Origin of the sequence: Sphingorhabdus sp. (assembly GCF_023910635.1) — a bacterium.
In the GTDB taxonomy this organism is placed as follows: Bacteria; Pseudomonadota; Alphaproteobacteria; order Sphingomonadales; family Sphingomonadaceae; genus Sphingorhabdus_B.
In genome coordinates this window covers 1-56,819 of the sequence record NZ_JAAVVZ010000012.1, presented here as the reverse complement: position 1 = coordinate 56,819, position 56,819 = coordinate 1, and the positions used below count along the sequence as shown (strand labels likewise).

The 56,819-nt window shown below is 55.7% G+C and carries 56 protein-coding genes, 1 tRNA gene and 1 pseudogene; 36 read left to right on the top strand and 22 right to left on the bottom strand.

Going from position 1 to position 56,819, the window contains the following annotated elements; all coding sequences use genetic code 11:
- Positions 1-22 precede the first annotated feature (22 nt).
- The 5 genes from HEQ34_RS08795 to HEQ34_RS08775 all read left to right on the top strand — a co-directional run bounded on the left by HEQ34_RS08795 (position 23) and on the right by HEQ34_RS08775 (position 5,983).
- A complete protein-coding gene (locus tag HEQ34_RS08795; RefSeq protein ID WP_296199758.1) occupies positions 23-1,291 on the top strand; it encodes an amidohydrolase family protein in 1,269 nt (422 codons plus the stop codon).
- 12 nt (positions 1,292-1,303) lie between these two features.
- Positions 1,304-2,014, top strand: a complete 711-nt coding sequence (locus tag HEQ34_RS08790; protein ID WP_296199756.1) for a 2OG-Fe(II) oxygenase — start codon at positions 1,304-1,306, stop codon at positions 2,012-2,014.
- Positions 2,015-2,155: 141 nt separating this feature from the next.
- A complete protein-coding gene (locus HEQ34_RS08785) occupies positions 2,156-3,961 on the top strand; it encodes a DUF885 family protein (protein ID WP_296199754.1) in 1,806 nt (601 codons plus the stop codon).
- Between the two features lie 153 nt (positions 3,962-4,114).
- Positions 4,115-5,002 (top strand): alpha/beta hydrolase fold domain-containing protein, encoded by an 888-nt coding sequence (locus HEQ34_RS08780; protein WP_296199751.1) that lies wholly within the window; start codon positions 4,115-4,117, stop codon positions 5,000-5,002.
- 57 nt (positions 5,003-5,059) lie between these two features.
- A complete protein-coding gene (locus HEQ34_RS08775; RefSeq protein ID WP_296199750.1) occupies positions 5,060-5,983 on the top strand; it encodes a fatty acid desaturase family protein in 924 nt (307 codons plus the stop codon).
- Here the strand turns inward: HEQ34_RS08775 and HEQ34_RS08770 are convergent.
- Together HEQ34_RS08770 and HEQ34_RS08765 are read right to left on the bottom strand one after the other, a co-directional pair.
- A complete protein-coding gene (locus HEQ34_RS08770; RefSeq protein WP_296199748.1) occupies positions 5,976-6,497 on the bottom strand; it encodes a DUF1003 domain-containing protein in 522 nt (173 codons plus the stop codon). The genes HEQ34_RS08775 and HEQ34_RS08770 overlap by 8 nt on opposite strands.
- Before the next feature lie 44 nt (positions 6,498-6,541).
- Positions 6,542-8,107 carry a lysine--tRNA ligase gene (locus HEQ34_RS08765; RefSeq protein WP_296199746.1) on the bottom strand — a complete coding sequence of 522 codons (1,566 nt, stop codon included), beginning with the start codon at positions 8,105-8,107 and terminating at the stop codon, positions 6,542-6,544.
- A gap of 38 nt (positions 8,108-8,145) precedes the next feature.
- On the opposite strand from HEQ34_RS08765, the gene HEQ34_RS08760 reads away from it, so the two are divergent.
- From HEQ34_RS08760 to HEQ34_RS08750, 3 genes are read left to right on the top strand one after another with little or no spacing between them, the layout of a single operon-like run.
- A complete protein-coding gene (locus HEQ34_RS08760; RefSeq protein ID WP_296199743.1) occupies positions 8,146-10,881 on the top strand; it encodes an ATP-dependent DNA helicase in 2,736 nt (911 codons plus the stop codon).
- Complete coding sequence (locus HEQ34_RS08755; RefSeq protein ID WP_296199740.1) at positions 10,878-11,423, top strand: histidine phosphatase family protein; 546 nt, start codon at positions 10,878-10,880, stop codon at positions 11,421-11,423. Before HEQ34_RS08760 ends, HEQ34_RS08755 begins: the two co-directional genes overlap by 4 nt.
- On the top strand, positions 11,420-11,941 hold the full coding sequence (locus tag HEQ34_RS08750) for a GNAT family N-acetyltransferase (RefSeq protein ID WP_296199737.1): 522 nt from the start codon (positions 11,420-11,422) through the stop codon (positions 11,939-11,941). Before HEQ34_RS08755 ends, HEQ34_RS08750 begins: the two co-directional genes overlap by 4 nt.
- Here the strand turns inward: HEQ34_RS08750 and HEQ34_RS08745 are convergent.
- The 5 genes from HEQ34_RS08745 to rpmF form a co-directional block, all read right to left on the bottom strand.
- A complete protein-coding gene (locus tag HEQ34_RS08745) occupies positions 11,938-12,297 on the bottom strand; it encodes a MerR family transcriptional regulator (RefSeq protein ID WP_296199736.1) in 360 nt (119 codons plus the stop codon). The two genes, HEQ34_RS08750 and HEQ34_RS08745, sit on opposite strands and share 4 nt — an antisense overlap.
- Positions 12,298-12,302: 5 nt before the next feature.
- Entirely contained in the window at positions 12,303-12,593 is a 291-nt protein-coding gene (locus tag HEQ34_RS08740; RefSeq protein ID WP_296199734.1) for an integration host factor subunit alpha, read from the bottom strand.
- A gap of 106 nt (positions 12,594-12,699) precedes the next feature.
- Complete coding sequence (locus HEQ34_RS08735; RefSeq protein ID WP_296199731.1) at positions 12,700-13,668, bottom strand: beta-ketoacyl-ACP synthase III; 969 nt, start codon at positions 13,666-13,668, stop codon at positions 12,700-12,702.
- A complete protein-coding gene (plsX, locus tag HEQ34_RS08730) occupies positions 13,665-14,684 on the bottom strand; it encodes a phosphate acyltransferase PlsX (RefSeq protein ID WP_296199840.1) in 1,020 nt (339 codons plus the stop codon). The genes HEQ34_RS08735 and plsX overlap by 4 nt, the downstream gene beginning before the upstream one ends.
- Positions 14,685-14,712: 28 nt before the next feature.
- A complete protein-coding gene (gene rpmF, locus HEQ34_RS08725) occupies positions 14,713-14,889 on the bottom strand; it encodes a 50S ribosomal protein L32 (protein ID WP_125229645.1) in 177 nt (58 codons plus the stop codon).
- A 453-nt stretch (positions 14,890-15,342) separates the two neighbouring features.
- Here rpmF and HEQ34_RS08720 point away from each other — a divergent pair, with 453 nt between their 5' ends.
- The gene (locus tag HEQ34_RS08720) at positions 15,343-15,750 is read left to right on the top strand and encodes an MAPEG family protein (RefSeq protein WP_366934856.1); all 408 of its coding nucleotides are present in this window, start codon (positions 15,343-15,345) and stop codon (positions 15,748-15,750) included.
- 54 nt (positions 15,751-15,804) lie between these two features.
- Here HEQ34_RS08720 and HEQ34_RS08715 read toward each other — a convergent pair whose 3' ends face one another.
- Complete coding sequence (locus tag HEQ34_RS08715; protein ID WP_296199730.1) at positions 15,805-16,497, bottom strand: MBL fold metallo-hydrolase; 693 nt, start codon at positions 16,495-16,497, stop codon at positions 15,805-15,807.
- A 40-nt stretch (positions 16,498-16,537) separates the two neighbouring features.
- Entirely contained in the window at positions 16,538-17,173 is a 636-nt protein-coding gene (locus HEQ34_RS08710; RefSeq protein WP_296199729.1) for a S24 family peptidase, read from the bottom strand.
- A gap of 326 nt (positions 17,174-17,499) precedes the next feature.
- On the opposite strand from HEQ34_RS08710, the gene HEQ34_RS08700 reads away from it, so the two are divergent.
- From HEQ34_RS08700 to HEQ34_RS08680, 6 genes are all read left to right on the top strand, one after another.
- On the top strand, positions 17,500-17,805 hold the full coding sequence (locus HEQ34_RS08700) for a hypothetical protein (RefSeq protein WP_296199725.1): 306 nt from the start codon (positions 17,500-17,502) through the stop codon (positions 17,803-17,805).
- 83 nt (positions 17,806-17,888) lie between these two features.
- Entirely contained in the window at positions 17,889-19,058 is a 1,170-nt protein-coding gene (locus HEQ34_RS08695; RefSeq protein WP_296199723.1) for a mechanosensitive ion channel family protein, read from the top strand.
- A 116-nt stretch (positions 19,059-19,174) separates the two neighbouring features.
- Positions 19,175-19,633, top strand: a complete 459-nt coding sequence (locus HEQ34_RS08690) for a MaoC family dehydratase (protein ID WP_296199721.1) — start codon at positions 19,175-19,177, stop codon at positions 19,631-19,633.
- A 24-nt stretch (positions 19,634-19,657) separates the two neighbouring features.
- The gene (locus tag HEQ34_RS08685; protein WP_296199719.1) at positions 19,658-20,836 is read left to right on the top strand and encodes an acetyl-CoA C-acyltransferase; all 1,179 of its coding nucleotides are present in this window, start codon (positions 19,658-19,660) and stop codon (positions 20,834-20,836) included.
- A gap of 30 nt (positions 20,837-20,866) precedes the next feature.
- A complete protein-coding gene (locus HEQ34_RS14460; RefSeq protein WP_366934855.1) occupies positions 20,867-20,968 on the top strand; it encodes an antibiotic biosynthesis monooxygenase in 102 nt (33 codons plus the stop codon).
- Between the two features lie 240 nt (positions 20,969-21,208).
- Positions 21,209-21,427 (top strand): putative quinol monooxygenase, encoded by a 219-nt coding sequence (locus HEQ34_RS08680; RefSeq protein WP_296199717.1) that lies wholly within the window; start codon positions 21,209-21,211, stop codon positions 21,425-21,427.
- Positions 21,428-21,528: 101 nt separating this feature from the next.
- Here the strand turns inward: HEQ34_RS08680 and HEQ34_RS08675 are convergent, their stop codons facing one another.
- Both HEQ34_RS08675 and HEQ34_RS08670 read right to left on the bottom strand, forming a co-directional pair.
- Positions 21,529-22,005, bottom strand: coding sequence for a type ISP restriction/modification enzyme (locus HEQ34_RS08675; protein WP_296199715.1), 477 nt, complete (start codon positions 22,003-22,005; stop codon positions 21,529-21,531).
- Positions 22,006-22,348: 343 nt separating this feature from the next.
- Positions 22,349-23,332, bottom strand: coding sequence for a hypothetical protein (locus HEQ34_RS08670; protein ID WP_296199713.1), 984 nt, complete (start codon positions 23,330-23,332; stop codon positions 22,349-22,351).
- A 350-nt stretch (positions 23,333-23,682) separates the two neighbouring features.
- Here HEQ34_RS08670 and HEQ34_RS08665 point away from each other — a divergent pair, with 350 nt between their 5' ends.
- Together HEQ34_RS08665 and HEQ34_RS08660 are read left to right on the top strand one after the other, a co-directional pair.
- Positions 23,683-24,276 (top strand): hypothetical protein, encoded by a 594-nt coding sequence (locus HEQ34_RS08665; protein WP_296199711.1) that lies wholly within the window; start codon positions 23,683-23,685, stop codon positions 24,274-24,276.
- A gap of 61 nt (positions 24,277-24,337) precedes the next feature.
- Positions 24,338-25,246 (top strand): nucleotidyl transferase AbiEii/AbiGii toxin family protein, encoded by a 909-nt coding sequence (locus HEQ34_RS08660; RefSeq protein ID WP_296199709.1) that lies wholly within the window; start codon positions 24,338-24,340, stop codon positions 25,244-25,246.
- Here HEQ34_RS08660 and dgcA read toward each other — a convergent pair.
- Both dgcA and phaZ read right to left on the bottom strand, forming a co-directional pair.
- Positions 25,206-26,201: an N-acetyl-D-Glu racemase DgcA gene (dgcA, locus tag HEQ34_RS08655; RefSeq protein ID WP_296199707.1), complete on the bottom strand. Its 996-nt coding sequence runs from the start codon at positions 26,199-26,201 to the stop codon at positions 25,206-25,208. The two genes, HEQ34_RS08660 and dgcA, sit on opposite strands and share 41 nt — an antisense overlap.
- Before the next feature lie 76 nt (positions 26,202-26,277).
- A complete protein-coding gene (gene phaZ / locus HEQ34_RS08650; RefSeq protein ID WP_296199705.1) occupies positions 26,278-27,510 on the bottom strand; it encodes a polyhydroxyalkanoate depolymerase in 1,233 nt (410 codons plus the stop codon).
- A 242-nt stretch (positions 27,511-27,752) separates the two neighbouring features.
- Between phaZ and HEQ34_RS08645 the strand changes: the two genes are divergently transcribed.
- Positions 27,753-29,462 carry an ABC transporter transmembrane domain-containing protein gene (locus HEQ34_RS08645; protein ID WP_296199836.1) on the top strand — a complete coding sequence of 570 codons (1,710 nt, stop codon included), beginning with the start codon at positions 27,753-27,755 and terminating at the stop codon, positions 29,460-29,462.
- Between the two features lie 27 nt (positions 29,463-29,489).
- Here HEQ34_RS08645 and HEQ34_RS08640 read toward each other — a convergent pair whose 3' ends face one another.
- Positions 29,490-29,687 carry a DUF465 domain-containing protein gene (locus HEQ34_RS08640; RefSeq protein ID WP_296199703.1) on the bottom strand — a complete coding sequence of 66 codons (198 nt, stop codon included), beginning with the start codon at positions 29,685-29,687 and terminating at the stop codon, positions 29,490-29,492.
- A 348-nt stretch (positions 29,688-30,035) separates the two neighbouring features.
- Between HEQ34_RS08640 and HEQ34_RS08635 the strand changes: the two genes are divergently transcribed.
- The 8 genes from HEQ34_RS08635 to HEQ34_RS08600 all read left to right on the top strand — a co-directional run bounded on the left by HEQ34_RS08635 (position 30,036) and on the right by HEQ34_RS08600 (position 38,493).
- Positions 30,036-30,206 (top strand): YdcH family protein, encoded by a 171-nt coding sequence (locus HEQ34_RS08635; protein WP_295489894.1) that lies wholly within the window; start codon positions 30,036-30,038, stop codon positions 30,204-30,206.
- 238 nt (positions 30,207-30,444) lie between these two features.
- Complete coding sequence (gene ptsP / locus HEQ34_RS08630; RefSeq protein WP_296199700.1) at positions 30,445-32,709, top strand: phosphoenolpyruvate--protein phosphotransferase; 2,265 nt, start codon at positions 30,445-30,447, stop codon at positions 32,707-32,709.
- 113 nt (positions 32,710-32,822) lie between these two features.
- Positions 32,823-33,404, top strand: a complete 582-nt coding sequence (locus HEQ34_RS08625; RefSeq protein WP_296199698.1) for a helix-turn-helix transcriptional regulator — start codon at positions 32,823-32,825, stop codon at positions 33,402-33,404.
- A gap of 129 nt (positions 33,405-33,533) precedes the next feature.
- A complete protein-coding gene (locus HEQ34_RS08620) occupies positions 33,534-34,436 on the top strand; it encodes a tetratricopeptide repeat protein (RefSeq protein ID WP_296199696.1) in 903 nt (300 codons plus the stop codon).
- Entirely contained in the window at positions 34,427-35,371 is a 945-nt protein-coding gene (gene tilS / locus HEQ34_RS08615) for a tRNA lysidine(34) synthetase TilS (protein WP_296199694.1), read from the top strand. Before HEQ34_RS08620 ends, tilS begins: the two co-directional genes overlap by 10 nt.
- A 112-nt stretch (positions 35,372-35,483) precedes the next feature.
- Entirely contained in the window at positions 35,484-37,430 is a 1,947-nt protein-coding gene (ftsH, locus tag HEQ34_RS08610; RefSeq protein ID WP_296199834.1) for an ATP-dependent zinc metalloprotease FtsH, read from the top strand.
- A 64-nt stretch (positions 37,431-37,494) separates the two neighbouring features.
- Complete coding sequence (locus tag HEQ34_RS08605; protein WP_296199692.1) at positions 37,495-37,854, top strand: hypothetical protein; 360 nt, start codon at positions 37,495-37,497, stop codon at positions 37,852-37,854.
- Positions 37,855-37,881: 27 nt separating this feature from the next.
- Positions 37,882-38,493: a DUF3800 domain-containing protein gene (locus tag HEQ34_RS08600; protein ID WP_296199690.1), complete on the top strand. Its 612-nt coding sequence runs from the start codon at positions 37,882-37,884 to the stop codon at positions 38,491-38,493.
- A gap of 61 nt (positions 38,494-38,554) precedes the next feature.
- Here HEQ34_RS08600 and rpoZ read toward each other — a convergent pair whose 3' ends face one another.
- Entirely contained in the window at positions 38,555-38,899 is a 345-nt protein-coding gene (gene rpoZ, locus HEQ34_RS08595) for a DNA-directed RNA polymerase subunit omega (protein WP_295442566.1), read from the bottom strand.
- A 121-nt stretch (positions 38,900-39,020) separates the two neighbouring features.
- Between rpoZ and HEQ34_RS08590 the strand changes: the two genes are divergently transcribed.
- Positions 39,021-40,202, top strand: a complete 1,182-nt coding sequence (locus HEQ34_RS08590) for a phosphatidylserine/phosphatidylglycerophosphate/cardiolipin synthase family protein (RefSeq protein WP_296199688.1) — start codon at positions 39,021-39,023, stop codon at positions 40,200-40,202.
- Here HEQ34_RS08590 and HEQ34_RS08585 read toward each other — a convergent pair whose 3' ends face one another.
- Entirely contained in the window at positions 40,203-40,829 is a 627-nt protein-coding gene (locus HEQ34_RS08585) for a methyltransferase (RefSeq protein ID WP_296199686.1), read from the bottom strand.
- A gap of 143 nt (positions 40,830-40,972) precedes the next feature.
- Here HEQ34_RS08585 and HEQ34_RS08580 point away from each other — a divergent pair, with 143 nt between their 5' ends.
- From HEQ34_RS08580 to coaD, 6 genes are all read left to right on the top strand, one after another.
- On the top strand, positions 40,973-41,296 hold the full coding sequence (locus HEQ34_RS08580; protein ID WP_296199684.1) for an antibiotic biosynthesis monooxygenase: 324 nt from the start codon (positions 40,973-40,975) through the stop codon (positions 41,294-41,296).
- The gene (locus HEQ34_RS08575; RefSeq protein WP_296199682.1) at positions 41,293-42,603 is read left to right on the top strand and encodes an MFS transporter; all 1,311 of its coding nucleotides are present in this window, start codon (positions 41,293-41,295) and stop codon (positions 42,601-42,603) included. The genes HEQ34_RS08580 and HEQ34_RS08575 overlap by 4 nt, the downstream gene beginning before the upstream one ends.
- A 267-nt stretch (positions 42,604-42,870) precedes the next feature.
- Positions 42,871-43,746, top strand: coding sequence for a LysR substrate-binding domain-containing protein (locus HEQ34_RS08570; protein ID WP_296199680.1), 876 nt, complete (start codon positions 42,871-42,873; stop codon positions 43,744-43,746).
- A 169-nt stretch (positions 43,747-43,915) separates the two neighbouring features.
- On the top strand, positions 43,916-44,155 hold the full coding sequence (locus tag HEQ34_RS08565; RefSeq protein ID WP_295442584.1) for an exodeoxyribonuclease VII small subunit: 240 nt from the start codon (positions 43,916-43,918) through the stop codon (positions 44,153-44,155).
- 5 nt (positions 44,156-44,160) lie between these two features.
- Positions 44,161-45,060, top strand: a complete 900-nt coding sequence (locus HEQ34_RS08560) for a polyprenyl synthetase family protein (protein WP_296199678.1) — start codon at positions 44,161-44,163, stop codon at positions 45,058-45,060.
- Positions 45,061-45,570 (top strand): pantetheine-phosphate adenylyltransferase, encoded by a 510-nt coding sequence (coaD, locus tag HEQ34_RS08555; protein ID WP_296199676.1) that lies wholly within the window; start codon positions 45,061-45,063, stop codon positions 45,568-45,570.
- A gap of 892 nt (positions 45,571-46,462) precedes the next feature.
- On the opposite strand, the gene HEQ34_RS08550 is transcribed toward coaD, so the two are convergent.
- The 4 genes from HEQ34_RS08550 to HEQ34_RS08535 form a co-directional block, all read right to left on the bottom strand.
- Positions 46,463-46,539 (bottom strand) — tRNA-Arg (locus HEQ34_RS08550).
- Between the two features lie 142 nt (positions 46,540-46,681).
- Positions 46,682-49,342: a pyruvate, phosphate dikinase gene (gene ppdK, locus HEQ34_RS08545; protein WP_296199674.1), complete on the bottom strand. Its 2,661-nt coding sequence runs from the start codon at positions 49,340-49,342 to the stop codon at positions 46,682-46,684.
- A gap of 164 nt (positions 49,343-49,506) precedes the next feature.
- A complete protein-coding gene (gene glyS / locus HEQ34_RS08540; protein ID WP_296199672.1) occupies positions 49,507-52,050 on the bottom strand; it encodes a glycine--tRNA ligase subunit beta in 2,544 nt (847 codons plus the stop codon).
- Positions 52,051-52,180: 130 nt separating this feature from the next.
- Positions 52,181-53,068, bottom strand: a complete 888-nt coding sequence (locus HEQ34_RS08535) for a glycine--tRNA ligase subunit alpha (protein WP_296199671.1) — start codon at positions 53,066-53,068, stop codon at positions 52,181-52,183.
- A gap of 155 nt (positions 53,069-53,223) precedes the next feature.
- On the opposite strand from HEQ34_RS08535, the gene HEQ34_RS08530 reads away from it, so the two are divergent.
- From HEQ34_RS08530 to HEQ34_RS08520, 3 genes are all read left to right on the top strand, one after another.
- The gene (locus HEQ34_RS08530; protein ID WP_296199669.1) at positions 53,224-53,436 is read left to right on the top strand and encodes a helix-turn-helix transcriptional regulator; all 213 of its coding nucleotides are present in this window, start codon (positions 53,224-53,226) and stop codon (positions 53,434-53,436) included.
- Between the two features lie 150 nt (positions 53,437-53,586).
- Positions 53,587-54,537, top strand: coding sequence for a TraB/GumN family protein (locus tag HEQ34_RS08525; protein ID WP_296199667.1), 951 nt, complete (start codon positions 53,587-53,589; stop codon positions 54,535-54,537).
- A gap of 90 nt (positions 54,538-54,627) precedes the next feature.
- Positions 54,628-55,350 carry a CPBP family intramembrane glutamic endopeptidase gene (locus HEQ34_RS08520; RefSeq protein WP_296199665.1) on the top strand — a complete coding sequence of 241 codons (723 nt, stop codon included), beginning with the start codon at positions 54,628-54,630 and terminating at the stop codon, positions 55,348-55,350.
- Positions 55,351-55,361: 11 nt separating this feature from the next.
- Here HEQ34_RS08520 and HEQ34_RS08515 read toward each other — a convergent pair whose 3' ends face one another.
- Both HEQ34_RS08515 and HEQ34_RS08510 read right to left on the bottom strand, forming a co-directional pair.
- Complete coding sequence (locus tag HEQ34_RS08515) at positions 55,362-56,408, bottom strand: LD-carboxypeptidase (RefSeq protein WP_296199832.1); 1,047 nt, start codon at positions 56,406-56,408, stop codon at positions 55,362-55,364.
- Between the two features lie 24 nt (positions 56,409-56,432).
- Positions 56,433-56,819: pseudogene (locus HEQ34_RS08510) on the bottom strand (TonB-dependent receptor); the annotation flags it as partial.

Below are 56,819 nucleotides of genomic sequence, written 5' to 3'. Positions count from 1 at the left end.
ACGTAAAATGGGAGAGGGTTTGATGTTAAATTATCTATTACTTGCAAGCGCGGCTTTGTCGTTCGCAGCGCCAGCGTCCGCTGCGACCCAAGCCATCATCGTTGGCAACCTCATCCCCGATGCTGCGACCGGCCCCACCGGGCCAGCCGTTATCTTAGTCGAAGACGGGCGGATTAAAGACATTGCCAAGGGCATAAACAATCCGTTTCAGGCGGACAGCGTCGTTGACCTGTCAACCATGACTTTGGTCCCCGGCCTCATTGACCTCCATGTCCATTTAACCGGCGACCCCGGCGATGATTATCGCGACGAGGCGGTGAACCCCGATGAATGGGGCGTTGTCATGGGTGTCAAAAACGCAGGCTTGACGGTCAAGGCTGGCTTTACCACCGTGCGTGAGGCTGGCTCTGCGCAAAATACCGCTTTTGTCCTGCGGCGCGGCACCGCGGAAGGCCGCATCATTGGCCCGCGCATTATCGCGGCGGGACCCGCTTTGTCGATTGTCGGCGGGCATGGCGATGTGTCCGGGTTCCGCAACGACGTCATTGCGACATTGGAAACGGGCTACACCTGCACAGGGCCAATCGAATGCGCCGAAAAAGTGCGTAAATCGTCGCGCGCTGGCGCGGACGTTATCAAGATAACTGCGACGGGCGGCGTCTTGTCGCAACAGGGCCGCGGACTGGAGGCGCATTTCACCAGCGACGAAATGCTTGCCATCACCAACACCGCCCATTCGCTTGGGCTAAAAGTCATGGCGCACGCCCATGGTGCGCGCGGTATTGAAGCTGCATCAGCGGCAGGCATTGATTCCATCGAACATGGCACATTTGCCGATGAGGCGGCGTTGAAGGTCATGAAGGCCAAGGGCACAGCTTTGGTTCCGACGTTGATGGCGCTGGAGGGTGTGCGCGCCCGTCTGGGCAAGGGCATTTACACCCCAACGGTTGAGGTAAAGGCAAAACAAGCCGTTGAGGCCGCTGGCCGTCAGGTCCGACGCGCAAAGGCCATGGGCGTCACTATTGCCTTTGGCACCGACGCGGGCGTATTTGAACATGGCAGCAATGGCGGCGAATTTGCCTTATTGGTGAATGCAGGGATGACCCCGACCGAAGCCCTTGCCAGCGCCACCACGATAGCTGCCAAAACGCTTGGGCTTGAAAATGAAATCGGCCGCATCGCGGTTGGCTATTCCGCCGATCTGGTTGCGGTGAATGAAAATCCGCTCAATAACATTCGCACTCTCGAAAAGGCCGAATGGGTCATGGTAAGAGGACGTATCGTTCCGTGATTCGGTGAACTTATGCAAACAGATACGCAAGCCAAAGAGTTTGACCCCAATAATGATCCCGCCAAGCTGGCGCGGATCGGCGCGCATGTCACCAAAAGGTTGAACGCCAATCCGCTTGTCCAAAAGGTCGAACATGAAGACGCGCAATTATATGTCTATCAAGGGTTTTTGAGCGCCAAAGACTGCAAGACATTGATTGCAAAAATTGATGCCGATGCCGTGCCCTCCACCCTGTACAAAGGCACCGATCAACAGGGCTTCCGCACCAGTTACAGTTGCCATCTGAACCGGTGGGACGCATTCATCGCCAAAGTCGAAGCACGCATGAGCGACGTTCTAGGCATCGACAATAATTATGCCGAAACCATGCAGGGGCAGCGGTATCAGATTGGCCAAGAATTCAAAGCGCATCACGATTTTTTCCACCCAAGCCAAAGCTATTGGGAGCAGGAAGGCCCGGGAGGCGGGCAACGCAGTTGGACCGCCATGATCTTCTTGAACGAACCCAAAGAGGGCGGCGCGACCGAATTCCCGCATCTTGGCCTTGGCGTGCGTCCGCAGGCCGGAATGATGCTGATGTGGAACAATGCGAAGCCGGACGGGACACTCAACTATAAAACATTGCATACCGGCACGCCGGTCATTCGCGGGGTGAAGCATATCATCACCAAATGGTACCGGCAAAATGACTGGCTGGAGATTACGACTTCAAAGATGTCGTAAAAGGCGTCGCAGTTCGCTGACAATGCGCTTATTGTCGTTTGTCGAAATCATATTGCGCTTGGCCGACATGACGCCGACAGCAAGCGCCGAATCCATATCATAACTTTTAGAAACCTTTGAAATACCATCGGAGAATATCGCATGAAAATGAAGCACCATATCCTTCTGCTGGGCTGCGCTGCTTTGCTGTCGCCTGTCGCCGCGCAGGCGCAGACCGCCGCGACCGAAACTGCCGCGACCGAAAGCCAGAAGCTGTCGGCATTATTTGCCGCCGATGATGAGGCAAGCCTGCAACGTAACCCGTTGAACGCCATGTTCCGGGGCGACATGCGCTATGCCGACCGTTTTGGCGATTTCATCTCCGATGCCTATTTCGCCAATGAACGCAAAGCCGCCGAAGCCAATTTGGAGGCCCTGAAAAGCATCGAGCGCGACCGGCTAAACGCCACCGACAAAATCGCCTATGACGTGTTCAAACAAAACCAGACCGATGCGCTCAAGGGCTTGTCTAAAGAGATGATGGACCTGACCGTCGTCCGTCCGCTCAATCACTTTTCTGGCTTTCACACTTTCTATCCGACCTTTGCCAGCGGACAGGGCGCAGCGCCGTTCAAGACCGTGCAGGATTATGACAACAACCTGAAACGACATAAAGAATTTATCATACTCATGGATCGGTCGATTGACCGTTTCCGTCAGGGCATGGCGACGGGCGTGTTTGAAACGAAGATGACGATCACGAACGTCGTCGATCAATTGAATACGCAGCTTGCGCAAAAGACCGAAGAATCGCCTTATTATGGTCCAGTCCTGAAATTCCCCGAAGGTTTCAGCGATGCCGACAAGGCGCGGCTGACGTCCGAATATCGCGACATCATCGAAAACGGCCTCTACCCCGCCAATGCCCGCCTGCGCGACTTTCTGCGCGACAGCTATTTGCCCTTGGCGCGCGAACAGGTCGGCCTTTCGGCGATGAAGGGCGGCGAAGGCCTGTATCAATATATGATCGAGCAGACGACGACCTTGCCGTTGAAGGCCGACGACATCCACAATCTCGGCCTGTCCGAAGTTGCGCGAATCACATCGGGGATGGAGGCGATCCGCAAGGAAGTCGGGTTCAAAGGCACTTTGCCCGAATTTTTTGACCATTTGCGTTCGGATCCCAAGTTCAAACTCGCCAGCCGTGATGCCTTGACGCAAGGCTATTACGACATTGGCAAGATTGTCGATGCGAAGATTTCGACGCAGTTCAAATATCTTCCCAAGGCACCGCTTGAAATCAAACCTTATGAAGAATTCCGCGAAAAATACGAAGCTGGCGGCAGTTATCAGCCCGGCACGCCCGACGGTTCGCGCGCCGGCACATTTTATTTCAACGCCTATGACCTGCCAAGCCGCACGACCCCGGGTATGACCACGCTCTATCTGCACGAAGGTGCGCCGGGGCATCATTTCCAGATCAGCATCGCGCAGGAAAATGAAAAATTGCCTGCCTTCATGCGCTTTGGCGGTAACACCGCTTATGTGGAGGGCTGGGCGCTATATTCGGAAACCTTGGGCTATGACATGGGCCTGTTCAAAGACCCATATCAACGCTTCGGCACATTGTCGGACGAAATGCTCCGCGCCATGCGTCTTGTGGTCGACACTGGCCTGCACAGCAAGGGTTGGACGCGCCAACAAGCCATCGATTATATGCTCGCCAACAGCGACATGGGCAAAACCGATGCAACCGCAGAGGTGGAACGCTATATCGCCATTCCAACACAAGCCTTGGCGTATAAAATCGGGTCGCTCACGATAATGCGCCTAAAGGACAAGGCCAAGGCGCAATTGGGCAAAAAATTCGACGTGCGCGAATTCCATAATCAGGTTTTGAACACCGGCGCGTTGCCGCTGACTGTTCTGGAAAAGAAAATCGACGATTGGATTGCTGCGTCGAAGTAAAATTGCGCGCTTCCCAGTGAGAATGCTTGCCGGGAAGTTAGGGCTAGGACTTGTTAAATCCACCTTCAATGGCGGATTTAACTGGTCCTGACCCTAGCCGCTTGATTGGTGTGGCATGTTGATATAGCTCGCCTGTCAGGGGGAGAGTTATTTATGCCAAGTTTTGCCGCCAGCTTTGCTGGTTTTGCGCTGCGCACCACGGGCTATTATCGCCGGATGTTCACGGGCGGGCCGCAATTTGAAAAGAATATTGCAAAGGTCCGTTCCGGGCCCTTGCCATCGCCCAAAGCGCATGCCGAGGTCGATATTCGGCAAAGCGAGTTTCAGGGCCGTCCTGTTTGGCACCTTGCGCCCAAGGGTCGTGCGCCGTCGGCGCATATCCTGTTCTGGCATGGTGGCGGCTATGTCTATCCGGCAACCGACATCCATTGGAAATTTCTGTCGCGCATGGCGGCGCAACATGGCTGGTCCATCACCGCGCCGCTCTATCCGCTCGCGCCGGAAAATACGGCTGCCCATATCACCAATTGGGCGATGGACTATTATACAGGCTATCTGGCGGAGATGGGCGAAAAAGCGTTTGTCATGGGCGGCGACTCTGCAGGGGGCGGACTGACCGCTGCGTTGGCGCACATGGCGCGCGACACACAGCAAACTTTGCCTGCCAGTCTGCTGCTCATTTGCCCATGGCTCAACCTTGACCCCGCGCATCCCGACCAGTTGAAAACGGAACCACGCGACGGCATCCTGACCATCAGCGGTATTTCCGCAGGCGGCATGCTTTATGCGGGCGATTTACCCCGCGATGACCCAAGATGCAGCCCGATTTTTGGCAATTGGGACGGATTACCGCCGATCCTGGCCTTTGCCGGTGGCGACGACATATTGGTTACTGACTCGCGGGCATTAAAGGCCAAGCTGCCGTCGGTGGAGCTTATCGAGCATGCGGGCATGCTACATGATTGGCCGATTTTCAGTTTCCGTGAGTCGCGCAAGGCGCAGGCAAAAATGGCCAATTTTGTCGCACCGGCGGTGACGTAACGCATTTGCGCTTGGGCCAGCCGAGCGTTATGCTGTCTGTATGAATATGAACGCATCATGCCAGCGGTAAAGGCCGCCAACCCGCGCGCGGTTTTCGCCGCTGACGATTGGCGCGCCATCACCACCTTGTCTCGTTGGCGCGGCATCTGGCTTGTGCTGCATGCTTGGATGGTTGTCGCGCTCGCGGCCTTTGGCGGCGCGGCGGCATGGGACTATCACTGGTTGGCCGGATTATTGGCAACGCCTTTGGCGCTGGCGATATTGGGCGGGCGGCAATTGGGGCTTTCGATCCTGATGCATGATGGCGCGCATGGCCTGCTGCACCCCAACCGCAAGACCAATAACTGGCTTGGCCAATGGCCGACGGGCGCGGCGACGGGCAGCGATTTGTTCGCCTATCGCGCCTATCATTTGACGCATCACAAATTCACGCAGCAGCCCGAAGACCCCGACCTTTCTTTGTCCGCCCCCTTCCCCACCAGCCGCGATAGCCTGCGCCGCAAATTCATCCGCGACCTGACGGGGCAGACATTTTACAAGCAACGCCGCGCGCAATTTGCCCTCGCTTTGCGCGGGGCAAGCAACACCGCACACACCGTAGGCCGGTTCTTGGTCTTGCAAGCCATATTGCTAACGATATCTTTACTCGTCTGGGGCTGGGTGCCGTTTGTGCTCTGGCTGGCGGCGCTGGCCACAAGTTTTCAATTATTCCTGCGCATCCGCAACATCGCCGAACATGCCTGCACCCCGACCGGCAGCGGCGACCCGTTCACGCATGCGCGGACCACTTATGCCGGCCTTATCGCCCGCTTTACGGTCGCGCCTTATTGGGTGAATTATCACAGCGAGCATCATCTGTTCATGGGTGTGCCCTGCTACCATCTGGCGGCGACCCATCGCCTGCTCGGAACGGGCGGCTATCATCCGAAGATGACCCTATCGCCCAATTATCGCGACGTTCTGACGCAGGCCGTCAACTGACCGAGGGCGCACGGGCGCTTTGCCGTTCGATGATTTCCAGAAGCGCGTCGATTTTTGCATGCAAGCGCAGGATTTCTAGCTCGGCGCGCAAATTGACTTCATAATCATGCGCGGCGGCAATGCGGTCTTTGGCCGACTGGCGATTTTGGCTCATCATGATGATGGGCGCTTGAATCGCCGCAACCGTTGACAGCATCAGGTTCAAAAAGATGAACGGATAAGGGTCAAATGGCGTGCCCAATTTGCCCAATATCTGCGAATTCAAAAGCATCCAGCCAAGCAATACAGCGGCAAAGACCATGATGAATTTCCATGATCCGCCAACCGCCGCGACCTTGTCGGATAGGCGTTGGCCAAAAGTCGCCTGTTCGTCGACAATATCGCCAACGTCGCGGCTGGTGTGCTGCACATGGTGAATATGGTGCAGCACCTTGGCCTCTTCGACCTCCAACTGGTCCAGCGATTTTCCAAGCAGGTCAATCGCCAGTTTTTCGACCGAAGGCACCTCTTTCATGTCAATCCTCCTGCAATGTTCCAACCGGACGGCGCTCGCCTTAGCTATGCAAGCGCCTCGGCAATGAGCTGACGGCTGTTGGCCAATCCGTATAAAGCGATGAAGCTGCCCATGCGTGGACCGGCGCTTGAACCCAACAGCGTTTCATACAAGGCCTTGAACCAGTCGCGCAGATTTTCGAATCCACCCTCTTTACCGATGGCATAGACGATGTTCTGAATATCCTCGGCGCTGGCGTCCGCAGGCAATTCCGCCAGTCGCGCATCGAGCATCTGCAAGGCGGCAATCTCAACGCCTTCGGGCTTGCGCTTGTGCAAGGTCGGCGCGACGAAATCGCGGTTATAGGCAAGCGCAATAGGGATCAACTCGGCCAGTTCGGGCGCGTTTTCGGGCGAGACATTATCGGCATAATTGCCAAGATAGGCCCAAACCTGCGCCTCGGTGGCACCTGCACCCATCACGCCGACAAGGTTCAGCAACAGGCCGAACGTCACCGGCGGCTGCCCGCTGGGTACTTGGCCATTGTGGACATGGTGTACAGGGTTGCCCAGCCGCTTTTCAATCGGTTGTTCATGCCATTGCGCGCGGAACTGAAAATATTCGTCCACGGCCTTAGGCACGACGCCCAAATGCAGTTGCTTGGCGCTTTTGGGTTCGCGAAAGGCGTAAAAGGCAACGCTGTTTTCGGTGCCATATTTCAACCAATCCTCAAGCGCGAGGCCATTGCCCTTGGACTTGGAAATCTTCTCGCCTTTTTCGTCGAGGAACATTTCGTAAATCAGGCTTTCGGGCGGCCGCCCGCCAAGCACGCGCGCGATCTTGCCCGATTGCACGCCGCTGTCGATTAGGTCCTTGCCATACATTTCATAATCGACGCCCAACGCGACCCAGCGCATCGCCCAATCGACCTTCCATTGCAGCTTTGCCTTGCCGCCCAAGACCGATTGCGTGACCATGTCGCCATTGTCATCAAAACGAACAAGGCCAGCCTCGGCATCGACAACCTCAACCGGCACCTGAAGCACGACGCCGGTCTTCTCGCTGATCGGCAGTATCGGCGAATAGGTCGCGGCACGTTCCTTGCGCAACGTGGGCAGCATGATGTCCAATATGCCCTGATAATTGCGCAGCACATTTTTCAGGGCATCGTCAAACGCGCCGCTTTCATATTGCGACGATGACGAGATAAATTCATATTCAAAACCGAACTGGTCGAGGAAATCGCGCAGCATCGCATTGTTATGCGCGGCAAAGCTTTCAAACTTTTCAAACGGATCGGGGATGCGCGACAAAGGCTTGCCCAAATGTTCGGTGAGCATCGCCTGGTTCGGCACATTGTCTGGCACCTTGCGCAGGCCATCCATATCGTCCGAAAATTCGATCAGGCGCGTTGGCGCATCGGACAAGGTCCGGAACGCATTGCGCACCATCGTCGTGCGCAGCACTTCGTTAAAGGTGCCGATGTGGGGCAGGCCCGATGGACCATAGCCACATTCGAAAATAATCGCCTGACCATCGGGCTTGCCATGGGGATAGCGTTTCAACAAACGCCGCGCCTCTTCATAAGGCCAGGCTTTTGAGGCCAATGCTATATCGCGAAGCTCAGTCACATGTTGCTCTTTCGTTCCAAATACGCCTATCAGGGCTCATGGAAACTCCACTAGCCTTTCCTGCGCTCCACGCAAGCCATGCCGGTATTTGGATGGGCAGCAATGGCGGAGTTGTGCAAACAATTGGCAAGGGTGAAGCGGCGGGCCGGGCGGCGGAAACGCCGATGGTCATGCTGAATGCGCCTTTGGTCGCGCAAAGGCTTGGCTATCCCGATTTGTCGGGGCTTGACCTTCTGGAGCTATATGCCTTTGTCTACCCCGCGCGCTTTGCCGTTCCAACGCCCAAGGGATTGGCAAAGAACTTGAACTTACCAGCGCCTGCCACGGATCAAGACGTGCCTTTATTCTTGCTGCGCGCCGCGCAAAATTTGCTGTCGGTGCTGGGCGACCCTGCTTGGGCCGAACGCGAAGGGGCTTGGGATTCGGCCCAAGCGTTGATGCGGCTGCGCTGGCCATGGGCAAATCTGGTGTTGGCGCAACTTAAAAAGCCCGAACGCCCCGAACGCTGGCTGTTCAGCCGCCTGCCCGAATGGGAGGAGGCCGCGCCGCGCACCCCGCCGCGCGTGGTGACGTTGCAGGCCGATGCCGTGCAAGAACGCTTGGCATCTTTGGTCGGCGGCTCTGCGGAAACACGGCAAGGGCAGCGCGATTTTGCCCAAGCCGCAGCGGCCATTTTCGCACCGCGCACGCGCAAGGGCGAACCGCATATGGTGCTGGCGGAGGCCGGCACAGGTATTGGCAAGACGCTTGGCTATCTCGCACCTGCCAGCCTGTGGGCGACCGCCGCCGACGGCACGGTGTGGATTTCCACCTTTACCAAGGCGTTGCAACGGCAATTGGTGCGCGAGGCGAAGCGCATATATCCCGACCATGAAACGTTCAAGTCCAAGGTTGTCGTCCGCAAGGGTCGCGAAAATTATCTGTGCCTTTTGAACTTGGAGGATGCCTTGCAAGGCGGCTTTGCCGGACGCGCGGCGACCCTTGCGCATTTGGTGGCGCGCTGGGCGGCCTATTCGCATGATGGCGACATGATTGGGGGCGATTTACCCGGATGGTTGCCGACCTTGTTCCGGCGCAATGGCTCCACCGCGTTGACCGACCGGCGCGGCGAATGCATTTATGCCGGATGCCCACATTATAAAAAATGCTTCATTGAACGCGCCGCACGTTCATCGGTGCAGGCCGAAATTGTCATCGCCAATCATGCTTTGATGATGGTCAACGCCGCGCGCGGGCGGGATGAACAAAACCGACCAAGCCGGATCATTTTTGATGAAGGCCATCATCTGTTTGATGCCGCCGATTCGATGTTTGCCGCCGCGCTGACAGGGCAAGAAACGATTGAGTTGCGCCGCTGGGTCATTGGCCCCGAAGGCAAGGCACGCGGGCGACGGCGCGGGCTTTCGGCGCGGCTTGCCGATGTCGCATCTTATGATGAAGAAGGCGGCCTTGCCATTGAAATGGCGCGCGTCGCGGCTGAGGCTTTGCCCGGCGAGGGATGGTTGGCGCGTTTGGCCGAAGGCACGCCATCGGGACCAATTGAACGATTGCTGTCCGCCGTCCGGACGATGGTGTTCGCCCGCGACGAAACCAATGCAACCGAAAGCGGCTATGGTCTGGAGACCGAGCTTGCCGATCCTGACCCAAAAGTCATAGACGCCGCCGCCGATGCCGCCATCGCGCTGGAGGCGCTGGCAAGACCGCTGACGGTGCTTGGGCAACGTTTGGAAGCAATGATAGCCGACCCGCCCGATTGGCTCGATGGCAGCGCCCGCGCGCGCGTCGAGGGGGCAATGGCAAGCCTAAGCTGGCGCATCGACACATTGCGCGCATGGATATCGATGTTGGCGCGCGCCGTCGGCCCCGTTGACCCCGAATATATCGACTGGCTGGCGATTGACCGGTTCGAAGGCCGCGAAATGGACATTGGTATGCACCGCCGTTGGCTCGACCCGATGAAGCCCGTGGCGGAGGTCTTGCTGAAGCCGAGCCATGGCGTGCTGGCCACATCCGCAACCTTGCGCAGCGGTGGCGACTGGCAAAATGCCGAGGCGCGGACCGGGGCAAGTCATCTGGATAAGCCAGCGACGCATTTTTCGGCGATCAGCCCGTTTGACTATAAAGCGCAAGCCGAAGTGCTGATCGTCACCGATATTAAAAAGGGCGATGCTGCCGCCTTGGCAGGGGCTTATGCCGCGTTGATTACCGCGTCAGGCGGCGGCGTTCTTGGCCTGTTCACCGCGATACGGCGGTTGCGATCCACCTATGCGCGCATCGCCGACCGCTTGGCGCGGGACGGACTGCCGCTGTATGCGCAACATGTGGACCCCATTGATACCGGCACACTTGTCGACATATTCCGCGATGACCCGCATGCAAGCTTGCTTGGCACCGACGCATTGCGCGACGGGGTGGACGTGCCCGGCCATTCGCTGCGGCTGGTCATTATGGAGCAAATCCCTTGGCCCCGCCCCGACATCTTGCACCGCGCGCGGCGTTTGAAACATGGCGGCATGGAATATGACGACCGCATCATCCGCGCAAAAATGGCGCAGGCCTTTGGCCGCCTGATCCGGAGTGCCGGCGACAAAGGCCATTTTGTGTTGCTGTCATCGGCGGTGCCAAGCCGCCTTTTGTCGGCATTTCCACCGGGCACGCCCATCCGCCGGGTAACGCTGGAAGAGGCTGTGAATTCGGTTAAATCAGGTCTTTCGTCTGACACAAATTTGCGGCAGGACGGTGCAAACATGTTGGAAGCGAGCAACCCTATTTGACCTTCACCCTTACCTTGTTCCGCCATGCCAAATCGAGTTGGGATGACGCCGTTCCACGCGATTTTGACCGTCCGCTCAATAAACGCGGGGAAAAAGCGGCGCTTATCATGGGCATCTGGGTAAAACGCAACGGATTTACCTTTGACCATGTCGTCGCAAGCCCCGCGGTGCGCGTGATCGAAACGATTGATCATTTTGTGAAGGGCACTGGTGATCGGATCGAGCCCAATTGGGACCGCCGGATTTATCTGGCGTCCTCTGCGACGTTGATGGACGTGCTGCGCGACCAAGCCGATGCACATAAAAACCTGTTGATGGTCGGGCATAATCCGGGGCTAGAGGATCTTGTGTTCGACATCTGCCCCGACGACGGCACCTCGCCTTTGCGCGATTTGGTTTGGGAGAAATATCCGACCGCCGCGATTGCGCGAATGGAATTGAACGTCGCGCGCTGGGCCGATGTGGATCGCAAATGCGGGAAATTGACGCACTTCATCCGGCCTCGCGATCTTGACCCCGAACTCGGACCCGAAGACGAATGACCCCCATTATTTGGCGCAACGCCGATGTGCGTGATGCCGAAGCGCTGAGCTTTCTTGGCGCGGCAACGTTCATGGCTACCTTCGCTTTTGACCATCCCGGCCAACCAATGATGGAACATCTGCGGCAAGAACATAGCACCGCATATTATGCCGCGGCACTTCGCGATCCGGCAACCGATATCGTGCTTGGCGAAACCCCGCTGGGCGCACCTGTTGGCTATGCCATGGTCACACCTGCGGCCCATCCTGCGGTGCAGCAAGACAGCGATATCGAGTTAAAGCGTATTTATATGCTGGGGCCGTGGCAGGGCGGTGGTAATGGCAAAGACCTGTTAGATCTGGTGTTCGCGGTGGCCGAAAAACGCGGGGCAAAACGCCTGCTGCTGTCCGTCTACGAAAAAAATGTGCGCGCCATCGGCTTTTACGAACGAGCTGGCTTTGTGGCGATTGGCGAAACGGTCTTCATGGTGGGCAAAGTGCCCTTCCGCGACTTGGTCTACGCCCGGAATATGGGTTAAGCTGCGGCCAAAGCGGACGCCAGCCGGTCGCGCACCGCCTGCAAAGCACCAAAGTCGAACGCTGCAACCGACGATTGCTCGGGCGTAGGTGCATGAGGCCGCGCATCCTGTGCCCCGCCTTCCGTCAGAAAACGACGCGCGCCCTTCACGGTATAGCCTTCTGCATACAATAAGCGATGGATAGTATGCAGCAGGACGACATCTTCGGGCCGATACAACCGTCGGCCACCCGCACGCGTCAGAGGCCGCAGCATGGGGAACTGTTCTTCCCAATAGCGCAATATATGCGTGCGAACGCCCAACGCCTCGGCCATTTCACCAATGTTACGGAAGGCGTCAGCCGATTTTTCGCGCATAAAAGTTATTTTACCTTTTGGCGCATGCCTTGGCTTGCACGGAATGTAAGCACCCGGCGCGGCGTAATTGGCACTTCCACGCCTGTTTTTGGGTTGCGCCCGATACGCTCGGCCTTGTCCCGAAGAACAAAGGTGCCAAAACCAGAAATTTTGACATTGTCACCGTCCAGTAACGCATCGGTCATATGATCGAGGATTGATTCGACCATCGCCGCAGCGTCTGCACGCGACAAACCAATTTGACGGTTAAGCATCTCGGCCAAATCAGCGCGAGTTAAAGTTCCTGCATCAGCCATATTCGTCTCCGGACCTTGACATCGAGTGGTAAGATCATAGCATACAACATAAATTTGAATTGTAAAATAGCGATAATGTAGAAAAGTTACATCCGTATAATTAAATTTACATACGTACGATTGATGCGCCCCAAGTGAATCCGCCACCCATCGCTTCCAGAACGACAACGTCCCCTTTTTTGATCCGGCCATCGCGCACGGCGACATCGAGGGCCAACGGAACCGACGCCGCAGATGTATTGGCGTGCTGGTCAACGGTAAGGACGACTTTATTCGGGTCAAGCGCCAGTTTCTTGGCCGTCGCCGCAATAATCCGGGCATTAGCCTGATGCGGAACGACCCAGTCAATGTCGGCTGGCGTCAAGTCTGTCGCGGCAAGCACCTCGTGCAATACATTGGTGAGATTGGTTACGGCATGGCGGAACACCTCCCGACCCTTCATCCGCAATTGGCCGACGGTGCCCGTGGTGGATGGACCGCCGTCGACATATAATAATTCATTATGTTGACCATCGGCATGCAATTTGGTCACCAGCGCGCCGCGAATGCCAACCTCGCCTGACAAGACTACCGCGCCAGCGCCGTCACCAAATAATACGCATGTCGTGCGGTCTTCCCAGTCCAATATGCGGCTAAATGTTTCGGCCCCGATGACTAATGCATTATGGGCTGAACCTGCGCGGATCATGCTTTCCGCGACGGAAAAGGCATAGAGAAAGCCCGAGCAAACCGCGGCCACATCAAAGGCAACGCCGCCATTGCAGCCAAGCGCATGTTGCACGATGGTGGCAGAGGCGGGAAAAGTCTGGTCGGGCGTAGCGGTCGCCAATATGATGAGATCAATGTCGCTGGCCGACATGCCAGCCGCGTCAAGCGCCCGGCGCGATGCTTCGATCGCAAGGCTGGATGTTGTTTCATCGGGCTCGGCGATGTGGCGAAACTTTATACCCGTCCGCTCTGTAATCCATTCATCGGTCGTATCGACTCTGCGGGCCAGTTCAGCGTTCGACACGCGGTTGCGTGGAAGCGCCGACCCAGTGCCTTTGATAACGGCACGAAGAGCGACTTCGGTCACTCGGCCTGTATCCGCGCAAGATCTTGCGTGATGCGCGCGGTAATGTCTTCTTCGACCAATCGCGCCGCCACCTCGACCGCATTGGCCACACCCTTGATATTGGCGCTGCCATGGCTTTTGACGACGACACCGTTCAGTCCCATGAAGACAGCGCCATTATGATTATTGGGATCAAGATGGTGCCGCAGCAATTCGGTGGCCGGACGCGATACCAGAAAACCGAATTTCGAACGGATCGAGCTGGTGAAGGCCCGGCGCAAAAGATCCGTGACGAAACGCGCCGTGCCTTCGATGGACTTCAACGCGATGTTGCCGGTAAAGCCATCGCACACAACGACATCACATTGGCCGAGGTTGATCTTGTCGGCCTCAACAAAGCCCTGAAAATCCATGTGTAGCCCGGTGGCGTCGCGCAAATGCTGCGCCGCGTCACGAAGTTGATCGGTGCCCTTCATTTCCTCGGTACCGATGTTCAGCAAGCGGACACGCGGACGGTCAAAGCCGAAAATGATACGCGAATAGGCCGCGCCCATGACGGCAAACTGGACAAGGTTTTTGGCCTCACACTCGGTGTTTGCCCCCAGATCCAACATCACCACATCGGTATCTTCCAGCGTCGGCAGCAAGGCAGAAAGCGCTGGCCTGTCGATGCCGGGCATCGTGCGCAGGGCAAGTTTGGCGGTAGCCATTAATGCGCCGGTATTGCCAGCGCTGACGGCGGCGCTGGCATTGCCTGACTTTACGGCATTGATCGCCATGCCCATGGAGCTGGTTTTGGCCTTGCGCAGGGCGGCGCTGACCTTGTCATCGGGCGTAACGACGACATCGCTATGAAGGATTTCGGAGGCAGCGCGCAAATTGGGGTGCTTATCGAGCGCAGACTTAATCTGCGTTTCGTCACCCACCAAAAGAAATTTGAAACTGTCGTGCCGGTGACGTGCCAAAGCCGCGCCTGCGATCATCACAGGAACGCCTTCGTCACCGCCCATCGCGTCAATGGCGATACGCGGTTTCATCGACACCAGCTATTCTCCTTGAACAGGATTAGGCGACTGCTACCACTTCGCGGCCATTATAGTGGCCACAGGCATCGCACAGATGATGTGGACGCTTCAATTCACCACAGTTGGCGCATTCTTGGTAAGCAGCAACCTTAAGCGAATCATGGCTACGACGCATGCCGCGCTTCGAAGGGGATGTTTTTCTTTTGGGGACAGCCATTTCGGCACCTGTTCCATTTCAAAATCAATAAGTTCTAGGGCATGATAGGCGAAAGAGATGGTCGTGGCAAGCAATCGCCAGAATCGGCCTCATTCATCCGCACATGTCTGTGTGAGCGGCGCGATATAATTGTTTTTCGGTGCTTTGCAAGCCGAGAGATAGCAGTTAGGGTCACGCACCGAACAGGGAGAGAATATATGTTAGGGTCAGGACCACTTAAATCCACCTTCGCGGCGTCAAAATGGCAAAGATATCGAAGTAAAATGGCCGCCGCAGGCAGTCATTCTGCCTGCAAGGGCATTTTACTTCGAGATCGAAGCCATTTTGGCGTCCTTCGGATTTGACCCATTTTGTCCATTGCCAAGTTGGCAAGCTTGGACTTAGAACCACTAAGCCCTGCGCGTGCCGCCTGGCACTGAACAGTATGGCCTCAAACCGCGAAGGAGGATTTAAGTGGTCCTGACCCTAAGTTTACCCGTTACCCTTACAATAGCCGCAGGTGCGGCATTGGTGAATATCTGGCTCATGATCCGTTGCGGTCAGGCGCGGACAAAAGAAAGCGTGTCGATTGGCGATGGCGGCAATGAATTTGTCATTCGCCGGATGCGCGCGCACGCGAACTTCGTGGAAAGCGCGCCCTTCATTTTGATCCTGATTGCTGCGCTTGAGGCGACAAGCGGAACGAACCAATGGCTTTGGGGCCTGGGCATCGTCTACATTGTCGGGCGGCTTGCGCATGGCCTAGGCATGGATGGCGGTTCATTGGGCAAGGGCCGGATGGTCGGCACGCTGACCACGATGATAACGCTGCTTGGCCTTGCAGGCTGGGCCTTGTGGAACGTGTACGCAGCGATTCTTTAAACTACCGAGCCGTTAGGGCCAGGACCACGTGAATCTGCCACAGCGGTGGTGGATTTAAATGGTCCTGGCCCTCAGCACATCGTCTGCGACAAAGGCGTTGTGCTTGCGCTCATAGCCAAATTGGCTGGTGGGGCCATGGCCGGGGATGAAGGTTACATCATCGCCCAATGGCCATAATTTTGTCGTGATGGCGTTAATCAGGTCGGCATGGTTGCCGCGCGGGAAATCGGTACGGCCGATGGACCCTTGAAACAGCACATCCCCAACAATCGCCAGACGGCTGGGTTGATGATGAAAAATGACATGTCCAGGCGTGTGGCCGGGGCAGTGAAGGACATCGAGCGTGAGATTGCCGACGGTCACGGTATCGCCATCGACCAGCCAGCGGTCGGGTTCAAAACTATGCGCCTCCATGCCATAGCGCGCGCCGTCATCGTCGAGCTTCTCGATCCAGAAACGGTCGTCCTCATGCGGGCCTTCAATTTTTAGCCCAAGCTCTTGCGCCAGCATCCCGGCTTGCCCGCAATGGTCGAGATGGCCATGCGTCACCAATAATTTTTCAAGCTGAACGCCCGTTTGCGCGACAGCGGCTTTCAATTTGTCGAGATCACCGCCGGGGTCAACCAAAGCGCCCTTGTTCGTTTGCGTGCACCAAAACAGCGTGCAATTCTGCTGCAACGGCGTGACGGGAATGATCGCGGCCTTTAGCGGCGGGGTCTTTGTGGGCGTGGATGTGACGTTAGACATAGATATTCATGTGCCGCACTGACGCGGCCGAGGCAAGTCTTCAAAGCCGCCGCCCTGCCCACACCACCCTGCCGATGATAGCGACGGTTGCGCCGTCCACATCTGGCCAACCGGGATAGGCCGGATTGTCCGACAACACCGACAAACGCCCGCTTGGTCCGCTGGCGAGCCGTTTGACCATCAGCGCATCATCCAGCCGAATGACATGAATGCCGTCGCGCAACGGGCCAGCCGCGGCGCGATTGTCGACCATGATGTCATCGCCATGGTTCAGTGTCGGCGACATCGAATCACCGTCCACCTGAATCAACGAGAGCTGCGCCGGATCCAGCCCCTGCTTGCGTAACCATTTTTCGTCAAAACCGATTTTGCCGGCCAGCGTTTCACGACCTGGAATCGCACCGGCACCAGCCGACGCGCCAACCGCCAGCTTTGGAATAAGCCGAATGCCCGTTCTGGTCGCGCCCGCGTTCGGCCCACCCAGCACGCTTTCATCCACACCAAAATATCGTGCCAATATCCCGCGCTCCGTCTCTGGCAGTTTTTTGGGTGACCCGCGTTTGATAAATTGTTGAATATAGGTGGGATTACGACCGATCAATTTCGACAGGCCAGCGAAATCTTCTGCGCTTTTCGCAATCAAGCGCTCCAAAACAGCCCTTGGGTCTTCTCCCATGTTGTTTCCTCCGGTTCGGTTGGAAATTTCCTAGACTTGTAGGATTTATCCTATCACCTTTGTTCTATATTTGTTCTTACTGATTCGGGCAAGTCAATCCGGGTCGATCATGGAGGAGACATCATGCACATCACGCGCCTTATTGAGAGGTTTCTTCGGGAGCAGGACCTGCCACCGACCAAATTCGGGCGCTTGGCTGCGGGTGATCCGCGGCTTGTGCTAGACATGCGCATGGGGCGAGAAATTAGACCCGAAATGGAGTTAAAACTGCGGCATTTCATGTCCAACTATGGCCAGCACGTCCAAATCCATGGCAGGAAAGCGATATGAGCATGCCGACACAGGCGGCCGCCCTGCACAAAGCCTTGCGCGCAATCATCCCTGTTGCCGACATTAGCATATTGCACGAGCGGCCATGGCACAGCCTCACCTTTTGCGGCACGCAGCTGTGCCTGTCGGTGCACATGCAGGATGGAACATGGCATGGCGACGCGGAGGCGCTATCGCAGCTTTTGTCAGAACATGAATTTGATTTGCCCCGCCAGATCGTCGCCGACATTGGGGTAACGCAGGCGGTTATGGCCAAAGGCGCGCAATGTTTGATAATCGATGCCTTGTTGCTCGATAGCTGATGCGCGGCGGCAGACATGCATGACAAGACTGCTGCCGCTCCGCAAAACTTGTGCACCGTCGCCATCGACCGTAAACAAGGGGCATGACCACACAAACCGCACCGACGTTACCGCGCATCGCCCCCGAAGCCATTGGCCCGCATCTGCAAAGCTATTGGGACGCCCTGACCATCTGGGTGCAGAATAATTATATCGAACTTGGCATTGCCGTGGTGGCGGCCATCATCGTGTTCGTTGCGCTGAGCTGGCTGAAAAGAATCGCCGCAAACATCGCCCGCGCCAGCGAGCACCGCGCCCATCTGAAATCCATCGTCGCCCGCACCTTGGCGCGGACGAGCAAATTTTTCCGCGTCATGGTGTCGATTGAACTGGTCAACCAAATTGCCAATGCGCCAGCGGCACTGACCCAGACCGTCGACATATTGTTCACCATCGCGATTGTCATTCAGGTCGCCATTTGGCTGCGCGAAATCATCTTGGGCTTGATTGAACGGCGCGCAGGCGAAGGCATTCATGAACATGACACGTTGCAAAGCGCGATGGTGCTGATCCGGTTGCTCGTCAGCTTTGTCTTGTTTGCCGTCGCTGCCATTGTGGTGCTTGATAATCTGGGTGTTAATGTCACGGGCCTTGTTGCCGGGCTGGGCGTGGGCGGCATTGCGATTGGCCTTGCCGCGCAAGGTATTTTCTCCGACCTGTTTGCCGCAATCTCGATCATTTTTGACAAGCCATTCCGGCGCGGAGACACGGTGTCCTATGACAACACCATTGCGCGGGTTGAAGTCATCGGCATGAAAAGCACGCGACTGCGTGCGCTGACCGGTGAAGAAAAAATTATCTCGAACAGCAAATTGCTCGAAAAAGAAATCACCAACAACACGCTGACCTTGTATCGGCGGGTCACTTTCGTGCTGACCCTTGTGTACCAGACACCCCCTGCCCTTGCCCGGCGCGTGCCGGATATTTTGCGTGCAGCGGTTGAGGCCAATGGCGCGCAATTCATCCGCGCGGGGTTCAACAATTTTGCCGCAAGCTCGCTCGATTTCCATGTGGTGTTCGACATTGAAAGCGATGATGTCGAAGAGATGTTTCAGGCACGCCACGATATTGGTATCGCGATCCTCGATAGCTTTGCCCGCGAAGGGATTTCTTTTGCCTATCCCACGCAGACGACTTTCACAGCCGCGCCCGATGGCAAGTTGGTGATGCCCTATGCCGCGCCGCCCAGTGCCGAGGCGCGTTCAAAAAGCTGATTCGCGGTTTATGGGTCAAAGAGCCGCTAGCATGCCGTAACGGCAAACAAGCGGGGCTTGTATTGCGCGTATCAAACCGCCACGATACGACGAAATTAGGAAGCAGGAGACTCCGTATGACCGCAATTACACCCGCCGAACTCGCGACCAAAATTGGCGAAAACATCGGCGTATCGGAATGGATTTTGGTTGATCAGGACATGATCAACAAATTTGCCGATGCAACGGGCGACCATCAATTCATTCACATCAACGAAGAAATGGCCAAGCAGACGCCGTTTGGCGGCACCATTGCCCATGGCTTTCTGACTTTGTCCTTGTTCCCGGTGATGAGCGCCAAGTCCGATTGCCCCAAGGTATCTGGCGTTAAAATGGGTGTGAATTATGGTGGCAACAAAACCCGTTTTCTCGCCCCTGTCCGTTCGGGCAAGCGCGTGCGCGGCCATTTCAAACTGCTTGAACTTGCCGAAAAACGCCCCGGCCAATGGCAGCAAACGCTTGAGTTCACTGTCGAGATTGAGGGCGAGGAAAAGCCAGCACTTCAGGCGGAATGGATCAGCCAGTTTTTCGTATAATTTTCACTTTAAGGAACCCCTCTCATGCGTGACGCAGTAATCATATCCACCGCCCGTACCGCCATTGGCAAAGCCTATCGCGGCGGGTTCAACGCAACGTCCGGACCAACGCTCGGCAGCTATGCGTTGGCCGCCGCTGTTGCGCGCGCTGGCATAGAAGGCGGCGAAATTGACGATGTTCTGTGGGGCTCCGCGCTTCAGCAGGGCACGCAAGGCGGCAATCTTGCACGCCAGGTGGCGCTGCGCGCTGGTCTTCCCGTATCGGTATCGGGCATGACAATGGATCGTCAATGTTCGTCGGGCCTGATGTCGATTGCGACCGCGGCAAAGCAGATCATTGTCGACAATGTCGATGTGATGGCCGCTGGCGGACAAGAATCCATCTCTTTGGTGCAAACCAAGGAGATGCGCGTTCAGCCAGACCGTGAATTGATCGAAATGCATAATGCCATTTACATGCCGATGCTGCAGACCGCCGAAGTCGTGGCCAAGCGGTACAATATCGGCCGCGATGCGATGGACGAATATGCCCTGCAGTCGCAGCAGCGCACCGCCGCTGCACAAGCCGCTGGCTATTTTGATGCCGAAATCGTGCCCGTGACCACAGTCATGAACGTCGTGAACAAGGAAACCGGCGAAGTCAGCCAGAAAGACGTGACCATAGCCAAGGATGAAGGCAATCGCGCCGATACGCAGTTGGCCGGTCTGCAAGCGCTTCAACCCGTGCTTGGCCCCGACATGACGATCACCGCCGGTAACGCAAGCCAGCTTTCCGACGGTTCATCCGCCTCCATCCTGATGGAAGCAAAACTGGCCGAGAAAAAGGGTCTCAACCCGCTTGGCCGTTATGTCGGCATGGCGGTTGCAGGCACAGAGCCGGACGAAATGGGCATTGGCCCTGTTTTCGCCATCCCCAAATTGCTTCAGCGTTTTGGCCTCAAGATGGACGATATCGGCATCTGGGAACTGAACGAGGCATTTGCGGTGCAGGTCCTGTATTGCCGTGACAAATTGGGCATTCCAAACGAGTTGCTCAACGTCAACGGCGGGTCGATTTCGATTGGCCATCCTTATGGCATGACGGGCGCACGCTGCACGGGCCATGCCTTGATCGAAGGCAAGCGTCGCGGTGCGAAATATGGTGTCGTCACCATGTGCGTCGGCGGCGGAATGGGCGCCGCTGGCCTGTTCGAAATCTTTTAATCGCACATAAAAAAAACAAGGAGCAGCCTCATGTCCGCCATTGGAGTTATCGCAACGTTGACCGTTGCCGAAGGCAAGAACGAAGATTTTGAGGCTGTTTTTGCAGAACTGGCTGCGGCGGTTAGGGCTTAGGGTCAGGACCACTTAAATCCACCTTCGCGGTTTGAGGCCATTTTGCTCAGGGCTATGCGGCAAGCGCAGGGCTTAGTGGTTCTAAGTCCAAGCTTGCCAAAGACGCCCTGGGCAAAATGGGTCAAATCCTTCGGACGTTAAAATGGCTTCGATCTCAAAGCGAAATGACCTTGCAGGCAGAACGACTGCCTGACAGCGGCCATTTCCCTTCGATATCTTTGCCATTTTAACGCCGCGAAGGTGGATTTAAGTGGTCCTGACCCTCGTGAACCGGGGAACGTATTTTATACGCTCACCCGGTCACGGTCCAACCCGCAAGTGTACAAAGTGCTGGAGCAATATGTCGATCAGGACGCCCTGACCGCACATGGCGCCAGCGACTATTTCAAGGCCGCTGGACCCAAGCTTGGCCCATGCCTCGCCGGTGCGCCCGATATCGAGTATCTTGACGCGCTATAAAGCAGATACGCCGCATTAAGTAGCGTCCCCACCAAATTACGGTGATGTTGTGGACGGCGCACTGTTGAGTTGATTCGAGCTTTCCGAACCTTCAGAATAATTTAATGCACTGTCATTGTGATTGCCGTAATTCGGTATACGCGATTCGGTTGTGTGTAGGAAAGTGGTTTTTTAACTGACTTGCTCCTCCCCATCGACTTGCGATGGGGAGGTGGCAGTTGCGCCAGCAACTGACGGAGGGGCCCCTCCCCATCGCAAGTCGATGGGGAGGATGAAACGGCAAACGCAGGCTTCACCACCGCATTGTCCCCGTCGCCCTTGAACGGATAAGGCGTCGCGCCAATCGCGGCATCCTCCATCAGGTGCAGTCGGCGCAACTGGCCGCCCTTTTCGGCGACATGCGCAAATATCTCTGGCGAGGCTGGATAGGGAATGCGCGGGAAATCGATTTTCAGGAACTGCGCATAGGTCGCGCGATAATCGGGCGAGTGCAGCACGCCATAGATATAGTCAAAGACCCGCAATTCGTCGGACAAACGCCCCTCACCCCCTTCAGGGGGAGAGGGGGCCAGAGCCATGCGCGAAGAACGATGGATGGCGCGCGGGGGTGATTGAGTATCCTCCCCGGCACGGGGAGGGGAACCATCCGACGGATATTGGAGGGGCACGCTCCGGTTCTCCTGCCCCTTCGATGTGGTGACACCCTGCACGTGCCCCTCCACCAGCTTCGCTGGTCCCCCTCCCCCGGTGGGGGAGGAAAGCCCCGCCCGCTCCCTGATCTGCGCATAGGAATTACCGTGACAGTGCACTAAATTATTACAGAATTACGGTGATGTTGTGGACGGCGCACTGTTGAGTTGATTCGGGCTTTCCAAACCTTCAGAATGATTTAGTGCACGGTCACGGTGATTTACCGTAATTCTATTTTACTCCCTTGGCCTTGCCGACCGCGGCGAGAATTTTTGGCATTTTTGAATAACAGAAGGATTGGAATGCCCGATCAATTGCATTCCAATCACCGGTATAGAACTCCCCCGCTTGAGAGGTGAATTCTTTGGCGAAGAACGCTTTCAACTCCGTCTCATAATCGTGCGCAGTCTGCCCATTGTCAAACCGTTGCTTGTGCGTCAGCTCCCAGCGGCAAACGGCCCGTTCGGGGAATCCCCCATTCACCTCTTTTAATCGCCGGGTCGCATCGTTTGATCGGCCAACTTTCACCAGCGCCTTACCAAGATGAGCACCAGTTCGTCCGAGAAGCGCCTCTGCGTTTGCTGACAGTTTCATAAGGTAGAGGAAGTTGTCACCGTCTTCATGTTGTGATGTGCGATCACCGAAACTTGGAGGAACACCTTTCGACGGTTTCAGTACCTCATTCATATGACCACTGGCGAGATCATTCGCCGCGATGGGCGGTTCACCGTAGACATTTACCTGCCGAACATTATGGCTGAGCGCCCTGCGCTTTTCCTCTGGCTCAAGCAGGACAGCCTTTGTCGTCCTCTCAAACCGTTTCTTGGTGTCATAGGCTTTCGGTGCGATGTTCCTTATGTGAACTCTGTTGATTACGCGCCATGCGCGAACGACCTTCAGACCATAAGTCCACCTCTCCTGAAAACCATGATCAATCTTCCACTGCCTTGAAGCTTCATTCTGCCGGTGCAAATCACGGCATCGTTCCAGTTTGATTTCCATGAATCCTAGTGCCTGCCTCTGCAGATCGGTGTCAGTGAGAGAGTCAACGGCGCCGTAGATGAGGACAAAATCTCCGTCATTCATCTTGGTCAGCATATCTTCGCGCTGAGCCTCATGTGTGAAGCCTATATATCCAGCCTCTTCCGGGTTGAAGCCATAAAAGGCGCGAACCCAGACCTGGCGGTCTTCGAGAGTGATTTCTCCCAGCGTCATCCCCACACCTTAGCTACCCGACGTTTTCCGGTCAATTCTGCTGTGAGTTTCGATATAATATGCGAGACCTCTTTAGGAGTGACGCCAAATAACGGTGACAGCAATTACGGTGATGTTGTGGACGGCGCACTGTTGAGTTGATTCGGGCTTTCCGAACCTTCAGAATAATTTAGTGCACTGTCGCCGTAATTCTTTTCTCAAAAAATCCCATAAAGAATTGATTTGAAATAATTATCCTCACGAAAGAAGAGGGCATCTGTGTCTTTGATCATCCAATTTGCATGATTTTTCAATGAAAAAACTTGCAAATTGATGGCACGGGAGCTATAGTTAGAATTGAGGATGATGAAATGAGCGCACTCGAAAACCTAAAAGGGCAATTGAAACAAGGCAAAGTCTATAGGCGCGCCGACCTAGAGCAATGGTCGAGCGCGGTTGATCGCCACTTGAAACAATTGGTTGCGGATGGTGCCTTGGTAAAACTATCAGGCGGGCTTTACCTATCCCCGAAAACCACGTCTTTTGGTTCTGCACCCGCCGATGATGAGACGCTTGTTCGCGCATTTCTAAAAGATGATCGCTTCATGCTCACGTCACCAAATTTGTATAATTCCTTGGGCTTAGGAACCACTCAGCTTTATAATGAAACCGTGGTTTATAATCACAAGCGGCATGGAGCTTTTAAGCTAGGCGGACGTAATTTTCGCTTTGCCATGAAGCCATATTTTCCATCAAAACCGACACAAGAATTCTTGTTGGTTGATGCGGTGAATAACCTGCCACAAATGGCGGAAAACGCAGACCTTGTGCTAAAGCAGATCAGCAAGAAAGCCACCCAAATGGACAGCTCGAAACTGGCAAAAGCCGCGCTTGAGTATGGCGGCGTTAGAGCAAGGAAATTCTTTGCCAAATTACTCCCAGACACTATACTCCGCTATGCTTGAGCGAGAATTCTTACACAACCATTCTGAATTTATTGATCTCATTCGAATTGTTGGCGATAAGATGGGTATTGACCCCGCCTTGGTCGAAAAAGACTATTGGATCATGCATTGTTTGTATGGGTTACAAACAATGGGCTTTCGGTTTGAGTTGAAGGGCGGAACGTCCTTGTCCAAAGGGTTAGGCTTAATTCACCGCTTCTCAGAGGATATCGATATCCGAATTGAGCCACCCGCAAACCTTGATGTCAAAACAGGCAGCAATCACGACAAAGTAGCCCACATTCAAAGCCGCAAGGATTTTTATGATTGGGTTGCAGGTGCAATAAAAATTGACGGCATTGAAAACGTCATCCGCGACATCGCTTTTGATGACGAAAAATATCGAAGTGGCGGCATAAGGTTGAACTACAGATCGACCACAAACCAAGTCGAAGGTCTAAAAGACGGTATCCTGCTAGAATTGGGCTTTGATGATATCACGCCCAATTTTCCACGAACGATAAGCTCATGGGCCTATGATTTTGCCAAAGACCAGGTGGAAATAATTGATAACAGGGCGGTAGACGTTGCTTGTTATCACGCGGGCTTTACGCTGGTGGAAAAGCTACAAGCGATTTCAACCAAATTCCGCAAGCAGCAGGAAGATGGCGCAATGCCGAAAAATTTCATGCGCCATTATTATGATGTGTATTGCTTATTGCAGGACAAAGACGTTTTGGATTTCATTGGAACCGACGCCTATCATGACCACAAAGCAAAGCGCTTTCCAAAGGCTGACAACCAAAACATCGCCGAGAACGAAGCCTTTATCGTAAGCGATGAAGCCACATTCAAAATGTATGAGGCAGCCTATCAGGCAACCAGTGCGCTTTATTATAAAGAGCAGCCAACCCTAAGAGACATAATCAATGCGATTCAATCAAGTAGAATTACGCTGATGTTGTGGCCGGGGACAGGCGTCCGTCTGTAAAGACAAACCCGCCCGGCCGATCATTTTGCAATAACGCAGGTCCATCAAGGTCAACCCAAGACGCCGTCTGCGCCACCAGAAACGCCGCCTGAATAGCCATGCTGGTCGACAGCATACAACCGACCATGATATCCATCTTTGCGCTCTCAGCGGCCTTACAGAGCGCCAGAGCCTCGGTCAGGCCGCCGGCTTTATCTAGCTTGATATTCACGCCCTGATATAATCCGGCGAGGCGCGGGACGTCCGCCGCAATATGGCAGCTTTCGTCGGCAAAAATGGGCAAGGGCGATGAAAGGTTGGCAAGCGCGGCGTCCTGTCCTGCGGGCAAGGGCTGCTCAATCATGGCAACGCCAAGTGTCTTTAACGCAGCCGCTTCGGCCATGATATCCACCGCGCCCCAGCTTTCATTGGCGTCCACAATGATACGCGCCTTGGGTGCGCCAGCGCGGACGGCGGCAACACGGTCGCGGTCAGCCTCGCCATTTAGTTTGAGCTTGAGCAGATTATAACCATTGTCCGCCGCGCTGCGCGCATCGGCATGCATTGCATCGGGCGTTCCCAAGGATATGGTGAAGGCGGTCTCCAGCGGCACGGGCGGCGATTTCATGCCGATCAATTCCCAAAGCGGCCGTCCGGTCTGCTTGGCCTCCAAATCCCACAGCGCACAATCCAACGCATTGCGCGCCGCGCCTTGTGGCAGGCGGGATTGCAAGAGCGCTCGGGCCAAGGGCAAGGCGTGCGCGGCAAGTTCGCTGGTGACGCGCGCGACCTCGCGCACGCAATTCTCGGCGGTCTCACCGTGATAATAGATCGCGGTGCCCTCGCCATAACCGATATGCGTGCCATCGCTGACCGCGACCACGATCAGGTCGACAAACTTCTTTGCCCCGCGCGCGATGGTAAAATGGCCATCCACCGGCCAGCGTTCGAGTGTGGCGTTAATATGCAAGGTCATCGCTGAAGACCCGCAGGAATCGGTGCTAGGCAAAACGCTATTAAGCAGGTCGAAATAGCGGGGGATATTTCGTCGCTCAATTGTGGCTGGATATCCAATCTTCGACAATGGGCGCAATTTTTTCGCGCCATTTGCTGCCGTTGAAAATGCCATAATGGCCGACTTCTGGTGCCATATGATATTTCTTGAACGCCGCAGGCAAGCCCGTTGCAATGTTCAACGCCGCCTTTGTCTGGCCCAGACCGCTGATATCATCGCGCTCACCCTCAATCGCCAGCAAGCCAATATCGGTGATGGCAGCGGGGTCCACCAAATGGCCGCGATAGTTGAATTCACCCTTTGGCAGCAAATGACGCTGAAACACTGTATCAACGGTTTGCAGATAGAATTCCGCCGTCATGTCGCAGACCGCCCGATATTCATCGTAAAATTCCTTATGCCGGTCGGCACTTTCGCCATCGCCTTTCACAAGGTCGGAGAACATCGACCAATGGCTCATCATGTGGTTGCCCAAGTTCATCGACATGAAGCCCGAAAGCTGCAGAAATCCGGGATACACGCGGCGGCCTGAACCCTTGTAATAAGGCGGCACAGTCGCGATCACATTCTGCACGAACCATTCATGCGGACGCTGGGTCGCGTGGTTATTGACGGCGGTCGGCGCTTCGCGCGTATCGATCGGGCCGCCCATCATCGTCAATGTGCGCGGACGCAGCGGATGATCCTTCGCGGCCATAACGGCCGCAGCGGCATAAGCCGGAACCGACGGCTGGCAGACCGCAAGCATATGCGCGCCGCGCCCACCTGCGTCGGGGCCAAGAAATTCAAGCCATTCAATGAGATAATCAATATAGGTTTCAAGGTCGAACCCGCCACCTGTCAACGGCACATCACGCGCGTCTTTCCAGTCAGTGACATAGACGTCATGCGTGACCATCATGCGCTCGACTGTGCCGCGCAAGAGCGTCGCAAAATGCCCGGACATGGGCGCGCAGATGAGAAGCCGTGGCTTTTCACTGCTGCCTTCGTAGACGAAACGCTTCAACTGGCCGAATGGCTTACCCGCAAGATTTTCTTCCTGAACCGCCAAAATTTTGCCGTCGATGACAACTTCATGCAATCCGAACGCTGGCTTTCCACGCGGCAGAACCGAATGGGCAAAAACTTCCAATGCCGAGGCAGCTATGGGTGCCATTCCGCCGTAATTAAAAGGCGAAGGCAGCGCGCTGAGCCATTCCGCCTGTTTTTGCGCAACCCAGCCTGCACCAGCAAGCCAGCCGCGTTGAAGGTCATATCCGGTGTAAAGCATATTTAGGCCTTTAATATTTCCATCGGCAGAATTCTGCCGCAATTGGATGTGGCTTTACGTGTTTATTGTGCATTGCACCATAGGAAAAGCATTTACATTCTCCGTGGCGGATTGTTACGGGTTCGGCGCACTGCTAGGCGAGCGCGATGACAAACGATATTTCCGAAACGCAAAGCATGGATACATCCGAGGCGGCCGAAGCAGTCCCGGCCAAGCCCAAGCTTAATTTTGGCAGTTTGCGCATGATCGGGCATTTCACGATCCGCTATCCCCGCCAGATCACCTATGCCCTGCTCGCGCTGATTGCAGCAGCAGCGTCTACGCTGGCCATCCCCTATGGCTTGCGGCTGATCATCGATGAAGGCTTTGTCAAAAATGGCGGAGATCCAGCGCCTTATTTCTATTTGTTATTAGGCATCGTCGTCATCATCGGCATTTCGACGGCATTCCGCTTTTACTTTGTGAGCTGGCTGGGCGAGCGTGTGGTGGGTGACATTCGTGTTGCGGTGCAGCAAAATTTGTTGCGCTTGGCCCCGCGCTTTTTCGAAGAAAACCGCCCTGGGGAAATCGCCAGCCGAATGACCGCCGATACGGCAATTATCGAACAAATTGTCGGTACCACTGTGTCAGTTGCACTGCGCAATATCTTTATTGGCGTGGGCGGCGTTACCTTGCTCTTCGGTCTCGCTCCAAGCCTGACCATATGGTTACTCGCGGGCATTCCGGTCGTCGTTTTACCAATCGTCTTTCTCGGACGGCGGCTGGAAAAGGCATCGCGTAAAAGCCAGGACAATGTCGCCAGCGTCGGCACAATCATCTCCGAAGCGCTTGGCGCGATCAAGATCGTTCAGGCTTTTGGGCAAGAAAGCCGCGAAGGCGCAAGATTTGCCGATGCTGTTGAAGCCACGTTCAATGCCGCGAAAAAACGTATCCGTTTGCGGGCATTTCTTACCGCACTTGTGATGGCGCTGATATTTGGCGGAATCACATTACTCGTTTGGGAAGGCACGGACCAAGTGAAGGAAGGCGTCATATCCTCCGGAACCTTGTTCGCGGTCGTCTTGTACGGGGCATTGGTCGCAGGGTCATTTGGCGCGCTGACCGAAGTATATGGCGACCTTGTGCGCGCCTCGGGCGCGGCATCGCGGCTCGCCGAGCTGCTGAACGAAGTGCCCGAAATTGCGCCCCCTGCTAACGCAGTTATCATGCCGCCAGCGCGCGGGCAATTGGAATTCCAACATGTTCGCTTCCGCTATCCCACACGGCCCGAGGTCGCGGCACTCGACGATTTCAGCCTGAAAGTATCGCCGGGGGAAACAGTTGCTGTTGTAGGGCCGTCAGGCGCGGGCAAATCAACTTTGTTCCAACTGGCGGAACGCTTTTACGACCCCGAAAACGGGACCGTGCGCATTGACGGTGTTTCCCTGACTAGCGCAGACCCCGCAGAATTCCGACGCCGGATATCGTTAGTGCCACAAGACACGGTGTTGTTCGCGGCCTCCGCGCGCGACAATCTGCGTTACGGCCAATGGGACGCAAGCGACGAGGCGATCTGGGCGGCGGCTGAAAAAGCAAACGCAGCAGGGTTCTTGGGTGATTTACCGGAGGGTCTGGAAACCTATCTTGGCGAGGGCGGCGCGCGGCTTTCCGGCGGCCAGCGGCAACGGCTCGCTATCGCGCGCGCCTTGTTGCGCGATTCGCCAATCTTGTTGCTTGATGAGGCCACGAGCGCATTGGACGCCGAAAGCGAGAAATTGGTGCAAGACGCGCTGGAGCGCCTGATGGTTGGGCGCACCACCATCGTGATTGCACACCGGCTGGCAACCGTGCGTTCTGCCGACCGCATCATCGTAATGGACCAAGGTAGGATTGTTGAAGAGGGCGATCATGCGACGCTGAGCGCTGCGGGCGGCTTATATGCCCGGCTCGCCAGCCTGCAATTTGATGCGTAACGGGATGAAATTATCCTTTGCTCCAGCTTAGGCTATAATATCAGGGACCAATTGGTCTTCCAGACGCCTGATACGGTCCTTCAAAATCAGCTTTTTCTTTTTCAGTCGCGCGATTTGAAGTTGGTCGATCAACGTTTGGGCGGAAAGCGCCCGGATGGAATCGTCGAGATCCCGATGCTCAATCTTTAGTTGTTCCAGTTGCTGCTGATAGCCATCATCGTTCATGCCCCTTTCTAAACAGACTGCGGCGAACAAGTCATCGTTAAAAAAAGGGCGCTTGGCCCAAATCTGAGTTTAGGGTCAGGACCACTTAAATCCACCTTCGCGGCGTCAAGACGTCCTTCGGATTGACCCATATTGTCCATTGCCGCGTTGGCAAGCTTGGACTTAGAACCACTAAGCCCTGCGCTTGCCGCCTTGCACTGAACAATATGGCCTCAAACCGCGAAGGTGGATTTAAGTGGTCCTGACCCTAGCTCGCGCCCCGACGATAATTATCGGCAAGACTCCAATCACAATTCGTGATTTACTCCGTGGTTCAGATCGCCGAGTCCCAGACTGAAGGAGAATGATGTGCATAATAATCATCTGTCCGCGCTTCGTAACAAGCATGCCGAACTCGAACAAAAACTGGAGCGCGAAGAAAACAGACCGTTCCCCGACAGCAGAACGGTTCTCGATCTGAAAAAACAAAAGTTACATCTTAAAGACGTTATACTGCATGAATCGGCATCAACTGGTTGACTAGGGTCAGCACCACTTAAATCCACCTTCGCGGCGTCAAGACGTCCTTTGGATTTGACCCACACTGTCCATTGCCACGTTGGCAAGCTTGGACTTAGAACCACTAAGTCCTGCGCTTGCCGCCTTGCACTGAACAAAATGGCCTCAAACCGCGAAGGTGGATTTAAGTGGTCCTTACCCTAAGAATAATTTGATACTGGGTATCGCTTGCCCTCTCGGTCTCTGCTAGGTGCGGCCTATGGAAAGCGCTACCCGTTCTGCCCGTAATATCCTGACTGGTCTGCACGAGGTGATGGCCTCGAAAAACCATGCGCAGGGTAAGCTGAATCATGTGGTCAACATCATCGGCGAAGCGCTTTCGAGCGAAGTGTGTTCGATTTACTTATTGCGCGATGGCGCACTTGAGCTGTTTGCGACGCGCGGGTTGAACCAAGCTGCCGTGCATATTACGCGTTTGGGTCTGGGCGAAGGTCTCGTTGGGACAATTGCTGAAAATGTCGAAACACTGAACCTGGATGAAGCGGCGGCGCATCCGAATTTCCGTTATGTCCCGGAAACGGGTGAAGAACGCTTTCACAGTTTTGCCGGCGTGCCAATTGTCCGCTCCGAACGTGCCGTCGGCGTGCTCGCGGTCCAGCATGTCGAGCCGCGTAAATATGAAGAGGTCGAGATTGAGGCGCTTCAAACCGTCGCCATGGTGTTGTCCGAACTCATTGCCAACGCCGACCTAATCGACGAACCAACTGCCCGGGGCGGCAATGAGACCGGCACGATTAGCCTCACAGGATTGCCACTTGTTAAAGGCGCTGCCGCTGGCGTCGCTATTTTTCACCAGCCAAATGTGCGTATCGAGCACACGGTTGCCGAGGATGTCGAGGCCGAGCGTCAGCGTGTCTATTCCGCCTTCGATAAAATGCGTGAACAAATCGACCGCATGGCGAGCCAGATAGATTTTGGCACAGGCGGAGAACATGAAGAGGTCATCGCGACTTACAAAATGTTCGCTTATGATGAGGGCTGGAGCCGCCGGATAAACGAAGCCATTGACAGTGGCCTAACCGCAGAAGCAGCAATTGAGCGCGTTCAGCAACGCACACGCATGCGCATGCGGCAGATTGACGACGCGCTGCTTGCCGATCGCATGCACGATCTGGAGGACCTGTCGAACCGTTTGCTGCGCATCGTTTCCGGGCAAATGAGCACCGCGGCGCAGCTTGGGCTGAAGAAGGATTCCATCCTGATCGCGCGCAATTTGGGTCCCGCAGAATTGCTGGAATATGACAAAAGGCGCCTGCGCGGTGTGGTCCTAGAGGAAGGCTCGCTTACGGCACATGTGGTGATCGTGGCACGTGCCATGGGTATTCCGGTTCTTGGCCGGGTGCGCGGCATTCGCCACAAGGTGCGCGACGGCGACATGCTGTTGCTGAACGCTGACGACAAAAGCGTTATCGTGCGCCCTTCGTCTGCGGCAGAAGAGATATTTCAACATGATCTTGTTGATCGGCAGAAGAAAAAAGCGCGCTATGCAGCGATGCGCGATGAAGCATCGGTCACTAAAGACGGGGTGCCAGTTTCGTTGATGATTAACGCTGGTTTGCGCGATGACATGTCAGCTTTGGCGACAACCGGCGCGGAAGGCGTTGGCCTTTTCCGGACCGAGTTCCAGTTTCTGATTTCGGCGACGCTGCCGCAACGCGAACGGCAGCAGCGCTTTTACCGGGATGTGCTTGACGCAGCCGGCGACAAGCCCGTCATTTTCCGTACGCTGGATATTGGCGGAGACAAGGCGCTTCCCTACCTCAAGGATGAAAGGAGCGAAGAGGAAAATCCCGCGCTGGGCTGGCGCGCGCTGAGGCTGTCGCTTGATCACGCCGGATTGATGAAGGCGCAGGCGCGCGCGTTGATTGAGGCGGCGGCCGGTCGCACGCTCAACGTCATGTTCCCGATGGTCTCTGAGCCATGGGAATTTGATGCTGCCAAGGCCATTTTCGACGGCCAGATTGAATTTCTGGGGCGGCAGAAAAAAATATTACCCAACAAAATTCGTTATGGCGCGATGCTTGAGGTGCCGGCTCTGGCCGAGACGCTCGACATCCTGCTGCCCAAGATTAACTTTCTGTCCATTGGTACCAACGATCTGACCCAGTTCCTTTTTGCTGCGGACCGGGCTGATCCCCGCTTGGCAGAGCGCTATGACTGGCTGAGCCCCGCTATACTGCGCTTCATCCGGCGGGTCGTTAAGGCTACCGAGGGCCATGACGTCGACGTCGCGGTGTGCGGCGAAATGGGTGGACGGACGCTTGAGGCGCTTGCCCTCATGGGCATTGGCATTCGTCGATTATCGATCACACCAGCCGCCGTTGGGCCTATCAAGGCCATGATCCGCTCAACCATTTATTCTGATGTCTGCGCAAAAATGGAAGAGTTGCTCGACAATCCTACAGAGAATTTGCGTGAAGCATTGACGGCTTGGGCGATTAGTCAAGGTATTGAAACCGGATAATTAATTTAGGCATAATCTTTGATTATCCGCAATCCACGTTGACATTATCTTTTTGATGCTCATTATCCGCCCGACTGCACGAAGAGGCGGGGGAGCGGGTCGTGGAGATTGCAGTGGACGAAATTCCTCGTTTGGAAGCGGAGCCTATGAATGTAGGCGAAGAACTTAAGTCCGCGCGCGCGCGGATGGGCATGAGCCTGTCTGACCTCGCCGCCAAGACACGCGTGCCCATGCGACATTTGGAATCGATTGAACGATCGGAATTCAGCGCCTTACCGGGACATACATATACTGTTGGTTTTGTTCGGTCTTACGCCCGCGCGGTTGCACTAGACGATATTGCGATAGTGAATGCGCTACGCGCGGAATTATCTAGCGGGGGACATGAAAGATATGAGGCCCCGCTCCAGAATTACGAGCCAGCAGACCCTGCGCGTGTTCCTTCCAAGACCTTGGCGTGGACCGCTGCGGCAGTTGCGGCGCTAGTTTTGGTCGCCTATGTGATTTTCAAAAGCTACGCATTAGACCCAACTCCAGCGCCGCCAACGCCGGCATCAGTCCCCACAACAGCACCGAAGGCGGCGGCCCCAAAGCCGGTCGCAACCCTGAAAGATGATACAGCCGCTGCGAATGTCGGCTTGGACGAACAAGCTCCTCCGCCCAGCACAGCTGTGGCAGCCACCCCAAATCAGTGAGACCAGTCATTACGGCCCGAAATTCCGATGAATTTCAATTTTTTTATTCCGAAATGCAGCGTTGGCCTTTATCGCGGGATTGCAGTAAGCTATCGCTGCAACTCGATTTCAGTAAAAGGAAGTAACTCAATGTATTTTCGGCGCTTCATTCTTGGCGGCGCAGCGTTTGCGCTAAGCGCACCTGCAATGGCGCAGGACGCAAACATTGACGGGCGCGTGGGCAAACTCGAGAAGGAAATGCGGGCGGTTCAGCGCCAAGTGTTCCCCAATGGTGCCGGCAAATTTGTCGAGCCTGATATACAGTCACCCACAGCGCCAAGCGCGACGAACAGTTCAACCAGCGCAACGGTCGATCTGACCGCGCGTGTGGATGCGTTAGAGGCGCAACTTGCGACTCTGACTGGTCAGGTCGAATTGCAAGGCAATAATATGCGCGGAATTGAAGCCAGGCTGAAGGCGCTTGAGACACAACTGGCTACCCAGCCAGCATCGCCCGTTGAAACGGTGGCACCAACGGCAACGCCCGCAGCGGCAGCGCCGAAAACTAAAGCCGGCGTAGTTCCGACAAAGCCTGTTACCACCGCTAAGCCAAACCCGGCCCGCGTCGCAGCGGTTGCCGCAATCGAACGCCCCGCCAGCGGCGATGCGTTCGAGGATGGCTACAGTTATGGCTTCCGCTTATGGGAAGCCAAATTCTATCCGGAATCGCAAGCAACGCTTGAAGAAACCTTGGCCAAATTTCCCAAACACAAACGCGCAAGCTATGCGCGCAATTTGCTTGGCCGGGCATGGTTGGATGACAAAAAACCAGCGACTGCGGTGAAGGTTTTCTACGACAACTATAAGGCTGATCCGCGTGGTGACCGCGCGCCTGACAGCTTGTTTTTCTTGGGATCGGCTCTGACTGACCTTGGGAAGGCGGCTGAGGCATGCGAAGCTTTTGGTGAACTTGCAAGGGCGTATCCAGATGCGGCGACTGGCCGCTTGGCCGAACGGATCACATCTGGCAAAACAAGGGCGAAGTGCAAATAACGCTAAAACCGGTCTTTCTTGGCCGTTTTAGGGCAGCACTTCACAGGCTGGAAAGTGCTGATGATCGCTTATTATGCGCGGTATCGGGTGGACCCGATAGCCTTGCGCTGTTGTTGTTGGCGCAGCAAGTTGTGCCCGGCAGATTGGTTGCCGCAACAGTAGACCATCAATTACGGACCGAATCCGCTGACGAGGCGCAGATTGTTGCCGAAATTTGCCGCAATCTTGGCATTCCGCATATCATTTTAACTCCTGACGAAAAGATCTCAGGCAATCTCCAGTCATCCGCGCGCGCGGCCCGTTACGCGTTGTTGGAACGTGCGGCAGATAGGCAAAATTGCCAACATATTGCCACGGCGCATCATGCCGATGACCAATTGGAAACACTGCTCATGCGGCTGGCGCGGGGCAGCGGCGTTGATGGGTTGTCCGGCATTCGCGCCCGCAATGGACGCGTGGTCAGACCACTACTGGAATTCACAAAAGCGGAGCTTATCGACATCTGCTGCAGCAATGGCATTCAATGGGTCAACGACCCCAGCAACGCAAACATCGATTTTGACCGGGTTGCGATGCGGAACTGGTTGGCCAGCACGCAGCATCCATTTCCTGCAACCCGTGCGCTGCGCACGGCAAGCGCATTGGCCGACGCGTCCGATGCACTGGTCTGGATGACGGACACGCTGGCCGCGCAGAGGATAAGCCACAAAAATGAAGTTATCGTTTGCCAGGCCAGCGGCCTTCCCCGCGAATTGAAGCGGCGGCTATTAATGCGCTGCCTCAGGATGATAGACATCAATCTTGCTCCGCGTGGTGACGCCATCGACCGCGTGTTAACCGACCTCGAAAATGCACAGACTGCCATGATTGGCAATGTCAAATGCGTCGGCGGAGAAGATTGGCAGTTTTCCAAAGCACCGCCCCGTCGTGGTTGAGAAAAACAGCCTGTAAGTTTTGCCAATCACTATATTGTCATTCACGCATTCGCTCCTACATTAGCTGCATATCTCCGAGCATTTAGCGCGGGCAAAGAACAAGGCAGTGATGATGAACGACGAACAAGAACCCAAAAGCAACCCGATGCTCCGCAACTTGGCCATTTGGTCGGCGATCATTGTCGCGCTTTTGCTTCTCGCGTCGATGTTCAGCGGGGCATCCACGCCAACCAACGGCATTACCTATTCGTCTTTTCGAGATAAGGTTGAGTCTGGCGAGGTTAAGTCCGTAGCCATCGCGCCGGAACGCATCAACGGCAAGTTGCAGAATGACGAAACGTTCGCGACAGTGCCGCTACCAAATGATAGCAGCCTTATCCCCCTGCTCAGGGAAAAAGGCGTAGTGATTGAAGTCAAAACAGCAGAACAGCCAAGCTTGCTTCTCCTGCTTGTATATCAGGCCCTGCCATTCTTGCTCATCCTTGGCATCGCATTTTTTGTCTTGCGGCAAATGCAAAAGGGCGGCGGTGCTGGCGGAGCTATGGGTTTTGGCAAATCAAAGGCGAAATTGCTGACTGAAAAGCATGGCAAGGTAACGTTTGATGACGTGGCCGGCATTGATGAAGCCCGCGAAGAGCTTCAGGAAATTGTCGAGTTTTTGAAAGACCCGCTTAAGTTCAGCCGCCTTGGTGGCAAAATTCCCAAGGGCGCGTTGCTAGTTGGTTCGCCAGGTACCGGCAAGACGTTGCTCGCCCGCGCAATTGCTGGCGAGGCTGGCGTACCATTCTTCTCGATTTCTGGTTCTGACTTTGTCGAAATGTTTGTGGGCGTTGGTGCAAGCCGTGTACGCGACATGTTCGAACAGGCGAAGAAAAACGCACCCTGCATCGTCTTTATCGACGAAATCGATGCGGTGGGCCGCAGCCGTGGCGCTGGACTTGGTAATCAGAATGACGAGCGCGAACAGACTTTGAACCAGTTACTGGTCGAAATGGACGGTTTTGAAGCCAATGAAGGCATCATCATCGTTGCCGCGACCAACCGTCCTGACGTTCTTGACCCGGCCCTGTTGCGTCCTGGCCGTTTCGACCGTCAAGTAGTTGTGCCGCGCCCGGATATTGATGGGCGTGTCAAAATCCTTGCCGTACATATGAAAAAGGTTCCCTTGGCACCTGATGTCGATGGCCGCGTGATCGCGCGCGGGACGCCGGGTTTCTCCGGTGCCGACCTCGCCAACCTTGTGAACGAAGCTGCCTTGCTGGCCGCACGTCGTGGCAAGCGGTTGGTCGCTATGCAAGAATTTGAAGATGCCAAAGACAAGGTGATGATGGGCACCGAACGCAAGTCGATGGTCATGACCGAAGATGAAAAGAAAATGACCGCTTATCATGAGGCCGGCCACGCAATCGTGTCGATCCATGAAACCGCGTCTGACCCGATCCACAAGGCAACCATCATTCCCCGTGGCCGTGCCTTGGGTATGGTCATGCGCCTGCCCGAGCGGGATAATTACAGCTATCATCGCGATAAAATGCACGCCAACCTGTCCGTATCCATGGGCGGACGCGTGGCGGAAGAATTAATCTTCGGCTATGACAAGGTCAGTTCAGGCGCATCCAGCGACATCCAATATGCAACCAGCCTTGCGCGCGACATGGTCACCCAATGGGGCATGTCGGATGCGATGGGCCCGCTGCAATATGAAGAGCGTCAAGAAGGCTATCTCGGCTATGGCATGTCCCAACGCTCCGCCATGTCGGATGAGACGGCACGAAAGATTGACGCCGAAATCCGCAAGCTAGTTGAGGGCGGGCATCAACGGGCGACCGAGTTGTTGACGACGCATAACGAACAATTGCACCTGCTGGCCAACGCACTTCTGGAATTTGAAACGCTCTCGGGTGACGAAATCAACCAGCTTTTGGAAACGGGCAAATTCGAACGTGACGATGGCAAGGTCGTTAAGCCTTCGTCCATTCCAACGGTGGGCACAGCCATACCAAAGGCGGGACGCGGCAAATCTGCGTCGGTCGGAGGCACCGCGCCACAAGGCGTTTAGTTTTCAGCTTTTATTTGCGGCCTCAACGCTCTATCCTCCATGGAGGGAGAGTTGAGGTCGCAAAATGAAATATGCTGTGCTTGTGGTCATGGGCGCTTTGTTATGTGCCGTTCCTGCAAACGCCATGGACGCTGAAACCTTTTTTACGAAAGCTGTGGCATTGCAGAAAAAGGGTCTGGGCGCAGTCTTTGCAAAAGACTTGAAGCCCATGGTCCGCGTTTTTGAAGAAGCGGCGAAGTCGGTCAAAGCCGAGAATGAAGCCGCGCGCGCCGCAGGGGCCCCCTTATTCTGCGCGCCCAAGAAATACCGACTGAACGCAGAGCAGTTCATTGGCGAATTCAGCCGAATCCCCAAAGAGCGCCGACAGGTCCAGTCAGTCCGCGATGCGTGGCGCGAAATAGTCATCCGCCGTTTTCCCTGCTAACCTCACATAATATGAGGAGCAGTCAGCATGCCGATCTATTGCGATGAGTCAGGCGGCGTTGGGCGTGGGGTCATGACACTGGCGGCCATATCCGTTGAAGACGATGATGCTGACGCGGTAGTGGCACGCTTTCGGGAGATTACCGGCCTAGCCGGCGAACTTAAGGGCAGCCGTATTGATTTGGCTGAGCGCGGATTGCTGTTTGAGCTGCTTGGTCAAAAGCCTTGGACCGCAACCATAGGCATCGCGATTTCCGCGCTCGCGCCCAATCCGGACGAAGACCGGGGTACGCACGACATCGACATCTATGTGCAATTGCTTGAGGAGGCCGTTACGCACATGATAAAAGGCAGCGATCATTGCGTGCAAGTGGTCATTGACGACGGTCGCTATGGCCCCGAGACGCTGGCCCTAATCCGCAAAGATATCGCAGACTTCATTGGTCCTTGCGGTACTGCATCCCTTGATCTTAGTCACCGCCGGTCGGGGCTTCAAATTGCGGATGTCATCGCCAACACCTTCTTCAACCGCGCGATGGCAACCGAGCGCCAAGGCCGAATGGCAGCCATCGTCGCGCCATTTTTGGAAAGTGGCAAAATTAGCCTGCGGGTACTTTCACGCGATACTAAGAGTGAATGAAGGCACAAAAGAAAAGGCCCGGACGAGCCGGGCCTGATTCATTCAATAATGATATTGAAAATTACCGGTCATAATCGCGCTGCATACCTGCGCCGCGTGCTGGCGCAGCGGCAGTCAAACGAAGGGCTTCGGCGGACAGGCTGATCGAGCCGACTTCATCCGCTTCTTCATCCTCATCAACCTGAACCTTCTGAAGCGACTGCACGAGGCCTTCTTTCAATTGATCCGGACGAACGGTTTCCTCAGCGATTTCGCGCAAAGCAACGACCGGATTTTTGTCGCGATCACGATCAACAGTCAGTTCAGCGCCACCAGAGATTTCACGCGCACGTTCGGCGGCGAGTAATACAAGGTCAAACCGGTTGGTGATCTTGTCGATGCAATCTTCAACAGTAACGCGTGCCATATTGGCTCCTGATTCTTCGTAAATTCGGGAAGTTGCTCGCGCCTAGAGATAATGGGCCAAAATGTCAACGAAAAGGGCTGGTCGCTTGCCGTGCGCTGCGCAAAGCGGTATCGCTAGCAACATGGCAGTGCAATCAGGCAAGCCCGGGTTCCCCGGAACGCACTTTCAGGTTGCGGGCCATGACCTGCACCTGGTTCATCAGCCGCAAGATCGACTCAACGCCGTTTTGCAGCTTATCGCGATGGCGCAAAAATCGATTCACATGTTTTTCTACATGTTTTGTGCCGATGAAACTGGCCGGGAGGTGCGCGACGCGCTCATTGCTGCGGCGACACGCGGTGTGCACGTGCAATTGATTATAGACAGCTTTGGATCAACACAGGTGAGCAATCGATTTTTCGACGCTTTGCTTGACGCTGGCGGCAACTATCACAGTTTCAGCACCCGCAAGAGCCTGGGTTACCTAATCCGCAATCACCAAAAGATGCTGATCATCGACGGCGCACACGCGCTTGTAGGCGGCTTTAATATCGCCGATCCATATTTCGGGCGTGCCGGAGACGATAGCTGGGAAGATCTCGGCATAATCGTGTCTGGCCCGCAGGCGCAACGGCTAAGCGATTATTTCGAGGATATGGCGCACGCGTCGAACGGCGGCAACGTCAGCTTCTGGCAGATCCGCAATATCATTCGACAATGGCGACCGGGCATTGGTCAAGTGCAATGGCTGTTGGGCGGGCCAACCAACCGCATTTCGCCATGGGCACTCACGTTCAAGCGGTCATTGGACGCGGGCAAGAGATTTGACATCGTTTCCGCTTATTTTTCGCCGTCCCAAACCATATTGCGACGCCTTGCCAAGACTGCAAGACGCAACAAAGGGTCGCGCCTCGTGATGGCCGGAAAAACTGATAATGGGGCAACGATTGCCGCTGCGCGTTTGCTTTATCGCTACCTGTTGCGGCGTAAGACCCAGATTTTTGAGTATAAACCGCATCCACTCCATACGAAACTGATGGTCATTGATGACACGGTCTATATTGGCTCAGCCAATCTAGATGTCCGAAGCATGTTTATCAATTTGGAGATTATGGTGCGTATCAAGGACGCTGGCCTTGCGTTGCATATGCGCACACTGATTGACGGGCTTGTCTCCCAATCGGAAGAACAGACACGGATTTTGTTAAAGAGGCGGGACACTATTTGGAGCCGGTTTAAGTCGGGCCTTGCCTATTTCTTAGTCAATTCGGTCGATTACACCATTGGTCGGCGGATCAAATTCCGCCTGATCCGTAGCAAATAGTCATTCTTTCCAGCCCCAGAACAGATGGCAAGGCAATATATTCCATAAAGCATAACCATTGTCGATCTTACGGAAATGCGGAGTCATGAAATCACGCGCACGGGCGCGGAATTGATAGACCAGAAATGCGCCGCCGGGCCGGATCGCCTTTGCTGTTTCCTCGGCGATCACGGGGCCAAGATTATTGGGAAGCGTCGAAAATGGCAGGCCAGAGAGAATATAATCGGCATGTGCAAACCCGAAATTGTTGATGATTGCGTTCACATCTGCTGCCGAACCATGGACAGCGATGAAGCGGCTATCGCGAACAGTTTGACGCAGATATGCAATAAAATCTTCGTTAAGATCAATGACCAGTAACGTCGCGTCGGGGCGCATGCGGTCCAGAATGGGCTGACAGAATGTACCGATGCCCGGGCCATATTCCACGAACAATTTGGTGTTGTCCCAGTCAACCGGCGCAAGCATTTTTTTCACGGTGAAGGATGATGACGGGATTATTGACCCGACCATCACCGGATGTTTGATAAAGCCTTTAAAGAAAACACCCCATGGGCCAAAAAAGCGGCTTGCACGGCTTTTAAGGCGGTTCAGCACCGTCGATTTGGCCAAGCTTGAAGATATCATAGGTTGAGTCCGAGGGAAGTTGTCACGAAGCAGGCACACTCGCAAATTGATGCAGTTCGTGCAACCGCGTTTAGCAACTAACTGTTCCACCAGGGTCAGGACCTAGCTTGCATTGCAGATCAAATCAGTCTTATGCTGCCGCCATGCCAAAGCTAAGCTGTAGCACCATATCCGTTATATTTGTGGCACAGCGCACGGAGCTGGACGCCGATGGTTACGCAAGGGCTGCCGCGATGATGGTTGAAATTGCCGCACGACAAGAAGGCTATGTTGGCATGGATTCGGTGCGTGGCGCAGATGGCCTTGGTATAACGGTCAGCTATTGGACCGACGAGGCCAGCGCAAAAGCATGGCGCGATCATCCCGATCACGCCGAAATTCGCGATGCTGGCCGGGACCGATGGTATTCGGATTACAGCCTGCATGTGGCGCAAGTCATAAGAAGCTATGATTGGAAAAAGCCATGAGCGCGGTTCAAGCTATCCCCAATAGCCGCGTTGTTGTGCTGTTCCTCGTGATGCTTGTCGCAGCGGCTGGCAATACCGCGATGCAGTCCGCCCTTCCCGCAATCGCTAGCGAATTGGATATGCCCGACGTGTGGGTCAGCTTGGCCTTTAGCTGGTCTGCCTTGTTATGGGTTATCACTGCACCCAAATGGGCGCGCCTGTCGGATCGCCGGGGCCGCAAGCAATTGATGAGTATCGGCATCATCGGCTTTGTTGCCTCGATGGGCATGTGCGGGCTGGTGCTGTGGCTTGGGCTGGCCGGCCTGATTGGTCCAGTCGTGACCTTCATCCTGTTTGCCTTGTTCCGAAGCCTCTATGGCGGCTTTGGTTCAGCCGCCCCGCCTGCTGTTCAGGCCTATGTCGCCGCACGCACCGAACGCGCCGAGCGCACCAAGGCGCTATCAATGCTTGCATCGTCTTTTGGCGTTGGCACCGTGATTGGCCCTGCCACCGCGCATTATTTTCTGTTCCCACCTTTCGGTCTGGCTGGACCGCTCATCATGTTTGCCGCCTTCGGTGTCGCCGTGTTGATTGCGTTGCATGTTCAATTGCCCAATGACACCCCGCGTTTTGAGGCACGCGGCGCCGTTGCGACTTACCCGAATTCAGCATCCATGAATTCGCCGGATGATGAAGATGTCGATGGTGATGCTTTGGGGTCCGTGTTGCCCACCCGCGAAATCCGCCTGCCATGGCGCGATGACCGAATGGCATCCTGGTTGATTGCAGGTTTGATCGGTGGCCATGCACAGGCAATCATTTTGGGCGTGGTGGGTTTTCTGGTGCGCGACCGGCTGGGATTGCATGATCGTCCGTGGGAGGCAGTGCAAGCCAGCGGATCGGTTATGCTGATTGGCGCAATGGCGACCTTGTTGGCACAATGGGGCCTCATCCCAATGCTGTCACTTGCCGCGAGAAGTTCCGTACTCTGGGGCGCGGGCCTCGCGTTAGTGGGCACGATCTTGACAGGCATCAGCCATGATTTTTATGGCATTAGCACCGGCTTTGCCATTGCCTCGCTTGGCTTTGGGCTGTTCCGACCGGGCTTTACCGCAGGTGCATCTCTAGCAGTCCATCGGCATGAACAAGGCGACGTTGCGGGCAAGATCGCCTCAATCAACGGTGCAGCCTATATTTTCGCGCCTGCGGTTGGCGTTGCGTTGTTCAACTATTGGGAACCCGCCACATTCATTCTGATCTCGGCGTCTTTGCTGTTCCTGATCATTTGGGGACGGCGCGCTCTGGTCGTGCCCGACGGCGCGCAGTAATAGGTCCTGACCCTAAGACACAGCTCATGCCTAATTCGGATAAAAAAAGGGCCGACCGAGGTCGACCCTGAAAAAGTCTTTAGGAGAGGATGCCTAAAAGGCCTTTCTCCTTTGGTTGGGTTTCATTATTTGTGCAAGTGCGAACAGTGCAATAGCTGTTGCAAATGATGCAACTACAATTTATAGGTTTAGCATGATTTTCGTGACATTTGCACGATCACGAAAGCAGAAATGTTTTGTTGCAGTGCGGCAAAATTAGGAGATGATATGCGCAGATTGCCCCCCCTACGCTCGCTGGAAGCCTTTTTGCGCGTCGCTAAGCTGGGTTCGGCAAAAGCGGCCGCGAGCGAACTCGCATTATCTCCGCCCGCGCTCAGCCGTCGTATCAAGGCGCTGGAAGACTTCATCGGCAAGTCCCTTTTTGACCGCCGCGCACAAGCGATGGTCATTAATGCGGATGGTGAGGCACTTCTGGCGGCCGTTGAACCAGCGATGGACGCAATGGCAGAGGCGGTTGACGAGTTGGCCGGTCGCGGCGGAGAGTATCGCCTGCGTTTGGGGCTCTTGCCGCTTTTTGGTTCGCAAAGACTGATTCCGCGCTTGCCTGAACTGCGTAAGGCATTCCCGAAGCTTCATATCGATGTGGACACATCTGGGCATGCCGAAAATCTGCTGGGTGATGTCGTCGACGCAGCCATCATCATCTCAGCAGACGTCGACCCCAAGCTTTACAGCGTCCGCTTAGACCGCAATCTTGTTTACGCCATCGCCTCTGAAAAATGGGCGAAGGAGCATAATGTCGAAAAGCCTGAGGACCTCGCAAAATACACCGTCATGGTCCACAGTGACATGCCGATGATATTTGACGCATGGCGGCAGGCCATGGGGGTTCCCCGCCTGAAGCCGGCTGCGATCGATAGCCTTGATAGCGGCGCATTGATGCTGGAGGCAGCCGCAAACGGCCTTGGCGTTGCTATCATGCACGGAAGCCACTTCTCCGACGCGCGCGACCCGCGCCTGACACGGCTTTTCAGTGCAGAAGTCGAAAGCCCCTACAGCTATTACTTCGTGTGTCGCCCCCGCGCGCTGAAGCAGAGAGCCGTGAAAATCTTTCACGACTGGTTGTTGAAGTCAGGCGTATAAATACAAACCTCCCCTCAACTCCCGTTCGTGACCCTAAACGCGTTTTGGCTCTGCCTGCCCGTTTAACGCTAATCTGATGTGCACTTCTGGACTGGCAAGCTTCGTCATCAACCGATGGCGATGGAGCGAAGCACTTGACCCAGTCGGCGGTGGGCGTCATTGCAGAACTATGACTCAAGACGTTGCCGACATGAATTTTGAAACTGCGCTGCGTGCGCTTGAAGACATCGTCCATAAGTTGGAAAGCGGTGAGGCTCCGCTGGATGAATCCATCGCCTTGTACGAACGCGGCAATGCGTTGCGGGCCTTGTGCCAACAGCGGCTTGATACAGCAAAGGCGCGTATTGAGGCCATTGTGCAAGGGCCGGATGGATCGCCAACGGGTACAACAACATTCGATGCCGGTTGAGCAATATGGCTGCGCACATATCATTGTTACAGGACTCACTCGCGCAAATTGCAGCGGACATTGATCACGAATTTGACGCGCTTCTGACGCTGCCCGGCGACGCGCGGGACCGCCTATATGCCGCGATGCGCCATGCCGCGATTGGCGGCGGCAAGCGCCTGCGGCCGTTGCTTGTGACTGCGACCGCGGCTCTGTTCCATGTCGACCGCGCGGTTGCCTTGCGCGTTGGCACGGCTGTCGAAGCCATTCATGTTTACTCTTTGGTGCATGACGACTTGCCCTGCATGGATGACGACGACATGCGGCGTGGCAAGCCGACAGTGCACCGCGCGTTTGATGACGCGACCGCGGTTCTGGCGGGCGATTCTCTCCATGCCTTGGCATTCGAGATACTGGCGAGCCCACAAACACATGGCGACCCGTTCGTGCGCGGTGAACTGATATCAACGCTGGCTTTAGCGAGCGGCCCGGAAGGCATGGCCGGCGGCCAAATGATGGATATAGAGGCCGAGAAATCCGTTGTTGATTTGCAAACCGTCATGCGCCTGCAAGCGCTGAAGACGGGTGCTCTCATTGCCGCCAGCGTCGAAATGGGCGCGATATTAGGGCATATCCCGACAGAAGGCCGAACGCATTTGCGGGGATATGCCCGGGACATTGGCCTCGCCTTTCAGATTGCCGATGACATCATGGATGTTGAAGGCGATCCTGAACTGGCCGGCAAAGCGCTTCAAAAAGACGCAGCAGCTAATAAAGGCACATTTGTATCTCTCATGGGCCTCGAACGCGCCAAGCAGCAAGCGGAAATGCTTGTGCAGCAGGCCAATGACCATCTGTCGACTTATGGTGCCGAAGCCGATCTTCTGCGCGCCATTGCAAATTATATTACCGAAAGGGATCGCTAAATGACACACCGGATTGGCGTATATCCCGGCACATTTGACCCAATCACCTTGGGCCATATGGACATCATCCGGCGCGGCGCAAAATTGGTAGATGAGTTGATCATCGGCGTAACCACGAACGCGGCCAAATCCCCGATGTTTTCCGATGATGAACGGATTGCAATGGTCGAGCGGGAAGTTGCCAGCATCGGTTCGGCGCATATTCGCGTTGTCGGGTTCAACTCATTACTTATGGATTTTGCCGAAGCGCACGGCGCAAGCACCGTTATTCGTGGTATTCGCGGCGTCACGGATTTCGAATATGAATATCAACTCACGGGCATGAACCGCCAGTTGAACGATCGCGTCGAAACGCTGTTTTTAATGGCCGACGTGTCCCTACAACCCATTGCCTCGCGGTTGGTGAAGGAAATTGCGATTTACGGCGGCGAAATCGGGAAGTTTGTGACCCCCGATATTCGCGCCGAAGTGATTGCGCGCGTGCAAAAGCTGGGCAAAAAAGGCGGTTAAGCGCTAAACTGGCTTGTGTCGCTTGCGTTCCTTAGGGTCAGGACCATAAGTGGAAGACGTGCCATATACCCTGCCTTACGAAAATCAGAGAAGCGATTATTTCGGGGATGACGCAATTGTCACCGGAATTGAAGGCTAGGTAATTCCTCCCCGGCACGGGGGAGCCGTAGGCGTTGCGGAGCAACAGCGGGACCATGCGAAGCATATTGGAGGGGGACCCGCAGATTGTCGCAATCTCGCGGTCATGCCCGGTCGAAACCCTGCGCCAATATAATCTCGCACAAAGACGCGAAGATACGAAGAAGGTTTTGGCCCGACCGGTCATAGTATAAAGCTATTTCGGAGATGACGCAGATGTCATCGGGGTTCTAAGTTTACAAACTTATACGCAAAATGCGGTATTTCTGTAAACTTACCGCCACTTTTCGACGTTGGCTTACCGGGTATGAAAGCCGGGCTGGGGTTCAACACATTCAAAGAGCCGGTCGCGCAACTTATGCGGGCGTGACGCACAGAATCTCAAAACAAATCCTACATTGCAAGCGAAACCTCTTTCGGGGATGACGCACCTGTTACCGGAATTGAAGGCGAAATAACTCCTCCCCGGCACGGGGAGGGGGACCGTCGCAGACGGTGGAGGGGCACGTTCAGGATATCATCACGCCAGAAGGTCAGGATAGCCAGAGCGTGCCCCTCCCCCATGCTTCGCATGGTCCCCCTCCCCATTCTGGGGAGGATTTGCACCAGCCTGCGCTGGGGCGACGGCGTTTTTTGCTGAACGGGTCGTTTCGGGAATGACGCACCTGTCAACGAAATTGCCCTCTGCGCTTCTGCGTGCACAAAATTGCTGAGACACCGCGCATCACGCGGACTTTAGCAAAGAGGGGAAAAGTGGTGCACCCGGAGCGATTCGAACGCCCGGCCCTCAGATTCGTAGTCTGATGCTCTATCCAGCTGAGCTACGGGTGCACTGGAACGCAGCTATTAGGGCGGTGATGTGCAATTGGCAACCGCAATTTTTGCACTTCCAACCCAAATATTGCACGCGGCGGTCTCATAGAATGCGCAGATTCATGTGCGCCGCTTTCTCCGTGCCCTGTGCGTTCACGGCTTAGCTTTTTGCCAACGCCGCCTGCGCCGCCGCTAGCCTTGCAATCGGCACGCGATAGGGTGAGGCGCTGACATAATCGAGGCCGACCTTTTCGCAAAAAGTGATCGATGCCGGGTCGCCGCCATGTTCGCCGCAAATGCCAAGCTTCATGTCTGGACGCGTTGCGCGGCCCTTATGGACGGCAATCTCGATCAATTGGCCAACGCCTTCGACATCGAGGCTGACGAAAGGATCGCGGGCGTAAATGCCCTTGTCGACATAATGTGTCAGGAAACGTGCAGCATCGTCGCGGCTGACGCCCAAGGTGGTTTGCGTCAGGTCATTGGTGCCAAAGCTGAAGAAGCTGCCGACTTCGGCAATTTCATCGGCCATCAACGCCGCGCGGGGCAGCTCGATCATCGTGCCGACAAGATATTCGATACGCTTGCCCTGTTCGGCAAAGACGTCTTCGGCGGCCTTGTCGACGACATCCTTCATCAATTCCAGTTCGCGGCGCGTGCCGACGAGCGGGATCATGATTTCGGGCACAGGTGCAACGGCAAGGCTGCACGCGGCTTCAAATATCGCCCTTGCCTGCATCTCGTAGATTTCGGGATAGGTGACGCCCAAGCGGCATCCACGGTGGCCAAGCATGGGGTTAAATTCGTGCAATTCGGACGCGCGTTGTTTCAACACTTCAACGCCAACGCCCGCTGCGGCCGCAACCTCGGCAAATTCGCTTTCCTGATGCGGCAGGAATTCATGCAAGGGCGGGTCCAGCAAGCGGATGGTGACGGGAAGGCCCGCCATCACTTCAAAAATCGCGGCAAAATCCGTACGCTGTTCGGGCAATAATTTGTCGAGCGCGATGCGGCGGCCCTTTTCATCGTCCGCGAGGATCATCTGGCGCACGGCAGTAATGCGCGCCGCGTCAAAGAACATATGCTCGGTCCGGCACAGGCCAATGCCTTCTGCACCAAAATCGCGGGCGGTTTGCGCGTCGGAGGGAGTTTCGGCATTGGCGCGGACCTTCATCCGGCGGCCCGCATCGGCCCAGACCATCAACGTCCCGAAATCGCCCACCAATTCGGGCTGAATCGTCGGCACTTCGCCGGCCATCACTTCGCCGGTCGAACCATCCAGCGTAATGACATCGCCCTCTTTCAAGATACGCCCGGCGATACGCAAAACTTTGGCCGTGGCGTCGATTTGCAAGCTGCCTGCGCCTGATACACAAGGCCGGCCCATGCCACGTGCGACGACAGCAGCATGGCTGGTCATCCCGCCACGCGCGGTCAATATGCCCTTGGCAGCGTGCATGCCGTGAATGTCCTCAGGGCTGGTTTCGATGCGGACCAAGACAACCGCCTTGCCCAATTCGCTGAACCGTTCGGCGGTGTCGGCATCAAAGACAATTTCGCCCGATGCCGCGCCCGGTGACGCAGGCAGGCCAGAGGTCAGCACATCGCGCTGCGCTTGCGGATCAAGCGTTGGGTGCAGCAACTGGTCCAGCGCCATTGGGTCAACGCGCAGCACAGCCTCATCGGTTGTAATCATGCCCGCTTGGGCCATATCGACGGCGATTTTCAAGGCGGCCTTGGCGGTGCGCTTGCCCGAACGGGTTTGCAACATCCACAATTTCTCCCGCTCAACGGTAAATTCAATATCCTGCATATCGCGATAATGCGTTTCGAGGATGTCGAACACACGGGCCAGTTCATCATAGACCTGCGGCATCGCCTCTTCCATCGACAGCGGCTTTGCGCCTGCGCGTTCACGTGCGGCCTTGGTCAGATATTGCGGGGTGCGGATGCCAGCGACAACATCCTCACCCTGCGCGTTGATCAGATATTCGCCATAATAGGCATTTTCGCCCGTTGCCGGGTCGCGGGTGAAGGCAACGCCCGTCGCCGACGTTTCGCCCATATTGCCAAAGACCATCGCCTGCACATTGACCGCAGTGCCCCAGTCGCCCGGAATATTGTTCAGGCGGCGATAGACCTTTGCCCGGTCGCTTTCCCATGATCCAAACACCGCGCCCACCGCGCCCCATAATTGATCGTGCACATCTTGCGGAAACGGCTTGCCCCATTCGGCGGCCACAAGGCGCTTATATTCGGCCACGAGCGCCTTCAGGTCATCGGCAGAAAGCTCTGTATCGAGGTAGAAACCGCGGTCTTCCTTGGCGATCTCCAGCGCCTCTTCAAACGCGCCATGATCCAGTTCCAACACCACATCGGCATACATTTGAATGAAGCGGCGATAGCTGTCCCACGCAAAGCGGGCATCGCCCGACGAAGCCGCCAGCCCTTCGACCGTCTGGTCATTCAGCCCGAGGTTCAACACCGTATCCATCATCCCCGGCATCGACACCCGCGCGCCCGAACGCACCGACACCAACAACGGATTGGCCCAATCGCCAAAGGCTTTGCCCGTCACCTGTTCAATATGTGCAAGGCCATTGGCGACTTCGGCCCGAACGCTGTCGGGGAAGCTTTGGCCATTGGCATAATAAGCCGTGCACATTTCGGTCGTGATCGTGAAGCCGGGCGGGACAGGCAGACCAATCGACGCCATGCCATCCAAATTCGCGCCCTTGCCGCCGAGGATGTTCTTGTTGCCGCGAACGGTCTCGTCACCATCCGAAACACCGCCACCGAACCGATATACATACTGGGTCATTCATTACTCCAACCTGACCCTCTCCCCTTGCGGGAGAGGAGCGAGACTTGGCAACTAGTTGCCTAGTCGCAGCGGTGAGGGGTGCAGGTTGTGAGGAACCCCCTCACCCTCCCACTGCTGCGCAGCGGGCCCCTCCCTCTCCCGCAAGGGGAGAGGGGTTTTACCTATCCCTCAATCTTCGAAAAATCGGCCACTTGGGTAACCGCATCGCGGAACCGTGCGAGTAAGCCCAAACGAAACGCGCGCTTGTCTTGGTCGGGATCATTGACCATCACAGCTTCAAAAAAGGCATCAATCGGTGCGCGCAACGTCGCCAACGCGGCCATTGCGCCTTCGAAATCTTCGACCGACAAGGCGGCTGCGGCCTTGGGTTCGGCGGCGTCGAGCGCGGTGCGGAGAGCACTTTCCTCGATGCCCAAATCCGCGTCGCTCCAGCGTAGGCTGGAGCCTATCTCGTCTGTCGTTCCAGACTGAGACACGTGATGGGCCCCAGCCTGCGCTGGGGCGACGGTGTTTTTGTCCACACCCTCAGCCTGCTTCAATATATTCGCCGCACGCTTATACGCCGCCAACAGGTTCGCACCCTCGGCGGTCGTGATATAGGCCTGCAAAGCCTTCACCCGCGCCAGCAGCCGGACAAGATCATCCTCACCACCAAGGCTAAACACCGCGTCGATGAGGTCGTGGCGGACGCCCGCTTCGCGTTGCTGGACTTTGAGGCGGTCGGCGAAGAACGTTACGAGTTCATCAGGCTTTACAAGTAATTCAACTAACTCAGCTAAGAGTTCTGGTTCAATTGTTTCTAGGCTCGCAGTTTGCAGATTGCCCTTTTCGTCTTTCCATTCAGCCAATCGGCCATCTAGATCTAAGTCAAAATCATCATTCCATCGCCCAACCTGATCGAGTCTGTAAACAGGGGCGTCACCATCACCGCCGATTTGATCGGAGGATAACTCCCCCTCCAACACAGCTAGCCGCCTGATGTAATCGATGGTTTCATTTAACTTAAATCGTAGTTCATTGTGCTGCATGAACTGCAAAATTCCCAAGGCAGCGCGGCGGAGAGCGAACGGATCTCGAGAGCCTGTGGGCAGCTCGTTAACAGCAAAGAACATCGCCAACGTATCCAACTTATCCGCTAAACTCACCGCAACCGTCACCGGCGCAGTTGGCACATCATCGCCCTGCCCGACTGGCTTGTAGTGATCGCGGATGGCGTCGGCGACGGCGTCGCTCTCGCCTTGTGCGCGCGCGTAATAGCCGCCCATGATGCCTTGCAATTCGGGGAATTCACCGACCATACCCGTGACAAGATCCGCCTTGCACAAACGCGCCGCGCGTTCGGCTTGACCGGCGAGCGCACGCACAGAAATATCTTCGTCATTCCCGCGAAGGCGGGAATCCATCTCCTGCCCTTTTGATTCTAGCTGCTTACTCCGGAGTTGGCCCCCCGCCTTCGCGGGGGTGACGTTGGGGTTTGAAGCGCCTTCCAAATCCTGTGTGCCCCGGCGAAGGCCGGGGTCCAGAACCTGATCAAATGACTCATTCGTTGCGGGCTGGGCCCCGGCCTGCGCCGGGGAGCGCGGCCCAACAATACCTTCTTCCACCAACCAACGGGCAAGCTTCGCCACCCGTTCCACCTTGTCGGCAACGCTGCCCAGTTTTTCATGAAACGTAATCTGCGCCAATTTCTGCGCTTGGGTATCCAGCGCGACCTTTAGGTCCTGTTCCCAGAAGAATTTCGCATCGGACAGGCGCGCAGCGAGAACCTTTTCATTACCCGCAACAATCGCCGCCCCTTTGTCATGCGCGTCGATATTCGCGGTGCAGACAAAGGCGTTGGCCAGTCTGCCCGCTGCATCATGGCAGACAAAATATTTCTGGTTCACGCGCGCCGTCAATTGAATGACCTCTTGCGGCACGTCCAGAAATGCGGGGTCGAAGCGGCCAAGCATCGGCACTGGCCATTCGGTCAGGCCAGCATTTTCGATGACCAGTCCTTCGTCCTCAACCAACGTCAGGCCAGCCGCCTCCGCCGCTGCCTTCGCGCCTTCACGGATGATGCGGCAGCGTTCTGAAAAATGGACGAGGACATGTGCGTCGCGCAGCTTTTCGATATAATCGCCCGCATTTCCGATAATGATAGGCCCGCTGTGATGGAATCGATGGCCCATCGTCTCCGCACCGCTAACGATGCCGTCAATTTCGCAATGCACGACCGCGTCACCGAGCAAAGCGACAATGCCCTGCAATGGGCGGACCCAGCGCAGGCTCTCGGTCGAGACCGACGCCGCGCCCCAGCGTTGCGATTTCGGCCATGGGAAGGCACGGATGATCGCGGGGATCGCCTCTGCCAAAACATCCGCCGTCTGACGCCCGGCCTTTTCAACTACCGCATAAAAGACACCATCGCGTTCGACCAACTGGTCTTGCGAAAGGCCAGTTTTGCGCAAGAAACCCTCCATCGCCTGCGGCGGCGCGCCGACCTTTGGCCCTTTGGTTTCTTCGGAAACCGCCTCTGTTGCCAACGGCAATCCGGTCGCGATCAACGCAAGACGGCGCGGCGTGGCGAAGGTTTCCACCGACGCCGCCGCAAGCCCGGCCTTTGCCAATGTATCATGAAACAGGCGCGCCAAGTCTTCCTTGGCCTTCAATTGCATCCGCGCAGGGATTTCTTCGGAGCGCAGTTCAAGCAGGAAGTCGGTCATGCAGCGTCCCCGTCATGCTGAACTCGTTTCAGCATCCATCGTGCCACACAGGCCGAAGGGTAGAGACGATAAATGGACCCTGAACCAAGTTCAGGGTGACGGCTCCGGGGAGGATTTGACATGCGGGCCATCATACTGCCCATCTGTTCTTTTCCATCCATGCCTGGCAACTGCCTTTGGCAAGGTCGCGGACGCGGCCCATGTAACTGGCGCGTTCCTGCACGGAAATCACGCCGCGTGCCTGCAATATGTTGAAGATATGGCTCGCCTTGATCGCTTGCTCATAGGCGGGAATGGGCAAGCCGTGTTGCAGGCAGCTTTCGCATTCTGCCGTCGCTTTTTTGAACGCATCAAACAACATGTCGGTGTCGGCGACTTCGAAATGATAGGTGCTCATTTGCCGCTCGTTTTCGCGGAAGACGTCGCCATAGGTCACCGCCGGACGATCCGCCGTTGCGTTGTTATACACAAGGTCGAAAATGCTGTCCTTGTTCTGGATATACATCGCCAGCCGTTCCAGACCATAAGTCAGCTCGCCCGAAACGGGTTTGCAGTCAAAGCCGCCCATTTGCTGAAAATAAGTGAACTGCGTGACCTCCATACCGTCGCACCATATTTCCCAGCCAAGGCCCCATGCGCCCAGCGTCGGGCTTTCCCAGTCATCTTCGACGAAGCGGATGTCGTGCAGCAACGGGTCAATGCCAATGGCCTTCAACGAGCCGAGATATAGCTCCTGCAAGTTAGGCGGGCTAGGTTTCAGGATCACCTGATATTGATAATAAGCGCCAAGCCGGTTGGGGTTTTCGCCATAGCGGCCATCGGTCGGACGGCGCGATGGCTGCACAAAGGCGGCGTTCCACGGGTCAGGCCCCAGCGCGCGCAGGGTCGTAGCCGTGTGGAACGTGCCAGCGCCCATTTCCATGTCATAAGGCTGCAAAATGGCGCAACCCTGCTTGCCCCAATAAGCATGGAGCGTGAGGATCAGATCCTGAAAACTAAGTGGCGCAACGTCGGACATGGCCAGCCATTGGCGGAGATAGGCGGCTAAATCAAGGTTATGAATAAGCGCACGGGTTTTTGTCAGTGGTGCATAGCATTATGTAAGGTTTTGTTGACATTATCTGCGAATCAATTTAGTCAGGTTTCCATGACATACAGACACCGGAACCTGACATGAAAAATCAGCTCAAAGTGCTGCGGGCGATGCGCAACTGGAGTCAGGCCGACTTGGGCGAGCATCTCGATGTCTCGCGCCAGGCGGTGAATGCGATTGAAACGGGGAAATATGACCCCTCGCTGCCGCTGGCGTTCAAGATTTCACGGCTGTTCGACTTACCCATCGAAGAGATTTTCGATGATGAATTTGTAGGAGGGGGCCATGTTTGATGTAGATGAAAATGCGGACCGAAATGGCATGATACTCTATTTTATGACATTTTTTGTTGCGCTGATTGTCTGGTTCTGAAAGAAATACATATAACTATCGGTCCACTATCGTAGAAATGATTTTCTATCTTTCGTTAAAGGAGAATGAGAATGCGTATGAGTTTGAAGTCATTATTGGCCGCCACTGCGACATGCGCATTGGCATGGGCAGCGCCGGTTGCGGCGCAAAACGCGCCGACGGAGGCACCCGCAGCGGTCACCGCACTTGACCCCGTCAAGGCGGTCCCTGCGGTCAAGGACGTCGATCCTGCCTTGTGGGTGATCAAGGACGAAGACACCACCATTTACCTGTTCGGGAGCATCCATGTCTTAAAGCCTGGTCTTGGCTGGTTTGATGACGGCGTAAAAACTGCTTTTGACAGTTCGGACCAATTGGTGCTGGAACTGGTCGACCTTCCCGCAGCAGAGACCCAAGCCTTGTTCGGCAAGCTGGCGATGGATCAGCAGGGCAAGACCCTGCGTTCCAAAATGAATGACGCGGACCGTGCGGTGTATGACGCGGCGATGGGCAAGCTTGGCATTCCGGCGCCCTCTTTCGACCCATTTGAGCCATGGGCGGCGGGAATCGCCATGTCCCTGATGGCAATCCAGAAATCCGGCTATGAACCCAATAGCGGTGTTGAAACACAACTGACGGCGGCGGCGAAGGTTAGTAAAAAGCCCATCGTTGGACTTGAAACTGCGGAGTTTCAGCTTGGTATTTTTGATACCCTGCCAGAGGCCGATCAAATCGCTTTCTTGGTCGAAACGGCAAAAACGATTGATGATACCAACAGCATGATGGAAAAAATGGTCAACATGTGGGGATCGGCGGACACCGAAAGCCTTGCCCAACTTATGAACGAAGGCCTGACCAGCCGGACATTGTACGACGCCGTACTGACCAATCGGAATGCCAATTGGGCGAAATGGATTTCCGCGCAAATGAAAAAGCCGGGCGTGACGTTCATGGCGGTTGGCGCAGGGCATCTGGCTGGCCCGACAAGCGTTCAGGCATTGCTTCCGACCTATGGCCTGACCGCAACACGGGTGGCCTATTAAGCTAGGGTCAGGACCTATTATGTGTAAACAGGGGAAGGTCGGGCCAAGAACGCCCGCCCTTCACTTATACGCGGGATAGATCGGGAAGACATGCAACTTGGCGAACCTGCCCCTACAATAATATCCGCGCGATCCTTTTATCCCGGCCTGATACCCACCATTGGTTTCATCATAACGTATTTCGCCCTGCAAGGGGTGTGCACAGCCATCATCATCGCCGCAACGCAAGGCGACGTCACCACGCCAGCGCCAATGTCGGTCATCTCTGGATTAGTGGCATCCGCCGTCGTCCAACTGATGCTGATGTGGCTGTATCTGCGCAAAGACGGACGGGCGGAGGCATTGGGCCTTTATGATTTCGGCAGGATCGCGCTGCCCAAGGCAACAGGGCTTGCCATATTATTGGTCATCGCCGCCATGGCGTTCAATTTTGTTTACGCAACCTACGTTATTCCAGGCGTCGGGATGCAAGACGATATGGCGAAAATTCTGGCAGGCATAACGCGGACGCCGCTTAATATGGCAGTCATGTTCTTTGCCATAATGATTGCCGCGCCCGTCGTGGAGGAACTTCTGTTTCGCGGGTTGTTACAAAATGCGCTGGCGAAATATGTGCCCGTTTGGGGCGCGATTCTTTTGTCTTCATTCCTGTTCGCATTGGTGCATTTGCAACTATATGCGATCCCCGCCCTCATGTCGCTCAGCATTGCCTTTGGCTATCTGTATCACCGCACCGGGTCATTGCGCACCAACATCATCCTGCACATGGCCAATAACGTCTTTGCATTGGTGATGACGCAGTTCGTGAATTAGGCCGTGAACGCCTAAACGACAACAGGCTCCAACAAGCGAAGCGTTCCGGCGTCGGCATCGATTTCCGCCACACCGCCCACGGGCAACGTAAACTGGTCGGTGATATGCCCGAAAAAGGCGCCTTGATATGCAGGGATGCCCAAGCCGCCCAGATGCTGCGTCAGCACGTCATTCAGTGTGAATGCGCCATAGCTGCTTCCCTTGTTCACGCAGTCTGTGCATTGCCCAAACACGACGCCTTTCAGGTTCTTCAGCACACCCGCCTGCCCCAATTGCGTAAGCATGCGGTCAATGCGATACTCCGCCTCATCCACATCTTCGAGGAACAGGATCGCGCCGTCGAAACTGGGCAGATAGGGCGTGCCGACAAGCGCGGTCAGCACCGTCAGGTTTCCGCCCAGCAACTTGCCTTGCGCCTTACCCTTGCCCGCGCCCAACACCCGCGTGCGCCATCGACGTTGCGCCATCCGGTCTTCGTCGCCAACAGGGTTCGTGAACAAGGGCGTCCCTGCGTCAAAAGCGATATCGCGATATATGTCCCAAGACGCCTTGCCCCATGCGCTGCCCGCGTTCGGGCCATGCAAGGTCACAAATCCGCCCTTTGCCGCAATCGCCATATGCAAGGCCGTGATGTCGCTGAAACCCGTCAATAATTTGGGATTGGCGCGAATGATGTTCCAGTCCAGAAACGGCAAAAGCCGCGCGCTGCCCCACCCGCCACGCACGGCAAAAATGGCCTTCACATCTGTGTCCGCGAACATGGCGTTGATGTCCGATGCGCGGTCCTTGTCTTGGCCAGCCAGATAGCCGAAGCGGTCCAGCAAATGGGCGGCACGCTTGGGCTTTAGGCCCATGGCGACAATCGCTTCTTCGACCAATTGAATCTGAAATGGTTCATCGCTGGCCGACGCTGGCTCAATCAGGCCAACGGTATCGCCGATACGCAACCGCGAAGGCTTCCGCGCGGCCTTGGCCGCAGGCCCGCTTGCGGCCAAAAGCGGCGGGGACGACAGCATAACCGCCAGCCCCGCCATAATCTGACGCCGAGTTGCATTCATATCCATACCCGGCGATCCCTTAGCTTAGAACTTCGCTTCCACCGACAGCGTAAACGACCGTCCACGTGGGTCAGCCACGCGTGGTTCCCAACTTGAACCCGCACCAGTGTTGCTGTCATAAGTGATCGCAAAGGGTGGATCCTTGTCGAAAACGTTACGCACGCCTGCGGTCAAGCGGAATTGATCCAACACATCCACACTCACCGATGTGTTATAGATCATGTACGCCTTAACCTTCGGATTGAAATCCGGACGGACAACCGATCCATTGGCGATGCCAGGCAGCGCTTGGTTCGTATAGCCGTCCCGATAGATTTGCGAGAAGTTGAACGTGAAATCATCATTGGTAAAGCTTACAAATGCGCTGTGCTTCCACTTCAGACCCAAATCACCCGCAAAGGTGAAGCGGCC

Bases quoted from the DNA above. Each gene is read 5' to 3' on its own strand.
- HEQ34_RS08760 (WP_296199743.1), top strand. From the start codon at position 8,146: ATGGAAACTCCACTAGCCTTTCCTGCGCTCCACGCAAGCCATGCCGGT.
- HEQ34_RS08575 (WP_296199682.1), top strand. From the start codon at position 41,293: ATGAGCGCGGTTCAAGCTATCCCCAATAGCCGCGTTGTTGTGCTGTTC.
- HEQ34_RS08700 (WP_296199725.1), top strand. From the start codon at position 17,500: ATGAGCATGCCGACACAGGCGGCCGCCCTGCACAAAGCCTTGCGCGCA.
- rpoZ (WP_295442566.1), bottom strand. From the start codon at position 38,899: ATGGCACGCGTTACTGTTGAAGATTGCATCGACAAGATCACCAACCGG.
- HEQ34_RS08525 (WP_296199667.1), top strand. From the start codon at position 53,587: ATGCGTATGAGTTTGAAGTCATTATTGGCCGCCACTGCGACATGCGCA.
- ftsH (WP_296199834.1), top strand. From the start codon at position 35,484: ATGAACGACGAACAAGAACCCAAAAGCAACCCGATGCTCCGCAACTTG.
- HEQ34_RS08675 (WP_296199715.1), bottom strand. From the start codon at position 22,005: ATGGCTCTGGCCCCCTCTCCCCCTGAAGGGGGTGAGGGGCGTTTGTCC.
- HEQ34_RS08560 (WP_296199678.1), top strand. From the start codon at position 44,161: ATGGCTGCGCACATATCATTGTTACAGGACTCACTCGCGCAAATTGCA.
- HEQ34_RS08585 (WP_296199686.1), bottom strand. From the start codon at position 40,829: ATGATATCTTCAAGCTTGGCCAAATCGACGGTGCTGAACCGCCTTAAA.
- HEQ34_RS08690 (WP_296199721.1), top strand. From the start codon at position 19,175: ATGACCGCAATTACACCCGCCGAACTCGCGACCAAAATTGGCGAAAAC.
- plsX (WP_296199840.1), bottom strand. From the start codon at position 14,684: ATGAAACCGCGTATCGCCATTGACGCGATGGGCGGTGACGAAGGCGTT.
- HEQ34_RS08740 (WP_296199734.1), bottom strand. From the start codon at position 12,593: ATGGCTGATGCAGGAACTTTAACTCGCGCTGATTTGGCCGAGATGCTT.
- HEQ34_RS08570 (WP_296199680.1), top strand. From the start codon at position 42,871: ATGCGCAGATTGCCCCCCCTACGCTCGCTGGAAGCCTTTTTGCGCGTC.
- HEQ34_RS08695 (WP_296199723.1), top strand. From the start codon at position 17,889: ATGACCACACAAACCGCACCGACGTTACCGCGCATCGCCCCCGAAGCC.
- HEQ34_RS08770 (WP_296199748.1), bottom strand. From the start codon at position 6,497: ATGAAAGAGGTGCCTTCGGTCGAAAAACTGGCGATTGACCTGCTTGGA.
- HEQ34_RS08780 (WP_296199751.1), top strand. From the start codon at position 4,115: ATGCCAAGTTTTGCCGCCAGCTTTGCTGGTTTTGCGCTGCGCACCACG.
- HEQ34_RS08600 (WP_296199690.1), top strand. From the start codon at position 37,882: ATGCCGATCTATTGCGATGAGTCAGGCGGCGTTGGGCGTGGGGTCATG.
- HEQ34_RS08590 (WP_296199688.1), top strand. From the start codon at position 39,021: ATGGCAGTGCAATCAGGCAAGCCCGGGTTCCCCGGAACGCACTTTCAG.
- HEQ34_RS08715 (WP_296199730.1), bottom strand. From the start codon at position 16,497: ATGTCTAACGTCACATCCACGCCCACAAAGACCCCGCCGCTAAAGGCC.
- HEQ34_RS08645 (WP_296199836.1), top strand. From the start codon at position 27,753: ATGATCGGGCATTTCACGATCCGCTATCCCCGCCAGATCACCTATGCC.
- HEQ34_RS08605 (WP_296199692.1), top strand. From the start codon at position 37,495: ATGAAATATGCTGTGCTTGTGGTCATGGGCGCTTTGTTATGTGCCGTT.
- coaD (WP_296199676.1), top strand. From the start codon at position 45,061: ATGACACACCGGATTGGCGTATATCCCGGCACATTTGACCCAATCACC.
- ptsP (WP_296199700.1), top strand. From the start codon at position 30,445: ATGGAAAGCGCTACCCGTTCTGCCCGTAATATCCTGACTGGTCTGCAC.
- HEQ34_RS08745 (WP_296199736.1), bottom strand. From the start codon at position 12,297: ATGCGCGAAAAATCGGCTGACGCCTTCCGTAACATTGGTGAAATGGCC.
- HEQ34_RS08640 (WP_296199703.1), bottom strand. From the start codon at position 29,687: ATGAACGATGATGGCTATCAGCAGCAACTGGAACAACTAAAGATTGAG.
- HEQ34_RS08535 (WP_296199671.1), bottom strand. From the start codon at position 53,068: ATGTCCGACGTTGCGCCACTTAGTTTTCAGGATCTGATCCTCACGCTC.
- HEQ34_RS08795 (WP_296199758.1), top strand. From the start codon at position 23: ATGTTAAATTATCTATTACTTGCAAGCGCGGCTTTGTCGTTCGCAGCG.
- HEQ34_RS08660 (WP_296199709.1), top strand. From the start codon at position 24,338: ATGGGTATTGACCCCGCCTTGGTCGAAAAAGACTATTGGATCATGCAT.
- ppdK (WP_296199674.1), bottom strand. From the start codon at position 49,342: ATGACCCAGTATGTATATCGGTTCGGTGGCGGTGTTTCGGATGGTGAC.
- HEQ34_RS14460 (WP_366934855.1), top strand. From the start codon at position 20,867: ATGTCCGCCATTGGAGTTATCGCAACGTTGACCGTTGCCGAAGGCAAG.
- HEQ34_RS08565 (WP_295442584.1), top strand. From the start codon at position 43,916: ATGACTCAAGACGTTGCCGACATGAATTTTGAAACTGCGCTGCGTGCG.
- HEQ34_RS08580 (WP_296199684.1), top strand. From the start codon at position 40,973: ATGCCAAAGCTAAGCTGTAGCACCATATCCGTTATATTTGTGGCACAG.
- HEQ34_RS08670 (WP_296199713.1), bottom strand. From the start codon at position 23,332: ATGACGCTGGGAGAAATCACTCTCGAAGACCGCCAGGTCTGGGTTCGC.
- HEQ34_RS08790 (WP_296199756.1), top strand. From the start codon at position 1,304: ATGCAAACAGATACGCAAGCCAAAGAGTTTGACCCCAATAATGATCCC.
- HEQ34_RS08750 (WP_296199737.1), top strand. From the start codon at position 11,420: ATGACCCCCATTATTTGGCGCAACGCCGATGTGCGTGATGCCGAAGCG.
- dgcA (WP_296199707.1), bottom strand. From the start codon at position 26,201: ATGACCTTGCATATTAACGCCACACTCGAACGCTGGCCGGTGGATGGC.
- HEQ34_RS08665 (WP_296199711.1), top strand. From the start codon at position 23,683: ATGAGCGCACTCGAAAACCTAAAAGGGCAATTGAAACAAGGCAAAGTC.
- HEQ34_RS08775 (WP_296199750.1), top strand. From the start codon at position 5,060: ATGCCAGCGGTAAAGGCCGCCAACCCGCGCGCGGTTTTCGCCGCTGAC.
- rpmF (WP_125229645.1), bottom strand. From the start codon at position 14,889: ATGGCTGTCCCCAAAAGAAAAACATCCCCTTCGAAGCGCGGCATGCGT.
- HEQ34_RS08530 (WP_296199669.1), top strand. From the start codon at position 53,224: ATGAAAAATCAGCTCAAAGTGCTGCGGGCGATGCGCAACTGGAGTCAG.
- glyS (WP_296199672.1), bottom strand. From the start codon at position 52,050: ATGACCGACTTCCTGCTTGAACTGCGCTCCGAAGAAATCCCTGCGCGG.
- HEQ34_RS08620 (WP_296199696.1), top strand. From the start codon at position 33,534: ATGTATTTTCGGCGCTTCATTCTTGGCGGCGCAGCGTTTGCGCTAAGC.
- HEQ34_RS08685 (WP_296199719.1), top strand. From the start codon at position 19,658: ATGCGTGACGCAGTAATCATATCCACCGCCCGTACCGCCATTGGCAAA.
- HEQ34_RS08785 (WP_296199754.1), top strand. From the start codon at position 2,156: ATGAAAATGAAGCACCATATCCTTCTGCTGGGCTGCGCTGCTTTGCTG.
- HEQ34_RS08710 (WP_296199729.1), bottom strand. From the start codon at position 17,173: ATGGGAGAAGACCCAAGGGCTGTTTTGGAGCGCTTGATTGCGAAAAGC.
- phaZ (WP_296199705.1), bottom strand. From the start codon at position 27,510: ATGCTTTACACCGGATATGACCTTCAACGCGGCTGGCTTGCTGGTGCA.
- HEQ34_RS08515 (WP_296199832.1), bottom strand. From the start codon at position 56,408: ATGAATGCAACTCGGCGTCAGATTATGGCGGGGCTGGCGGTTATGCTG.
- HEQ34_RS08520 (WP_296199665.1), top strand. From the start codon at position 54,628: ATGCAACTTGGCGAACCTGCCCCTACAATAATATCCGCGCGATCCTTT.